The organism is Paenibacillus bouchesdurhonensis, assembly GCF_900155685.1.
Classification (GTDB): Bacteria; Bacillota; Bacilli; order Paenibacillales; family Paenibacillaceae; genus Fontibacillus; species Fontibacillus bouchesdurhonensis.
The window spans coordinates 3,637,700-3,695,370 of the sequence record NZ_LT732548.1; the positions used below are offsets into that span (position 1 = coordinate 3,637,700).

At 48.3% G+C, this 57,671-nt stretch carries 51 protein-coding genes, 1 tRNA gene and 1 other annotated feature (2 of these 53 running past the window's edge); of the genes, 8 read left to right on the forward strand and 44 right to left on the reverse strand.

Features of this window, described 5'->3' with window-relative positions; translation table 11 throughout:
- The 15 genes from CZ379_RS20435 to CZ379_RS20515 all read right to left on the reverse strand — a co-directional run.
- Window positions 1–1,295, reverse strand: partial view of a polysaccharide lyase family 8 super-sandwich domain-containing protein gene (locus CZ379_RS20435; protein ID WP_110933308.1) — the start only. 3,568 nt of this gene lie to the left of the window's left edge; only the first 1,295 of its 4,863 coding nucleotides appear in the window; it begins with the start codon at window positions 1,293–1,295; its stop codon lies off the left edge, out of view.
- Window positions 1,296–1,415: 120 nt separating this feature from the next.
- Entirely contained in the window at window positions 1,416–5,612 is a 4,197-nt protein-coding gene (locus CZ379_RS20440) for a polysaccharide lyase family 8 super-sandwich domain-containing protein (RefSeq protein ID WP_110933309.1), read from the reverse strand.
- A 349-nt stretch (window positions 5,613–5,961) separates the two neighbouring features.
- Window positions 5,962–7,035, reverse strand: a complete 1,074-nt coding sequence (locus CZ379_RS20445) for a polysaccharide deacetylase family protein (RefSeq protein WP_110933310.1) — start codon at window positions 7,033–7,035, stop codon at window positions 5,962–5,964.
- Between the two features lie 346 nt (window positions 7,036–7,381).
- Entirely contained in the window at window positions 7,382–7,993 is a 612-nt protein-coding gene (locus CZ379_RS20450) for a class I SAM-dependent methyltransferase (protein ID WP_110933311.1), read from the reverse strand.
- A gap of 85 nt (window positions 7,994–8,078) precedes the next feature.
- A complete protein-coding gene (locus tag CZ379_RS27220; RefSeq protein WP_407668710.1) occupies window positions 8,079–8,255 on the reverse strand; it encodes a GNAT family N-acetyltransferase in 177 nt (58 codons plus the stop codon).
- A 500-nt stretch (window positions 8,256–8,755) separates the two neighbouring features.
- Window positions 8,756–9,154, reverse strand: coding sequence for a hypothetical protein (locus tag CZ379_RS20465; protein WP_110933313.1), 399 nt, complete (start codon window positions 9,152–9,154; stop codon window positions 8,756–8,758).
- Between the two features lie 397 nt (window positions 9,155–9,551).
- On the reverse strand, window positions 9,552–9,773 hold the full coding sequence (locus tag CZ379_RS20475; protein WP_110933314.1) for a helix-turn-helix domain-containing protein: 222 nt from the start codon (window positions 9,771–9,773) through the stop codon (window positions 9,552–9,554).
- Window positions 9,774–9,783: 10 nt separating this feature from the next.
- Window positions 9,784–10,266 carry a DUF2975 domain-containing protein gene (locus CZ379_RS20480; RefSeq protein WP_110933315.1) on the reverse strand — a complete coding sequence of 161 codons (483 nt, stop codon included), beginning with the start codon at window positions 10,264–10,266 and terminating at the stop codon, window positions 9,784–9,786.
- 246 nt (window positions 10,267–10,512) lie between these two features.
- Window positions 10,513–11,994 carry a serine hydrolase domain-containing protein gene (locus CZ379_RS20485; RefSeq protein WP_110933316.1) on the reverse strand — a complete coding sequence of 494 codons (1,482 nt, stop codon included), beginning with the start codon at window positions 11,992–11,994 and terminating at the stop codon, window positions 10,513–10,515.
- Window positions 11,995–12,012: 18 nt separating this feature from the next.
- Window positions 12,013–12,804, reverse strand: coding sequence for a class I SAM-dependent methyltransferase (locus tag CZ379_RS20490; protein ID WP_199925708.1), 792 nt, complete (start codon window positions 12,802–12,804; stop codon window positions 12,013–12,015).
- A 280-nt stretch (window positions 12,805–13,084) separates the two neighbouring features.
- The gene (locus tag CZ379_RS20495; protein ID WP_110933317.1) at window positions 13,085–14,137 is read right to left on the reverse strand and encodes a leucine-rich repeat domain-containing protein; all 1,053 of its coding nucleotides are present in this window, start codon (window positions 14,135–14,137) and stop codon (window positions 13,085–13,087) included.
- A gap of 450 nt (window positions 14,138–14,587) precedes the next feature.
- Complete coding sequence (locus tag CZ379_RS20500; RefSeq protein ID WP_110933318.1) at window positions 14,588–14,905, reverse strand: hypothetical protein; 318 nt, start codon at window positions 14,903–14,905, stop codon at window positions 14,588–14,590.
- A gap of 128 nt (window positions 14,906–15,033) precedes the next feature.
- Complete coding sequence (locus tag CZ379_RS20505; protein ID WP_110933319.1) at window positions 15,034–15,576, reverse strand: hypothetical protein; 543 nt, start codon at window positions 15,574–15,576, stop codon at window positions 15,034–15,036.
- Window positions 15,577–15,734: 158 nt separating this feature from the next.
- Entirely contained in the window at window positions 15,735–16,100 is a 366-nt protein-coding gene (locus CZ379_RS20510) for a DUF4180 domain-containing protein (RefSeq protein ID WP_110933320.1), read from the reverse strand.
- A gap of 53 nt (window positions 16,101–16,153) precedes the next feature.
- Entirely contained in the window at window positions 16,154–16,462 is a 309-nt protein-coding gene (locus CZ379_RS20515; protein WP_110933321.1) for a hypothetical protein, read from the reverse strand.
- 697 nt (window positions 16,463–17,159) lie between these two features.
- Here CZ379_RS20515 and ytxJ point away from each other — a divergent pair.
- The gene (ytxJ, locus tag CZ379_RS20520; protein WP_110933322.1) at window positions 17,160–17,498 is read left to right on the forward strand and encodes a bacillithiol system redox-active protein YtxJ; all 339 of its coding nucleotides are present in this window, start codon (window positions 17,160–17,162) and stop codon (window positions 17,496–17,498) included.
- Between the two features lie 169 nt (window positions 17,499–17,667).
- Here ytxJ and trxA read toward each other — a convergent pair whose 3' ends face one another.
- Window positions 17,668–17,985, reverse strand: coding sequence for a thioredoxin (gene trxA, locus CZ379_RS20525; protein ID WP_110933323.1), 318 nt, complete (start codon window positions 17,983–17,985; stop codon window positions 17,668–17,670).
- Between the two features lie 272 nt (window positions 17,986–18,257).
- The gene (locus CZ379_RS20530; RefSeq protein ID WP_110933324.1) at window positions 18,258–20,978 is read right to left on the reverse strand and encodes an adenosylcobalamin-dependent ribonucleoside-diphosphate reductase; all 2,721 of its coding nucleotides are present in this window, start codon (window positions 20,976–20,978) and stop codon (window positions 18,258–18,260) included.
- 679 nt (window positions 20,979–21,657) lie between these two features.
- On the opposite strand from CZ379_RS20530, the gene CZ379_RS20540 reads away from it, so the two are divergent.
- From CZ379_RS20540 to CZ379_RS20550, 3 genes are all read left to right on the forward strand, one after another.
- On the forward strand, window positions 21,658–23,421 hold the full coding sequence (locus CZ379_RS20540; protein ID WP_110933326.1) for a DEAD/DEAH box helicase: 1,764 nt from the start codon (window positions 21,658–21,660) through the stop codon (window positions 23,419–23,421).
- Between the two features lie 6 nt (window positions 23,422–23,427).
- Complete coding sequence (locus tag CZ379_RS20545; protein ID WP_110933327.1) at window positions 23,428–24,363, forward strand: YqhG family protein; 936 nt, start codon at window positions 23,428–23,430, stop codon at window positions 24,361–24,363.
- Between the two features lie 156 nt (window positions 24,364–24,519).
- A complete protein-coding gene (locus CZ379_RS20550) occupies window positions 24,520–25,533 on the forward strand; it encodes a hypothetical protein (RefSeq protein ID WP_234404964.1) in 1,014 nt (337 codons plus the stop codon).
- 57 nt (window positions 25,534–25,590) lie between these two features.
- On the opposite strand, the gene CZ379_RS20555 is transcribed toward CZ379_RS20550, so the two are convergent.
- Window positions 25,591–25,809 carry a YqzE family protein gene (locus CZ379_RS20555; protein ID WP_110933329.1) on the reverse strand — a complete coding sequence of 73 codons (219 nt, stop codon included), beginning with the start codon at window positions 25,807–25,809 and terminating at the stop codon, window positions 25,591–25,593.
- A 181-nt stretch (window positions 25,810–25,990) separates the two neighbouring features.
- On the opposite strand from CZ379_RS20555, the gene CZ379_RS20560 reads away from it, so the two are divergent.
- Window positions 25,991–26,671, forward strand: coding sequence for an N-acetylmuramoyl-L-alanine amidase family protein (locus tag CZ379_RS20560; protein WP_110933330.1), 681 nt, complete (start codon window positions 25,991–25,993; stop codon window positions 26,669–26,671).
- Window positions 26,672–26,754: 83 nt separating this feature from the next.
- Here CZ379_RS20560 and CZ379_RS20565 read toward each other — a convergent pair whose 3' ends face one another.
- From CZ379_RS20565 to CZ379_RS26350, 15 genes are all read right to left on the reverse strand, one after another.
- A complete protein-coding gene (locus tag CZ379_RS20565) occupies window positions 26,755–27,213 on the reverse strand; it encodes a hypothetical protein (RefSeq protein WP_110934483.1) in 459 nt (152 codons plus the stop codon).
- A gap of 5 nt (window positions 27,214–27,218) precedes the next feature.
- A complete protein-coding gene (locus CZ379_RS20570; RefSeq protein WP_110933331.1) occupies window positions 27,219–29,252 on the reverse strand; it encodes a S9 family peptidase in 2,034 nt (677 codons plus the stop codon).
- A complete protein-coding gene (locus CZ379_RS20575; protein WP_199925711.1) occupies window positions 29,245–30,285 on the reverse strand; it encodes an ABC transporter ATP-binding protein in 1,041 nt (346 codons plus the stop codon). The genes CZ379_RS20570 and CZ379_RS20575 overlap by 8 nt, the downstream gene beginning before the upstream one ends.
- Window positions 30,255–31,229, reverse strand: a complete 975-nt coding sequence (locus tag CZ379_RS20580) for an ABC transporter ATP-binding protein (protein ID WP_110933333.1) — start codon at window positions 31,227–31,229, stop codon at window positions 30,255–30,257. Before CZ379_RS20580 ends, CZ379_RS20575 begins: the two co-directional genes overlap by 31 nt.
- 16 nt (window positions 31,230–31,245) lie before the next feature.
- The gene (locus CZ379_RS20585; protein WP_110933334.1) at window positions 31,246–32,181 is read right to left on the reverse strand and encodes an ABC transporter permease; all 936 of its coding nucleotides are present in this window, start codon (window positions 32,179–32,181) and stop codon (window positions 31,246–31,248) included.
- Window positions 32,182–32,198: 17 nt separating this feature from the next.
- Window positions 32,199–33,116, reverse strand: coding sequence for an ABC transporter permease (locus tag CZ379_RS20590; protein WP_110933335.1), 918 nt, complete (start codon window positions 33,114–33,116; stop codon window positions 32,199–32,201).
- 146 nt (window positions 33,117–33,262) lie between these two features.
- The gene (locus CZ379_RS20595) at window positions 33,263–34,834 is read right to left on the reverse strand and encodes an ABC transporter substrate-binding protein (protein WP_110933336.1); all 1,572 of its coding nucleotides are present in this window, start codon (window positions 34,832–34,834) and stop codon (window positions 33,263–33,265) included.
- A gap of 20 nt (window positions 34,835–34,854) precedes the next feature.
- A complete protein-coding gene (locus CZ379_RS20600) occupies window positions 34,855–36,039 on the reverse strand; it encodes a M20 metallopeptidase family protein (RefSeq protein WP_110933337.1) in 1,185 nt (394 codons plus the stop codon).
- A gap of 20 nt (window positions 36,040–36,059) precedes the next feature.
- Window positions 36,060–36,785: a FadR/GntR family transcriptional regulator gene (locus CZ379_RS20605; RefSeq protein ID WP_110933338.1), complete on the reverse strand. Its 726-nt coding sequence runs from the start codon at window positions 36,783–36,785 to the stop codon at window positions 36,060–36,062.
- Window positions 36,786–36,964: 179 nt separating this feature from the next.
- On the reverse strand, window positions 36,965–38,194 hold the full coding sequence (gene sstT, locus CZ379_RS20610; protein WP_110933339.1) for a serine/threonine transporter SstT: 1,230 nt from the start codon (window positions 38,192–38,194) through the stop codon (window positions 36,965–36,967).
- 152 nt (window positions 38,195–38,346) lie between these two features.
- The gene (locus CZ379_RS20615; RefSeq protein ID WP_110933340.1) at window positions 38,347–39,468 is read right to left on the reverse strand and encodes an NAD(P)/FAD-dependent oxidoreductase; all 1,122 of its coding nucleotides are present in this window, start codon (window positions 39,466–39,468) and stop codon (window positions 38,347–38,349) included.
- A gap of 467 nt (window positions 39,469–39,935) precedes the next feature.
- The gene (asd, locus tag CZ379_RS20620) at window positions 39,936–41,021 is read right to left on the reverse strand and encodes an aspartate-semialdehyde dehydrogenase (RefSeq protein ID WP_110933341.1); all 1,086 of its coding nucleotides are present in this window, start codon (window positions 41,019–41,021) and stop codon (window positions 39,936–39,938) included.
- A 106-nt stretch (window positions 41,022–41,127) separates the two neighbouring features.
- Window positions 41,128–41,393 (reverse strand) — a binding site (T-box leader).
- Between the two features lie 133 nt (window positions 41,394–41,526).
- A complete protein-coding gene (locus CZ379_RS20625; protein ID WP_110933342.1) occupies window positions 41,527–42,183 on the reverse strand; it encodes a GAP family protein in 657 nt (218 codons plus the stop codon).
- Window positions 42,180–42,965, reverse strand: coding sequence for a MerR family transcriptional regulator (locus CZ379_RS20630; protein ID WP_110933343.1), 786 nt, complete (start codon window positions 42,963–42,965; stop codon window positions 42,180–42,182). The genes CZ379_RS20625 and CZ379_RS20630 overlap by 4 nt, the downstream gene beginning before the upstream one ends.
- 25 nt (window positions 42,966–42,990) lie before the next feature.
- Window positions 42,991–43,140: a hypothetical protein gene (locus CZ379_RS26350; RefSeq protein WP_234404965.1), complete on the reverse strand. Its 150-nt coding sequence runs from the start codon at window positions 43,138–43,140 to the stop codon at window positions 42,991–42,993.
- A 210-nt stretch (window positions 43,141–43,350) separates the two neighbouring features.
- On the opposite strand from CZ379_RS26350, the gene CZ379_RS20635 reads away from it, so the two are divergent.
- Complete coding sequence (locus CZ379_RS20635; RefSeq protein WP_110933344.1) at window positions 43,351–43,599, forward strand: hypothetical protein; 249 nt, start codon at window positions 43,351–43,353, stop codon at window positions 43,597–43,599.
- Window positions 43,600–43,874: 275 nt separating this feature from the next.
- On the opposite strand, the gene CZ379_RS20640 is transcribed toward CZ379_RS20635, so the two are convergent.
- The 5 genes from CZ379_RS20640 to CZ379_RS20665 form a co-directional block, all read right to left on the reverse strand.
- Window positions 43,875–43,958: transfer RNA gene (locus tag CZ379_RS20640), tRNA-Leu, on the reverse strand.
- 660 nt (window positions 43,959–44,618) lie between these two features.
- On the reverse strand, window positions 44,619–44,966 hold the full coding sequence (locus CZ379_RS20650; protein ID WP_110933345.1) for a carboxymuconolactone decarboxylase family protein: 348 nt from the start codon (window positions 44,964–44,966) through the stop codon (window positions 44,619–44,621).
- Window positions 44,967–45,066: 100 nt separating this feature from the next.
- Window positions 45,067–45,282, reverse strand: a complete 216-nt coding sequence (locus tag CZ379_RS20655) for a hypothetical protein (RefSeq protein WP_110933346.1) — start codon at window positions 45,280–45,282, stop codon at window positions 45,067–45,069.
- A 183-nt stretch (window positions 45,283–45,465) separates the two neighbouring features.
- The gene (locus tag CZ379_RS20660; RefSeq protein WP_019636340.1) at window positions 45,466–45,804 is read right to left on the reverse strand and encodes a hypothetical protein; all 339 of its coding nucleotides are present in this window, start codon (window positions 45,802–45,804) and stop codon (window positions 45,466–45,468) included.
- Between the two features lie 86 nt (window positions 45,805–45,890).
- Entirely contained in the window at window positions 45,891–46,463 is a 573-nt protein-coding gene (locus tag CZ379_RS20665; RefSeq protein ID WP_110933347.1) for a xanthine phosphoribosyltransferase, read from the reverse strand.
- Between the two features lie 160 nt (window positions 46,464–46,623).
- On the opposite strand from CZ379_RS20665, the gene CZ379_RS20670 reads away from it, so the two are divergent.
- On the forward strand, window positions 46,624–47,661 hold the full coding sequence (locus tag CZ379_RS20670) for a YkvI family membrane protein (protein ID WP_110933348.1): 1,038 nt from the start codon (window positions 46,624–46,626) through the stop codon (window positions 47,659–47,661).
- On the opposite strand, the gene CZ379_RS20675 is transcribed toward CZ379_RS20670, so the two are convergent.
- Genes CZ379_RS20675 through CZ379_RS20685 form a run of 3 tightly spaced genes read right to left on the reverse strand, consistent with a single transcriptional unit; the run spans window position 47,658 to window position 53,470 of the window.
- A complete protein-coding gene (locus tag CZ379_RS20675) occupies window positions 47,658–51,011 on the reverse strand; it encodes an AAA family ATPase (protein ID WP_110933349.1) in 3,354 nt (1,117 codons plus the stop codon). The genes CZ379_RS20670 and CZ379_RS20675 overlap by 4 nt on opposite strands.
- Window positions 51,008–52,330 carry a metallophosphoesterase family protein gene (locus CZ379_RS20680; RefSeq protein ID WP_110933350.1) on the reverse strand — a complete coding sequence of 441 codons (1,323 nt, stop codon included), beginning with the start codon at window positions 52,328–52,330 and terminating at the stop codon, window positions 51,008–51,010. Before CZ379_RS20680 ends, CZ379_RS20675 begins: the two co-directional genes overlap by 4 nt.
- A gap of 15 nt (window positions 52,331–52,345) precedes the next feature.
- Entirely contained in the window at window positions 52,346–53,470 is a 1,125-nt protein-coding gene (locus CZ379_RS20685) for a glycosyltransferase family 4 protein (protein WP_110933351.1), read from the reverse strand.
- Window positions 53,471–53,645: 175 nt separating this feature from the next.
- Between CZ379_RS20685 and CZ379_RS20690 the strand changes: the two genes are divergently transcribed.
- The gene (locus tag CZ379_RS20690; RefSeq protein ID WP_110934484.1) at window positions 53,646–55,064 is read left to right on the forward strand and encodes an RsmB/NOP family class I SAM-dependent RNA methyltransferase; all 1,419 of its coding nucleotides are present in this window, start codon (window positions 53,646–53,648) and stop codon (window positions 55,062–55,064) included.
- Between the two features lie 89 nt (window positions 55,065–55,153).
- Here the strand turns inward: CZ379_RS20690 and CZ379_RS20695 are convergent, their stop codons facing one another.
- The 3 genes from CZ379_RS20695 to CZ379_RS20705 form a co-directional block, all read right to left on the reverse strand.
- On the reverse strand, window positions 55,154–55,969 hold the full coding sequence (locus CZ379_RS20695; RefSeq protein WP_110933352.1) for a Cof-type HAD-IIB family hydrolase: 816 nt from the start codon (window positions 55,967–55,969) through the stop codon (window positions 55,154–55,156).
- A 64-nt stretch (window positions 55,970–56,033) separates the two neighbouring features.
- A complete protein-coding gene (locus tag CZ379_RS20700; RefSeq protein ID WP_110933353.1) occupies window positions 56,034–56,786 on the reverse strand; it encodes a pseudouridine synthase in 753 nt (250 codons plus the stop codon).
- A gap of 5 nt (window positions 56,787–56,791) precedes the next feature.
- On the reverse strand, window positions 56,792–57,671 hold the 3' portion of the coding sequence (locus CZ379_RS20705) for an RsmB/NOP family class I SAM-dependent RNA methyltransferase (protein WP_110933354.1). The gene runs 776 nt beyond the window's last position; 880 of the gene's 1,656 nt are visible here — the last part of the coding sequence; its start codon lies beyond the right edge, outside the window; its stop codon occupies window positions 56,792–56,794.

The window sequence follows — 57,671 nt, forward strand, 5'->3', positions numbered from 1 at the left end:
CGAGAGGAGGACATGCTGATGCCGAGGGTGTAGCCCGGCCGCGAATGAACGATCCGATCCATCGCTGAAAATTGGTGATGCGCAATTAAGTCTCCGCGTGGCTTGATCGAAGTGTCGCTCATCAGCTTTTTAAATAAAACGATATCTCGAATTTGCATGCCTTCGTACATATTCAGCATGGTTTTATCAGAAGCGACCCAATCCTTGACCATGCTCTTATAATAGGCGGCTTGTTCCGGGGGAGCATATTGCGCCAAGCGCAGGATCGTCCATACCGCCCCTCGCGTGTTGTTATTGTAACGGGAGACTGCTCTGCCGCTGACCATCTCCATAATGTGACCGTTATAAATGACCGGTTCGAATGAATTGGTAACCCAGTCCCACACATGATCGAAATTCGGATCTTCGATCGGCCACGGAGAGCCGCTCAAGACGGTCAGCAATTTCGAAATATCCCCAAGCAGAACGCTGCCGTAGCTGCCGGTATAAGCAATATTATTATGCTGAATGAACGAACCATCCTCATAAAAGCCGTCGCCGCTGGTCACATACGGGAAGACGGAACCGATCGCATTTCGCGCTTGCACGATTTTTGCCTCGTCCTGACCGAGAACGCCCCGCAGCAGAACAGCCAGCGATTTATCCAGCAGATTGGCGCCCGTCTCTTTCAGGCCTGGAGCGCCGATCAATCTTTTGGTCGGATCGGGTATAAATCGATCGATCGTACGGGCATACCCCGCAATCTGTTCCGGACTTAAATGATCGTACATCAGTGTAACGATATCGGCTAACGAGAGCGGCGAGCCGATCTCCCACTCCCACCAGTTGCCATAATTGCTTCTTGTTTCATTAAAACGATTTTCGTACATCCAATCCAGGCCTGCGATAATATCGTTCTTCAACGCCTCATTCTGATACAACGACGTGCCAGGAGTCGCGAAGGCAATCGCCATATCCTTCAAGCGGTTGTACGATAATGTGATATGGTTCGGAGCAGTCGTACTGTTATAATCCGCCCATAGATAGGTACGGTCTGCCGCTGTATTGAGCGTGTCCCATACTCCAGTTCTGTTCTCGTTCGTTACCTTTTGGGCATTCGCTTCAACCGCATTGCGGATGTCCGCATCATGGAGGTCGATTTGTGCGCCGCCCGTTAAATAATTGAACCATCTCATACGCAGCGCATCGAAATCATTCGCCTGCGCCGCTGCTGCCGGGGCAGCCGGAAATGACGCAATAATAAGCGAAAAGATCAGCAAAGAAAGGACGCAAAACTTGACGCTGTACTTTTTCACGATGAAATAACACCCCTTCCAACAATTTGCGAGAGGGACCGAAAGTCAGTCCCCTTCGCTAATACAAACAGTCACTAAAAAATCGATCAGATTTATTTCGTTGATAAAAACACCATTTTCTTACTCAGCCATCATGAATTCGGCAAACCATTTCAAATCGTCCGCATCGATGATGCCGTTGCGATTGATGTCGGCAGCCATGACCGCATCCCAATCAGGGCTTTCGGCCGTCTTGCCGAAATGAGCCGCGGCAATGGCCAAATCGCCAACCCCAACCTTGCCGTCCCCGTTCAAATCGCCGACGGTATTTGTAAGCGTAATGTTAATGACACAGGTTGCGGCAAATGCGCCGTCCTCAGTCGTTACGGTCACTTGAACGCGGCCCGGTTTCAAAGCGGTTACCATCGCTTGGAGCCCGTCCGCCTTCACCTCTGCGATATCGCTGCGATCGATGGTCCACACTACATTGGCGTTCGTCGCATTCTCAGGAACGATGATCGCCTCAAGATTTACGCTATCGCCAACGATGAGAGCCGCTTGCTCTTTGTTTAATTGGATGCCCGTAACCGATACGGCTGGCTTCAACGTTATTTCCAAATACGATTTGTAAATCCCGCCTTCGTTTTCCTTACTTCTTACTTCCACCGTCAAATCGGTTTCGCCCTGGAGTGCGATGCTCACTTGCTTATCTTCGGCCATTCGCGCTTTGGCATAGGCGGTAATGTCAAATTGGCGCCATTGATTCTCGCTGTCAAACGATACTTTATCGATCAATTTTCCAACTTGAGGCATGTTATTCCAGGTGATTGTGTTCTCTTTCCAAAGATTGCTCTCTACCTCATAGGCCCCTGTCGTCTCAGTCACTCCGCGACTATCGTTCTTTCTACCAAAAACAATCAGCTTCACCGACTCAATTTCTCCGGAAAGCTCACTCAGGTCGTATTTCAAGAACGTTTTGCGCAAGTAGTCGTTCACGCCGTTTTTCACATTGAGATAGCCGACGCCACCGAAGTTTTGTCCCGCTTTACTTCCGGCATTCACATAAGCGTCTTCGGAAACATATACGACGACTTTCTCATCTTGGCCCGGTTCCGTAGCAGGATCGTCCAATTCCGGCGTTTGGCTTGGGTCGTATTGGAATTGAATCGTATGGCTTCTGCCTATCGCGCCCTTCGTGTCAATTTCCAATTTGAGATAAGGTGATGTTTGAACCACGGTAACGGAAGGATCCTTCGTGATTTCCTTCAATACGACTTTGCCGAGCTCTACCGTAACTTTATCTTGCTTCTGCGTCGGGTCGGAAACGGCGATGGTTAATTGATCGCCCTGTTCCTTGACCATAATCGAAGAAGGTTGATACGCTCGTACAAATTCCGAACGATCTGCTTCCCAGAAGTTGAATGCCGTAATGCCAAGCTTCTTTTCTTGGACGGCATGAACTTTGTTCGTCTGGCTCAATATTTGAATATCGGGTTGCTGGCTGTATTGCTCAGTCGCTGCCGTATCCTTGTTCGGCAATAGGACGTAAGCGTAGGAGCCATTCTGCGGTGCCGTACCATGATCGAACGCTAAGCTTAGGTAGTTTCTCGTCATCGGATCGGACGAGCCGCCGTTATTGATCTCTCTCCAAGAGCCCGTTCTCGCTTCGCGTTTCCCCGTGATATCGGCTTTGTCCGGGAAATAATACCCGATGTCGGAACCGGCAACATTGCCCTCCAAGTGGGCCCAACCGATCCCTTTCATCGGCTCCTCCCATCCGAGTGCGTCGGATTTCACCTGACCGTCCACCGTAAGCTCATTCCTGCCGCTGTCTGTCAATTGACGGTTTTCCACGATCGTTTCTACTTTACGGTTGTCCGTACTTGCAATGTTCGAGCCTAACGCCACAATCTCATCGTCGAACATAAACCACGATTTTTTACCCTGCAGTTTGCTGCCCGTGCTTTTTTCAAGCGAAAAATTCATCCCTGTCGCGCCATACTGTTCGTCGAGCGCCGAACCGCCGACCCAGGTTTTCGAATTGTAATAAGCAGCCCAATCTTTCGGAGCCGGTGCATAGCCGTCCGTTGTCGTTCCCGGCAAGCGGTACATATCCACCGTCGGCCAATATTGATTGCTGTATTGAGACAAGTCGTTATTATATAAGGCAGTCATACCGATTCCGGTGTACCAGCCTTTTTTGTTCTCGTTATTGCCGAATTCAAAAGCCGAGATCCGGTCGGAGAACATGCTGAGCCCGAAGCCAAAGCCTGGACGCAAATGAACGACCCGATCCATTGCGGCGAAATTCTGATGCTTCACCAGTTCTCCGCGTGGCTGCACCGCAGCATCGCCTACGATCGCCTTGATCAAATTCATTTCATAAATCGGCATATTTTCGTAATAGTTCGGGAATGTCGTATCGGTTAAAACCCATTCCTTAATCATGCTCTTGATCCTAGAGGATTCTACCGCAGGCGCTCCTTCGGCCAAGCGCGCTAACGTTCGAATGATCGCGCGGCCCGTCAGATGATCGGAGTCTGTCTCGCGGGAAATGCTGCGGCCTTTCACCATATCCATCATTGCGCCTCTATAGATCAAGGCCTCGAATGAATCGTCCACCCATCGGTACACATTTTTCGCATTCGGATCGTCCAGCTCCCACGGCGACGAATTGAACAAATACATTAAATCGGCCATACGTCCGACCAATACGCCGCCATATGCCCCGGTATAAGCAATATTGGAATGCTGGATTAGAGAGCCGTCTTCATAAATTCCGTCGCCGCTCTTCGCGTATTGGAATTCCCCGGACATCACATTCCGGCCTTGTTCGATCTTGGCACCGTGTTTGCCGACGGCACCGCGCAGCACAACAACTAGCGCTTTATCAAGCAGGTTTGCACCGGATTCTATGACGCCCGCGTTCTGCACCCTTTTCGTCGGATCAGGAACGAATCGGTCAATGACGCTTAAGTATTGATCCCTTTGTTCTGCCGGCATATCTTCGTACATCAATACGAGAATATCCATGAACGCTTGCGGCGTTCCAATCTCCCAATCCCACCAGTTCGGGACGCTATTCTTGCTGTGGTTGTATTGGTAGGTATGCATCCATTCCAAAGCCCTTAGGATATCATCCCGTAATTCCTCATTTTGGAACACAGCAGTACCTGCGGTCGAATAGGAAAGCGCCATATCCTTGATCATGCCGTAAGCTTTCGTGATTCGAGCCGAATCGGTGTTATTCTTGTCGATCACATCATCCCATAGCGCATTCGCATCCGGCGTTTTGTTCATCCGGTTCCAAATTCCTGTACCTTCGGCATTGGACACTTTATCTGTTAACAACTGAATATAAGCGGCAACATCCGGATCGGACGCATCCATGGAAGATCCGCCGATGAGTTTGTCATACCATCTCAGTCTTAGCTCGTCATAGCCGCTCAACGTTGCGGCGGACTCCACCGTCACATAAGATTGGGCGCTAACGAGACCGTCCGGTGTCGACACGGTTATGGCAACGCTTCCATAATTGAGAGCCGTCACCGTCCCGTCTTCTACCGATGCAATCGTTGAATCGGAAGAACTCCACCGGACGGGTTGATCCGACGCGTCTTCTGGCGTGAATATTGGCGTTAGTACCGCACTTTGGCCTTTTTCCAAGGAAATCATTTTCGGCTCCAGTGACAGACCGGTTACGCCTTTGCGCGGTTTCAGCGTCACATCGTCAAACCAAGCAGTTCCCGCCCCCGTTTCGAAAAACGGTTCGATTCGGACATATTTCGCTTCGGCCGGAGCTGACAGCACCGCTTCTTTCAGCGTCCAATCGTTGGTTCCGTCCAACTTAGCGGTCGAAGGGCCGTCCCCGACTTTTTCGTTTTTCGTGCTGCCGTCCAGACCTGCAATGCTTTTATAAAAATTCGTTCTCACAAATACACCGCCGCTCGATACGACATCAGCCGTTTTGATCCGGGCGCTGAATTCATATGTAATTCCGCCGGCAATCGGCACATCCAGGCTAAGACCTGTCCGGTCATCAGCGCTCAGATGCTCGATCTGTACCGAGTAAGCTCCAGAATAATATACGGCATCGGTAACAGACACCCTTCCATGCCCCTTGGCCAGCCACGCGCCCCACCCTTGCGGTTGAATTCCGTCTGCCCAGGATGCGTTCCCCGTAAAGACGACATTTTCAAATCCCCCGTTAGGAACAAGATTGTCTCCCGTATCGCTCGCTTTCGCCGTATTCGTCGACCAAGTCGGAAACATCGGCAGCAAATTCAACGTCATACAAAAAACCAAAACCACTGATATTCTTTTGTACAGCGCTTTCAAAAAAGTTCCTCCTCCCAGCTGTTGAAATTGTTTTCCTGATTCCGTTCTATGATAAATCAGAGGGAGGAGGTTGGAGCAGGGTCAATTTTTGCCTTCCGGTGAATAATTTTGACTTCTATGAGGAAATGCAAGTAGAGATTTCTGATTATAGAGTTTGTAGCGACTGTTTTATGGACTCATTTCAATAAAAAAGCAACTCCAGCCATTACTGCATAGATTTTCACTTTACCAAACGAATTAATGTTTTGCTGTTGAAGAAAAAAGAGAAATCCTCCAAGCCCAAAAACTCCCGGCGGAGAGAGATTCCACCGGGAGTTTGATGAGAGACTTTATTTACCGCTATCGATATTTAGTTAATTTCCAAATAATCGAGTAAAGCATCCCATGTTCCGTTATCAGCTGTTACCACGAGCTCTACCGCTTGATTTCCGATTCCATGGCTGACATTGTTTAAGGTATAGACCGCAGGACTGCTCCCGCCGAAGTAGAAGGTACCCTTCGTTTGTCCGCCGATCTTCAAATCCACTCTGGCCATATTGGAGTTATTCGAAGCCCCCCGAAGTGAAAAGTTATGGGTGCCTGACGTAAAGTTCTGCGTGAACTTCACGGAATCACCATTCGCGTATAAAGCGACTCCGTTGAACGGCGAGCTAATATTCCCAGTGTAAGTACCGCTTTTGGTCATACTCTCGGCTTCTATTTTCGCACCTGTGCCTCCAGAAGGAGGGGGGGCTCCCTCACTGTCAGGCGCAACTGCCCGGCCGGTGCTCGGTGAGATCATACCGGAACAAAGACCGCGGCTCTTGAGATTCTGGGCGATCTGTGGGATTGCCTGGAGCGTAGTCTGGTATTGGTCATGCATTAGGATCACATCGCCGTTTTGCAGTCTGCCTGCTGCGGCTACGATTTGGGCAGTGCTGGCCCCGTTCCAGTCTTGGGAGTCAACATTCCACAGCACTTCGGTTAGACTGTTCTGGGACAAGACGGACTTCAAGGTGGCGTTGGTCTCGCCGTACGGCGGACGGAACAGCTTCGGTGCAGCTCCGGTAGCCGACTGGATTGCCTGCTGTGTCTGCATGATTTCCGACGACATCTGCGAGCTGCTCAATGCAGTCATATGCGGATGCGTATAGGAGTGGTTGCCTACCCACATGCCCGCGCTCACTTGATCCCGCACCAAAGATGGATAGTTCCGTGCGTTTTGTCCGAGGTTGAACATCGTTGCACGCAAGCCGGCCTGCTTTAGCGCATTCAGCAGATTGGTCGTGTTGCCGGGATTAGGGCCATCATCGAACGTCAGGCCAACGTAGCCGTTTGGACAATTGATATCGGCGGCACTTGCGGTTGGCATCATCGAAATGGAGAACAACGAACCGAAGAGCGTAAGGGCCAATGCCACTTTTACTAGTTTTGCTTTGAACATAAAGTAGTAACCTCCTCGTAATAAAATGCGAGTATAGTTGTTCCCGCCACTCCTGCCGCTCAACTCTCTCTACAAATTTAGGGGTTCGCCTCATCTCCTCCCGGTATTTGAACAACCCAATAAAAAAGCGCCTTCAGGGAAAATGATAGCTTTCGCGATTTTTCCGTAGATAGAAGCCGCTTTCTTCCAGGTGACTTTAGTATAAATGATGGAATTATTAAAATTATCTTATAATTAAACCATTTTACCCCAATTTTCTTAGGAGTTGCATTTCTAAGCTGAATTTACTGTTGATCGCCAGCTTCAACCGCGCCCCGCCCCTTCAGGGCACCTCCTATTCGATTTCTTACAAACCTTTTCGAACCGTTCCTCGAATAAGAAACACGGAATTTATCATCATACGCTCCAAGTGTACGATTTCAATTCCCGCATCATTCACCATCTCTAGAATGTCCCTATTTTGATGGCAGCCGATTAACTTTACAGAAAGTCCGTCCAATCGGTTCTGGAACCATGAATAGGTCGGATTCGTACTGATCCCGTGTTCGAACAACAGGATGTTCCCTCGGTCCTTTACCCAGGCCTTCATTTTGCCTAAAACCACCTCTGGCTTCTGGTACGCGCATAACGACAGAGTAGATACGACGGTATCGAATGAGTTCTCTGGGAATTCCAGGCTCTCCACATCGGAAACCAGCAACTCGCAATCCATGGCGAATTCCGCTGCGGCCTCCTTCGCTTTTTCAATCATCTTAGGGCTGAAATCGACCGCCGTCACATGAACAGCACTAGGGTAGAACGGAAAATTGTTTCCAGCTCCAACCGATACTTCCAATACCTTGCCCGCTGCATGTCTCAATAATCGGCTTCGTTCGCCAGCCATTTGCAGTTTTTTACGTCGCTTTTCATACGTTTTGGCCTGTCGATCGAAAATACGCATCCCATTTTGACTAGTCATTTCTCAATCACCTCGCTCTATTTCTGTTTCACATCTCACACGTCTCCATCCCTAACAGAAAAGGTTCGTTGGTTTACCTAAAAGTTTATTTATGCCAATAAAAAGTATAATGCGAATGCTGATAAAAGCCTATTGACTTATAAAAATGATCATTGGAAATAACATACGCTTTTTTCGCCTCTAAGGAGCCACATCTTTTCAATGCCTCCATAAGAACCGCTCTACCAAGTCCCCTGTTACGATATTGAGGGGTTGTACACACAGGCTCGATATAAGCATAATCAGTATTCAAATTGTACCAGCAACCGCAATAGCTGAAATCCTAATCGTGGATAGTAGCTAGGATGTCCTATTAAAAAAATGAGCCCATATCCAAGTGCTTTGCATCTTCTTACACCTTCCTCGATCAAACTGCTTCCAATACCTTCATTTAAAAGTCTAATTCCATAATGAATGGGTGTGTTTGGAGTCCCTAATGCCTCGTTTATTTCTTGAGGTTTTAGTTGAGGGTGTATTGGTTTCTCATTAATTTGCAGAAGCCTTACAGATGACTCAAAATCAATACCGCTGCCTATCAAATGACCAGAATAACTAATGGCTAATTGTGTCTTTTGGGGAATCGCATTGTTTACTCTAACTTCATATATAAAAATGTAAAAATGTCTTGCTTTCCCTTGTTTAGTACAGATATATCTATTTTCTTCCTGCCATTATTATACTCCAAAAAACCATCAACAACTAATGGATTTTGATCTCCTTGCTTTAAAACGAGCCTCCACTGCTAATCGCCAAATACACGCCTCTGTCTGCATTGTATCCGCCGTTCATCGTAACGATGTTAACCAGCCATGGCTTCTGGCCTTGAATCAATGGCGAAATAAAGAACGAATCCTTGCCATAATCGGGGTCATCGGTATTCGGCATCGGCTTGCCATCGACCTGCTTGGTGCTGAATAACTGAGTCGCCGCATAAGCTGATACAGCAAGTACCAGCAATAATATAGATGCTACTAGTGCTGTAGATAACCTTTTCCTAAACTTATGCTTCATCTGACTACGCTCCTTTAATTCATTTATTATACTCTGATTCAACTTTTCATCGGGCTCTGCTGCGGAATCCAAAGATCGTCTGAGCAATCGCTCCCAATCCGCGTCCTTCATGGGGATTCAACCTCCAATACTTTTCTTATTGTCTTGCAGGACGCGTCCATCTTATGCCGCAGCTCCACGGCCTTAAGAAAAGTTTCCTGATATAAATCGTCAATCGTCCGTATCCACCTTATTCCCCGTTAACCTGTAACAAAAACCATAAATCGACTTGCCATGCAACTTCACGAGCTCGATCAACTATCAATATCCAAGTAACTTCTCCCTCCTGAATGGCCACTCATCTATATATTGTCACGACCGAGGATTTGGTTCATATAAATCTCCTATTCACAAAAGAATAACCCAGCCTTAAATATCTAAGGCCGGGTCGTTTGTTGTCTGGGCACTTCTTCCAGGATTATACACCTAAGCACTAACCGATGTTAGCCCGCTGGGAGGTTCCGTGTTATTAAAGATCCGTGTCTTCGTCACTTTGGTATTCTAAAATATCCCCAGGTTGGCATTCTAATGCTTTGCAAATCGCCTCCAAAGTTGAAAGCCGGATTGCTTTTGCCTTGCCATTCTTCAATATAGAAAGGTTAGCCATCGTTATTCCAACCCTCTCCGAAAGCTCAGTTACGCTCATTTTCCTTTTCGCCAGCATCACATCAATATTGATTATAATCGCCATATTATTCACCTCAGACCGTTAAATCATTTTCTGATTTTATATGAATAGCTTCTTGCAAAAGTCTTTGGAGAACAGCAGCAAAAACCGCAATCACCATGGATGCAAAAATCATGACCAATCCGATGAGTATGATCCCTGGAGCGTCGTCGATCTCCGCCATAATATAAAAGAGCGGCATGCCTACCACAAACAAACTACTAATTGTGATAGCACAGTATTTAATATTCTTTAATGCCTTTACGGATAATTCCGAAAATGCTTTATTTTTGTCAATATAGCTTAATAGTTTAAACGCTTGATACAATGCAAAGTAAAAAGGTATTGCCGTTGCATAGAAATCTAAGATAACAAGATGTTTCATATATGAAAAATCCGGGTACAATTCTGCTGCAAAACTCGCTATCTCAGGCACCAGAAAGAAGTACAAAGCAAGAACTGGGATTCCAATTAGAATAACAGCTATTTTTAAAAAGAGTGTTGATCCTCGTTTCATAAAAAGCACCTCTCATACTTATTGTTAAATTGAATTTAGCACAACATTTATCGTTTTACAATAAATTTTTATTATTAATAGTGATATTTTTATTGTTTTATACATGACCATATAAAAAAGGCACTCCTCATTACAAAGGAATGCTCATAATAAACCTAATACTTTATTTTTATTATAATTATATCTCTAAGCCCATCTCAATGATCTGTTGATACATAAGCCGCACCGAAGCTCTAAAATATGTAGTTAATTTGAACTTTTAATCATTCCTATAAATTTTATATTAATCACAATTGATAAAATGCAATTAATTACAGTAAGACCCATCCATATTAAAACTGAATATGACATCCATACTTTTATCATATAATAATCATTATTTAATAGATAAGGCCAAATCATTGCCAATACCAAAAGCACAAAGCTTAAGATAATTCTACTTCTAATCATAATTATTTTCTTGACTCTTGTCTTGTCATCAGTAATATTTACTTTTACTCCAATAACTAGTTTATTTATCTTAAGGCATAGGTTAATCACTGTCATTATGACTAAGAACGAAAAAATAAAATCGATTAATACATAAACATCATCATATTTAAATTTTTTCATATGATTACCATTTATATGGTCATATACATTATTTGCAATTAGCGAAGGAGCACTAGAGTTCGAATTAGCCAGGACAAAGATGGCTTGCTGCTTATCCAAATTAATAATAACCTGAGAAGAATAATTCGGATTACTACCGGGATGGCTTATAACTCTATTTTTCGTATCAATACTCCATCCGAATGAATAATACTGATTATTACCTTCGTATCCAGCTGTGTTTATATCGACGCTATGAGATTGTTGAATCGCGTTCTTTAAATAATTCGGTAAATCGCCTATCCCGATCTGGGCATTAATCCAGTGCTCTAAATCCTTTAAATTAGTTACCAAATATCCTGCTGCAATATTACCATTGTATCTAGGAGCATCATATTCTATGTTCTTACCAAAGAACAAACGATATCCTTTTGTAAGTTTATCTGATTCCTTTTCCTTGCTTGTTGAAAAATAACTTTCCGTCATTCCTAATGGAACTAGTATCTTTTCAGTTACGTAGTCCTGATAACTCTGACCTGTCACTTTTTCAATAATCATCGCTAAAACATCATAATTAACGGTTGCATAGCTATAGCCTGCTCCAGGATATCTATCTAACGCAATGTCTGAAATGTTATTTATGGTTTTTTCAAGCATATCCGTGGTAGTACCTTCTGGAATTAACCTAATACTCCATGATGGTATTCCACTTGTATGAACTAACAACTGATTAATAGTAATGTTAACATTCTCACCTTTAAAGGTGGGTTTAAACCAAGGCACATAATCAGAAATAAAATCTGAGTAACTAAGGTATCCTTCATTTTCCAACAAAATTATGGCCAAAGCCGTAAACGCCTTAGTAGTCGACCCCAGTTCAAATAACGATTCTTCATTAACTATCTGCTTATTCTTTACATCTGAATATCCATAAAACTTAAACTCTGTCGTGTCCTTTTCTATTAAAAGCATAGCTACTCCTGGAGTTGCTGATTTGGCCATTATGGTTTTTACCATATCATCCGGATTATCATAATTTCCTGTCATAAAAAAACTTCCTATTTCATCCCAGAAAACAATAGTGGAAAATACTAAGATAAGCAGGATGAGGTATGTTTTTCCAAGTAATTTCTTCAATGTAATTACTTCCCCCTGCTACCTAATACTTTTTTTGAACCGAAAAATAGCTGCCGCTGGTATCTCATACCAGTCAAACTTTCCATCATCTTTCCCTTGATCAAAACTTGGTTCTATAAAACCATCTAGAACAAAACCAATTCTGAAAAATACATCAAAATAATAAGCTAGAGATCTATGGAACATATAATGAGGAACAGGCTGCCCTCGGATCCCAATGGCTTGGTAAGATTCCATGGTTAAATAATCGAAGGTCTGTATACTGTTTTTTGTTATTATTTCACCGTTTACGTCCTCAGTTTCTTGAATTTTTCTCATTTTAGGAGTTTGGAAGCACGGGTGAGGTATCGAAAAAACAACGGTGCCATCTTGAGTAAGAAGCTCAAATAGAGCATTTACTAATGGTATCACATCAACAATATCCATCAATGCCATATTAGCCACTGCTCTATCAAATTTCCCTTTTCCTAAACTCAATAATGATTCGGAGTCTGTCGCATCTATTACTTTGTAGGTAATATTTTCTGAATTTTTAGTTCTTGATTTAGCTCTTTCTATCATTCCCGAGCTATAATCAAAGGCAATGACGTTTGCCCCCAGTTCAGCCAGTCTTCTTGAGAAATTTCCATTCCCGCAGGCAATATCTAAAACTAAAAGTCCTTGTTTCATTTGGAGTAATTCTTCAGTATGAGGTCTTATTAATTCCCGATGAAACCTATTGCTTTCCTCTCCCATGTAATCATCCCAGAATCCAGCGTTACGATCCCACCTAGCTTTTGATTCATCGTTTAGTTCCATCCATTGAGACAAAAAATCACTCCTCATATTATATCGTTGTCGAATTTACGAATCGACCCAGCCATTAGATAGCTCTTTTCTTAGGCTGGGTCGTTTGTTGTCTGATCAACTTCCACGATTATACATCAGGCAGGCAAATGTAGGAGCTCTGATGCATGATACTGTGTTATTAGGATGTCAGTGACTACTCTCAAATACTTAGCTAATGGGCATTATACTTGAGGGTCATTCTTTTTACTAATAGAAGGATGAGCGACAATAATAAGAACAAATGCGTTGTCAGATATTTAAGCTATTGCTCTGTTTCAACTGTTTCCCATAACGAATCCCGTGACATATTAATGTGCTTCAATTGCTTCATACCATAGAGGAAATCAGGCTTCCGATTGACCATACACATTCCTAAGTCCAGAACCCGCAAGCGCTTCAGCTTCTCTAGCTCGAGCGGTAGTTCATGGATCGAGGTGTATTGAATCGTAAGCTGCTCAAGTTGTTCTAGCTCTCCGATCTCAGGAGGGATGCAATTTAGGCTGATCTCTTCCTTTGGCTTAACCCGATACCCGGGAGTCGGCCGATCCGAGCTCCCACATTGAATGCAAAGCTCTCTCAGATTCTTTAGTCTGGATATAGATGCGGGAATGCTCTCCAAATCAGCCGTCAAGATTTTCAATCGTTCAAGCTTACTTAACTCGAACAGTTCTTCGGGGAGACGATAAAGATCCTGTTCAAAAATTTCTAAATTACGCAGCTCCGTAAGGTACCGGATTTTCTCAGGCAGCTCTGTCAGCGCATGTCCACTTATATACAACCAATCTGTTTTATGCTTAATGGCATCATCTAGCAGACGCTCCAAGTCCCGATGAGCCTTTAATTGGAAGAATAGCCCTGAAATTTGATCCATGAGATCAATTGCTTCTTCCTCATCTACATCCATGCCATACATCTGTTCATGCACAATGGAGTAGAGGTAATCTCCCCCACCTTTTTTCAAAAAACATAAGTCTTCCGGCAGGTTCGGATAAATCCAATCTGACAGTCGGTTTGCCATTTGCTTCAGCAGATTCCCGCATTCTTCGCAGCATCTATAAAAATAGTAGGTTCCCGCAGTATAAAAGGCACTGCTGCGATACATATTTCTTATTTGTGCAACCTCATCCATGTTTTCGCCATGAATTACGATTGTTTTCACGAGGTAAGGTTCCAACGCCTCCAAGACACCTGTATATTGGTGACATACCACATCCACCGGAATTTTCTCTCCTAACACAATAAACTCCGAATTCTGTATGGCCAAATCTATTATCTGCTCGTAAGCTTCACCTCTTGGGTCTGTATACAATCTCATCTCGTAAGTCTCCATTCTCATTTGAATACATAATATTTCTATTAGATTGACTTTACGTACTTTTCAATTTGTTTTTTATGGTGCTTATCATGGGAAATAAATCCTCTTAAATATCCACGGATCGAAAACTTCTTAAATACTCAAACGATTTCTTACGAAGTCCTTTTTCCTTTAGTTCATAAAAATCACGAAAGTTTTAATATTGAAATGATGTAGAATCATTCAAGACATTCATTAATGCACTTTTCTTCACTGAATTCTCTTCCCCGAAAGCACTTCTGACATACCAAGGGCAATGGCCCACAAAGTGAATATGATGTTATCCTTAATATAAATAAAGCCCTAACACGTCCACTGTCAGGGTCAGTTGTCATTTATATATGTCTCCTCTTAATTCATCGAAGCATTATACTTCAAAAATCAATCTCTTACGCCATAGCCAATGGATACTTATTCAGATCTTTCTTCCACTTTTATTTTGAGTAATAACACTGTTAAATCCTCGTCAATCATTTGCTTTATTGCATTCATTTCTTGGTAGTCGTAAGTGTTTAAAGAATTCTTACCTACTCGATAGACTGCTAATATTTTAGTTTCTTCCGTTTCTAAACTAATGGGTTCATTTCCAATGGCATAATCCCAGGATCTAATAGCTCCTTCTTTATAAAAAATATTTTCATCTATATTATGAGGGGCTATGCTTCCTGATGGGGAATATAAAAAAAATGATGGGTTATCGCTGTTATGATTAATAATTCCAAACCCCATATGACCTTCTTCAACTTTATTAGGATTTAATCCATAGGACATTTGAGTTAAAAAAATAGGTTCATTACTCCCGTTTTTATACCCCTCAACCCAAACAGTTACCCAACTTCGATTTGCGTGTGGTAACTTTAAATTATAATCAAATAAAATCCCCCCTCGAAATATCCATATTTCGGTTTCCTATTGAGATTTAAACGCTTCTTGTAAAGTTCTTCACCTTCATTATCGACTATTATTATGTCATCTATTTCACTGATTTCTGTATTGGGAATCAAATAACCCTTCATTCCCGTAATCCCTCTTGAATAGGATTTACCATTAGTATAAGTAATTAAGATACGATCAGCACCAGAACTTAACAAGTTATCATTAATTACAACAGCTACAAATGGGTTGCCGTTTCCTACAAACACAGGATCTGAAGAATTAGTTCCCCATGATACTTTTTGATCGTATACCTTTCCGTGTTGATCTGCATAAAGTGTAACTAATGAATTCTCAAGCAAAATGATAGCTGAGTCATTAATCCATATACTATCTTGTAAATCTAATCTATTACTATACACATAATCAACTATTTGATCATTGGTCGGGGCATTATATATTAGTTCAGTCTTGTTACACCCGATTAATAGGGTTACCAATAATAATAACAATATATACTTTTTCATTTTTTCTCCTTATATGTCTATAGGGGATGTCGATTAACGTTTTTGTATTCACGATCCCGAGAACTAAGGGAGCGAAGCGACCAGCACTGAAACGGTTAGGTCGTTTAGCAGTGCCAGCCGATCCACAACGTGAATACGGGGTTATTTTGATTGAAAACTTAAACCTTACTCAGTTTTTCAATGGCCTGATTTTCATCTGATAAGAAAAATAAATCCCTTCCATTATTACTCTCATATATAAAATCCTTTAGACTCTTGCTTTGATAAATAGAGAAATTGCCAACTATAGCAATTTTCGTTTGATAATTGATGAATTTTTGAAGTATTTCTCCCGCTAGACGCGTCCTCAAATCAAAAAATTCTTCACATATTGCTGATTTGTTTAAAATTATCCGATTGCTCCCAGCTTCATAGCTAACCGTCGCTATAAGATCCAGCGCTGACTGGACATCAGTGATTAATACTTCATTGCTAGTAACCAATGCAATCTCTATTCCATCCTTATTAATAATTCTTATATTCATAATCATCCTCCAACACACTATTTATAAACTTATGAAATTTCATCTAGCTTCTATTACTCAAATCCATCTTCGGGTTCACCAATATCAAAACCTAATACTTTTGTTGCTTGCAATTTAAATTTTTCTATCCAAGAATTCCAATCTCTATTAGTCATCTGTGCATAAAATGATAATCCACTTGGCTCAACAGATGCCACAATAAAAACATCATCATTTTCATGCCCAAACCAATATGGGATTCCATTTTTATACCCTACCCAACCTGGCATACTCTCATATACATAAGGAACTTTATCCCATACTTCATCAGGTAGATAATACCATATATTTAAATTGCAATTATGAGAGGTTGTTGTATTCAATGATTGTTCCCCCTTAACCTAAGACTTATAGTTTCCCACCTAATTACTTCCCCTGTTTTCAGTTATTATATAATGCTGGTAAATTCACGAACCTTTACTTTCTTAAGTGGCCAAAGGAAAAGCCTGCGAAACGGCTAAGCAGCGACAGCTTGGATTCGCCTTCAGTAGTGACTCTTGCGACCAAGACGGCTTACTCGCTGATAAGTGAATATCATGTAATGTTCGACGTTTTTCCAATCATTCCTCTCCAATCACTGGTATTTCTCAACTAACCAGTCCAGGACTAATCTATAATCAGCTCTCAAAAGTTTGAATATGGAAGTTCATATGATTGATCCAGTTTTGGAACAAGAGGGAATGAGAGTTTATGAGTATTGGGGCGGAAATTATCGTCCATTAGAGGAACTGTTGAAAGAAAGCTTCAACATGCCTGAGAAGGGGAATAGTACTCATTCTTAAAATCTAAAGTACGACTCCTCTTGAAACTACACCAAAAAGACATGGCCTAGAAGAAGGCCATGTCTTTTTGGTGTGCTACGTTACTGCATGGATAATTCCCCCAACACCGGGCTATTCATATTCCCTACAGATGCACATGCAACGCCCTTCCCGCTCTATCACCAACTTGACTATGAGCAGGAGCATGTTAAAATTCAATCATTCGAATGATTATAATTAGCGAGGAGAGTATGCTTCTATGAACTGGAAAGAAATAACGACACTTGAAGAGTGGAATGAGATTATGGCTAAATCAACAGAACGTGGACAGGTTATTTTAAAACATAGCACGACATGTCCTGTTAGCTCCAACGCGCTTCATGAATATGAACAATATTTGCAGGATACACCTAATCAGGATTTGGATTATACATTAGTGAAAGTCATTGAATCCCGTCCGGTGTCAAACAAGATCGCAGAGGATTTGAATGTCAAGCACGAGTCGCCGCAAATTATATTTATTAAGGATGAAGCCAAATACTGGACAACCTCACACTGGTCAGTTACGAAGGCGCATATGACCGCCGTATTGGACTAATGGCTAATTGAGGATTGGTCTCCAAATCAACTTGAATCGAAGAGTGTTGAAGTAACCCGCCTTCATGGTAGTAATGGACTACTTCCTAAAAAAACAGCAGCCCGATTGATGCTTCTTATCAATCGGGCTGCTGCTTTATCTCACTTTCGCCTGAATCATTCCTTCGGATTTAAGCCAATAATTGCTCAATTTTTGTTTTCAAATCCTGTTTCGAACGTAACCCGACCAGCTTTTCGACGATGTGGCCATCTTTGAACAAAATAAGCGTAGGAATTCCCGTAATTCCTAGTTGCCCCGCCAATTCGACCTCTTCATCAACATTAACCTTGGCGATAACTGCTCGCCCATTCACTTCATTCGCCAACTCTTCCACGATTGGCAGTTGAACTCTACAAGGCCCGCACCACGGTGCCCAAAAATCAATGAGGGTAACGCCGGATTGAACTTGATTTTGAAACGAATCTTTTGTTAGTGCAATAGCTGACATAGAAGGTTCCTCCATTTTCGTTTATTTATTAGAAATAATCTTTCTCAAATTATACATATACCCCTATATGTATAATAGGCCGATGATTCCTCATTGTCAACCCATTCAGTCCTTCTCTACGGCTCCAATTAATACGTTTTTCATCTCCTTATAAATGAAGGAGATAACCAAAAAGCCCGATCCGGTAAAGGAATCGGGCTTTATACTATTCAGAATGAATCACTAACAGCAATCATAAATCATTACATTCGCTAGCCACACATTAAGTTATCTTACGAACACTTGCTATACCCGCAGTTGGCGCACGTTTTGCAACCTTCCACATTCAGCAGCGAGGCCGAGCCGCAGGATGGGCACAGATCTCGTGAGGTCGTTGGCGCACCTGCCGAATTTACCGTGCCGCTTCCATTCGTGATGGGCGCGAAGACCGACTCGTGAGCCGTCTCCTCATGATGCGCCACAGTCGCAGCTACCGGAGCCGGGTCATGATCATCGTATGGGCCATGCTGCACATGGATTTCCAGTGCTTTGGCAACGGCATCCGCAATCGACTCGACGCGATTCGGGCCGAAGCCGATGGCGCCGGAACCGCCAATGCCTTTCAGATGCTTGATCAGCAGCTCCACCTTCTGTCCATGATCGCCGTAGCGCAGGAACAAGGAACATACGCGGCCCAGAGCTTCCGCCATGGCGAACACGTCTGACCCTGCTTTACCAACGTTCAGAAAAATCTCGCTCGGAATACCGTTCAAATCATTTATCGTAATGTACGCCATACCAAATGGCGTGTTGATTTTATAGGTTGCTCCGTGAAGAACCTGCGGACGCTTCTTGTACTGCTTGTCGAACACCGTTTTCTCGCTTGGATCCACTCCGGCAGAGAGCGATTGATCCAGACCGCTTAACGCAGACTGCTCCGCACTCGTTACCGAGCCATCTGCACTCGCCGCAGCCCCAGCTCCTTCACCAGCGGATACGCCCGCCTCAGCACCGCCAGCCGAAGCTCCGTTTGCTGAATCGCCCTCAGAGGCTCCAAGTCCTGCCGCCTCAACCTTGTCTTCCTTCTTCTCCGTTTGCAGAACTTGGATATCGCGGCTGCCATCACGGTAAATCGTTACGCCTTTACAGCCCAGATCGAACGCCAGTTCATACAGGCGCTTCGTCTCTTCCACCGTGAAGTCGGCAGGACAGTTCGCCGTCTTGGAAATCGAGCTGTCTACCCAGCGCTGAATCGCTGCTTGCGCCCGGATATGATCCTCTGCGGACAGATCCATGGCCGTTACGAAATAATCCGGCAGCTTCTCGCCAGGATGCGCATCCATCCACTCCTGAGCGATCGGTACAAATTGCTCATCGAAGCCAAGCCGGCTCTGACGGTAATATTTGAACGCGAAGTAAGGCTCGATGCCAGTAGAGGTGCCGACCATTGTTCCAGTGCTTCCCGTCGGGGCCTGAGTAATGATCGTTACGTTACGTATTCCCTTTTCGCGAACCGCCTCTCCAACTTCTGGATAGACTTCAGTCATGACCTTCATAAATCCGCTTTGCAAATACTTGTCCGCTTCAAATGCCGGGAACGAGCCCTTTTCTGCTGCGATATCCGCCGAAGCGAGATAAGCTTCCTTCGCAATAAAGCCATATAATTTATCGAGGAATTCCAGCGATTCCGGACTGCCATAACGGATGTTCAGCTTGATCATCAGTTCGGCCAGCCCCATCGTACCGAGGCCTACGCGGCGCTCGTTCTTCTGGTTCTTCTCGTTTTCCTCAAAATGATACGGCGTCGTGTTAATGACATTATCCAAGAAGCGTACAGAATAGCGCGTAGTCAGCGCCAGATCATCCCATGCAACATCATGTTTATCCTCATCATAGAACTTCGACAGGTTCATCGCCGACAGGTTACAAACTCCCCAGCCTGGCAGACCCTGCTCACCGCAAGGATTCGTACAAATAATCGGATTGAAATACCAGCTGTTCGACATCTGGTTGTAGTATTCCATAAATACGACGCCCGGTTCGGCTGATTTCCATGCCGATTCAATGATCGTATGCCAAATTTCCCGTGCCTTCACCGTACGGAAGTGGTTAACTCTACGGCCGGCTGCCTTCCATTTCTCTAGGTCGCCGTCCCACACTTCATTATAGTCCTCATAGGTTGTATCTGGGAAAACAAGTTCCCAATCCAAATCTTCCTTCACGGCCTTCATGAAGCCGTTGCTGACGCAAACCGATAAATTCGCGTTGGTCACTTGCCCCATCGTTTGCTTAACCGTAATGAAATCAAGCAAATCCGGATGCCAGTCGTTAATCATAAGCATGAGCGCACCGCGCCGGCTGCCTCCTTGCTCGATCAAACCAGTCGTATAGCTGAACAGCCCGCCCCAGGATACGGCACCGCTTGACGAGCCGTTAACACCCTTGACGACTGCACGACGTGGACGCAGGGAGCTCAAATTAATCCCGACTCCGCCCCCGCGAGCCATAATTTCGGTCATTTCGGACAATGTCTCCATAATGCCGCCCCGGCTGTCCTTTGGCGAAGGGATGACGTAGCAGTTAAACAGCGTCAACTCATCGCTGGCTCCGGCACCTGCGGCAATGCGTCCGCCCGGAACGAGCTTCCAATCGTCCAATACGTAACGGAACTTCTCCTCCCACTCCTGCTGCAGCTCTGGGGTAGCTTCCGCAGAAGCCATCGCAGTAGCGAGGCGATCCCACATTTCCTCCGGTGTTTTCTCAATATTCAACGTCAGCTTCTCAACATCCGATTGTACGAGTTCGCCGGTGCGAGTCTTCACCGTAACTATTCGCCCGTCACGCGCTACAACCTCACCTACTTCTTTCGTCGGAAACTTTGGATCATCCTTGGTCAGTACAAGGACAACATCACCAACCTTCGCATCGCTAGGATCAGGATTTTTCCAGGCGTACCGATCCAAAAAGATTTTTTCACTAAGTCCCTCCAGACGTTGCTTCTGCTCTGTTTTCAAAGAAAACACCCTCCTCTAAATAATATTTTGCGCACGCTCAGCTCCATAATCCGCAGTGGGTTGTCAACTTTTGTCGAAACAAAAAGTCATATCCTACCCCAAAGAGGCGCAAAAAAATGTCGGTAGCTGCGCAGATGCCTCACCTGCACAATTACCGCCGATTTCTGTCTGTTCTCTAACCTTTTTCTTATTTAATTTATAACCTTCATTCACATCACATAAACGATCTTTTTATGTATAAATCACAATATGTAGTGTGCGAGTTACATTATACTATACAACATCTCGATATTACAGCTTGGCTTCTCTGAAAATTAAGGCAGAATAATGACCTTTAACCCCTATGATCTCCTGTTTGCTGCGAATCCCTCTATTTTTCATTTCTTCCTTTGAAAAAAAGACTGAAAACTTTCCAATCGCCTCCCTGCTGCCTGGTCTTAAAACACGCGTTTTATAATTCCCTGTTTTGCTGCACATCATGCTCCGCTTGCGCTAATCCGCAACGTCATATCACCCGATTTCGTCCGGTCAACGTTCCAATCCCCCCATGTTATTCTGACATAATAAGACATACTTTGACACAAGAGCTATATCCGGAGCCTAAAAAGTTATGAATTTCTACTTATTCGTCCATACTATACATGATTTTAGAAGATAACAGATAAGGGAGGCTTACATCATGAATCCGAACCTTCCGAATTTCGTCCATCCTCCTACCCAGACCGCGCCACTAATCGAATTTGATCACTCCTGGTTCGAGGATTTAAACAACCGTCTGGACAAAGGCGGGCCTTGGGACGATTGGAAGCTGTTTAACCTCGCCATGGAAGCGGAAGGCGCCTCGCTCGTATCGAGCTTCGAAGAGATATTGTGCCTCTCTCGCTTGAACGGAGTAGAGCCGCTGCCGCATCAGACCGATACCGCCCGCAAAGTGCTGTTCGAAATGCGCGGACGTGCTATCCTCGCGGATGAAGTGGGACTAGGCAAGACCATCGAAGCCGGACTGATTCTCAAAGAATACATGATTCGCGGACTTGTTCGCAAAGCGCTTATTCTCGTCCCAGCCTCCCTCGTCCTCCAATGGGTGCGTGAACTCAACCAGAAGTTCGCGATCCCCGCCGTTGCCCAGAAGAAACAGCATTCCTGGGATAACGATATCGTCGTTGCGTCCATAGATACGGCCAAGCGAGATCCCCACAAGGAAATATTGCTCGGCAATGAATACGACATGGTCATCGTCGATGAAGCGCATAAGCTGAAGAATAAGAAAACGACCAATTACCAATTCATGATCCAACTGCGAAAGAAATACTGTCTGCTGCTCACCGCCACGCCGGTGCAGAATGACTTGAGCGAGCTGTTCAATCTGATTAACCTGCTCAAGCCCGGCCAACTCGGAGGACAAAGCGATTTTGCAGCGAACTTCGTCGTTGACAAGCGCATACCTAAGAATGAAGAGAAACTGAAGGAAGAGCTCTCCAAGGTCATGATCCGCAACCGTCGCAGCGACGGTGAGCTTGAATTCACCAAAAGAATCGTCCGCAACATCCATATCGAGCTGTCGCCCGAAGAGAAAAACTTGTACGACGGGGTTACTTCCTTTGTCAAGGATCAATACCAGGCAACTGGCGGCGACTTAAGCAGCATGCTTTCACTAGTTACACTGCAAAGAGAAGTTTGCAGCAGCCGGGACGCTGTATTCGTTACGCTTGTCAATTTGTCGAAGAAGCTGGCCCCCGATTCTCCGCTTCGGGATCGCATTTGGGATTTGGTCGGCATCATCAAGACGATTCAGGCCAACAGCAAAGCCGAGAAGGCAATGGAGCTCATTCGGAAAATGGATGACAAAGTGATTGTCTTCACCGAATACCGGGCAACCCAGGAATATTTGCTGAAATATCTTCGCGACCGCAACATGACAGCCGTACCTTATCGGGGAGGCATGAACCGGGGGAAGAAGGATTGGATGATGGATTTATTCCGCGGCCGCGCTCAAGTCATGATCGCAACCGAAGCGGGCGGCGAGGGGATCAATTTGCAATTCTGCCACCAAATGATCAACTTTGACTTGCCTTGGAATCCGATGAGGGTGGAGCAGCGTATAGGCAGAGTGCACCGCCTTGGCCAGCAGAACGATGTAAAAATATACAATCTCTCGACAAAGGGCACGATTGAGGAACATATATTGAATTTACTGCACGAGAAAATCAATATGTTCGAAATGGTCATCGGCGGTCTTGACGTTATTTTGGAGCGTTTTGAAAAGGAGAGCTCCCTAGAGAAAAGCATCTATAAAATACTGCTGGAATCCCAGAACGACGATGAGATCGCCAGCAGAGTAGATTCGCTTGGCCGCTCCTTGCACAAAATCAAGGACGAGCTCGGCAAAGGAACCCCAAAAGAAGCGTCCGGCAACAATCTTACCGAATTAATGGGAGGCTGATGAGTAATGACTATGACGATGGAGCAAATTCAGCAATATGTAATGACCTACCTCAACATCACCGAATGTCAAATCATCGAGAAATCGCCTCATCACGTTACAGTTAAACTGTCTCCCCATGCGGACAAGGATTTAACGAATCGTCCTTATTACTGGGGCTTTATCGAACGCACCGGAGCCCAGCCGGAAACGATGTCATTCAAGTTCGTCTTTGATACTAAGCGCCATGATGCAGAGCTTGCTGCTGCGGAGCAGCAGGCACCGACGCCGCAGGAGGATGAAATCCTCGGGAGGCATTATGGAGCCATCCGTCCGCTGCCGATACTAGGCCCAGGACGGATTCAACGGGAGGATCTCTCCTTTGGCAGCCCGCGTCTCAAGCAAATTTTTAATGCCGCGCTTCGAGCCGGCCGATGTGTATATCTGTTTGAGGAGGCTGCGCAAAGACAGCGAATGACCCTATTGCCCGCAGCGTATGAGCCTTGGCTCGGCGTCAATTTCAAAATCGAGTTTTGCTGTGATATGAAAAGAGAAGAACTGCGTTCCCTTGGCATTTCCCTGCTGACGGGGCAGATCGACACCGCCTTTACTTCGAGACTGCGGCCTTTATCGTTGGTTCCCCGCCTGCCGGAGAATGTGCATATTGAGCCTACCAGATTAACCTTGGCGGAAGGTCGGGACGCATTGGAGAAGATCATCCGCGAAGATGTCGAAGCTTATGACCACACCTGGGCCGAGGAGGCCAATGAACGGCTCAAAGATGAGCTGCTGCTAATCGACGCCTACTATACCGACCTGCTGCGCGATCCCGACGAGGAAAGAAAAAAAATCGTGCAAGAACAGTACGAATCCCGCCGTGGGGAAATTCGCTGGCAGTACGAGCCGAGGATTGTCGTATCCGCAATAAACTGCGGCATCTTTCATTTGCGCTCGCGAAGATGACGAATAATTGACCCTTCTCGCTAAAAGAAGGCAAAAATAGAATCGATGACGGACAAGCTGACGCGACAGGTTGAGACAGCCTTCTCAGCGCTCGTCTTTTAAGATAGAAACAAGTTTAAGCCCAAATTTTTTCGAAAGCTGGTGACCGATCTGCGTATGCTTCTCTTTCCTAGTAAAATAAACCTTGCCCTGATGCTAAGTCTGGTTCTCTTACTCGCTTCCCTGCTGCGCCCAGCAATGGGACTAGCCCATCCCCAGACTGGACTGGAGGCATCTTTCGCATTGCTGGCAACGACAACTGATGCGGCAGCTGCTCCGCAAGACGCGATTCAATTTGCCAATAAGCTGATCTACAAGCTGGCCGAAGACAAGCCATTTACGAATTGGAAAGGGGCAAGCCCGGAATTTCAGCCGCTTGGGCCTGGAATGCACGCCTGGCTCGTTACTTTATATCAAAAGAAGACCCCCGTTGGATATCTCATTATCGGCGCTCATCCTTCAGGAGGTTACGCCTTAATAGAATATGGCGCCGGCTCGGAGCCGTTGTTCGATACGGCCGCGCTTAAGCGGGCGCTCGCCGCTGAGCATAGCTCATCCGACCGTAGTTCACTTCAATCGCTGCGGATCGAACAGCTCTACGCCGGACCGCTTCTTGCCGAGTGGCGAATCATTGCCTCTGTGAACAGAGCAACAGGCGCACAAGCCGCTGGCGACGCCTTGCACATGCAATACCGTGATGCGCGCAATGCAGATCCTCTGCCGGATAATGAGTCCATTTGGCAGAAACTTCTTTCCGTTCCGACCCAGCTCTCAGCCGCCATCGTTGCAAGTGGGCAATCCCTGACTGCTCCTGCCCCGCCTACAATGACATCGGACAGCTTTGATCCAAGCGATAATCTCCTATGGCTAACAAGCGAGAAGCTTAAGCTCACAGCCTCCTCATTTACCAAGGAGCTCCATCAGCATAAATCTCTAATCTTCGCGGCGCGAGGCGAGGATCGCAATTATACCCTACCGTTACCCGTCTATGGTTACCAATCCTGGGAGCAAGCGGGCGATACCAACGCAGAATGCCTTTACATTATGACCGGCTCCGCAAATTCCCCCCGGTTCATCGCCTTTGACGAGCTTGCGAAGGCCGGACAATTTTACACAAGCACAACCCCGTAAAGCAAAAAAGAGCCTAGAGCTTAGCGTGCTAGCTAATCTACCGGGCTCTTTTCATGTTCATTTGCGACCTTCCGTTCCCTTCTCTTTTCCGTTAAGCGCTGGTTTGTTCGCCACCTGCCCCAACAACATTCCGAGGCTAAATGGGATCATGCCAAACCACCTGCGGCTCCAGGGCTCCTTTTCCTTGACCCGAATGCGGCGTACATCCTTCGGTGTCTCCATATAATCGACGACTCGTTCAGTAATATACTTTACCAACTCGTCTCCCTTGGCCATATCATATCCCCCTTTTACAGTCCTGCATCATCACTTTAAGTCTTGCTTATTCACCGTATAACATTATTTTGCACCGATTCCTTTTCCTCTAAACGGCTAAGTCGCCGTATTTAAAACCGATGCATGATTTTTCAAATTCTGACTCATTCTATAGTAGACATCTATTCATGGAGGTGAATTCATGAAACGTAAATGTATTTCTTTGCTTATGCTAATATTCGCCTACAGTATCAGCGAGTCTCACGCTTATGCCGATGACAGCTCCTTTAGGCACGCCTTTCCCCAGCCCATCATTCTCATCGATGCTGGTCATGGCGGTATCGATGGCGGAACTTCTTATGATGACATACTAGAAAAAGATATCAATTTGGAAATCGGGCGTCGTCTTTACATAATTCTTCGCAGTCATGGATACGAGACGATCTTGAACAGAACCGGTGACTACGCGCTAAGCGATGATAACCGGTGGCTGCGGAATCGATCCAGGCATATAAGAGACTTGGCTCAGCGCAAACAACTCAGCGAAGAGCTTCCTTCGGAAATCGTCGTCAGCCTGCATGTAAACTGGGGCAAGAACAAATCCAAACGCGGCCCGATTCTCCTTCACCAAACCGAAGGTCGCAGCGCTTTCCTCGCTGCTTCGATTCAGAACTCCCTGAACAACCTATATGGCACTTCATCTTTACCACAAATCGGAAAACCATTTTATTTGCTAAATCATGTGGATTGTCCAGCTGTCATCGTAGAGACAGGGTTCCTCAGTAACACGGAAGACCGCGATCTGCTCAAGAGCAAACGCGGTCAACAGAAAATTGCCGAAGCCATATACGGAGGAATCGTCCAATATTTTACGGCGATATAAATTCCGCTCCCGGCCAATGACCGGGGGCTATTGATTTGCAACCTTACATTGCTCCCATATAGTTCAAAGCAGGATACTAACCCTTATTGATACTTTAACTCTAGCCGGACAGAAGGGTACTGCCCGATTCCCTCCCCTGCAGTTTCGTCCTCTTCGATGACGTTCCATTGTCTGCCTACGAGCAGACGCAGCGTTTTGATCTCATGCGGGTCTAAACGTAACTGGCGTAGGGTGAGATTCTCCTGGACATAATCCCGATCCGCTTCCTTTCCGAACCGAAAGCCAAGCAGTCTTTTTACCCCATTAATATGCAGGAACTTAAAAACATAATCGTTGCGTATAGCTTCCTCCCAATCATCGCCCATTTCTTCCGCTGTTTTTAAACGGTCGGCAAAGTCCATATCCGGATCCTTCGCCTTCACCAGCAACGGAGTGTAATTTCCAGCGCGCAGGGTATCAATGATGAATTCTTTGGATTCCCCGCTCGACAAGGCATTCTCTACGAGAAAAGCTACAGGTATGGATAATAATACGTGACTCAATCCAATCATTCCTTTTCATGCAAATATTGATTAAACCACCGGTTTACTTGGTTAAAGCTGTCAACGCGCAGCGAAGGCTTGCCGCTTTTCAGCAAAGAGTGGTTGGAGCCGGGGAAGCGAATAAGCCGAGTCTTCTTCCCATGCCGTTTTAATGTTGTATACAGCTCCTCTGCTTGGGATACAGGGGTACGGTAATCATTTTCACCGTGCAAAATCAGCAGCGGCGTCTCGATTCGGTGAGCATGGGCTAGCGGCGATCTCGACCATAGCAGCTCGGCATGCTCTGCTGGATTGCCGCCGACTACGCCTTCGACGTAAGATATTCCAATATCGCTCGTCCCATATAGAGACAACCAGTTCGAAATGCTCCGCTGGGCAACAGCAGCCCGAAAACGATCGGTATGAGCTACGATCCAGTTCGTCATAGCACCACCGTAGCTTCCTCCAGTAACTCCAAGCCTAGACTCGTCCAAAAATTCATATCGTGCCAGCACCTCGTCCACCGCTGCCATCAGATCGTGATAATCTCCTCCCGCGAAATCTCCCCGACATGCCTTGGCAAATTGCTGCCCATACCCCATACTTCCGCGCGGGTTAATCCACATTACCGCATAGCCCTGTGAGGCAAGGGTCTGCATTTCATGGCTGAACGTCCCGGTATACATCGCATGAGGCCCTCCGTGAATCTGCAGTATGAGCGGTATCCTCTCTTTAGATACATGCCCTGGAGGCAGCAGCAGCCAGCCATGAATCTCCAATCCGTCCGTCGATTCGAAGTGAAACCGCTCCGGCAGGCGAAACTGAAGAGAATTCATATATTCCTCATTGCGCCGAGTCAATTGCTGCTCCTCCCCGGTCTCGACATCCACCCGATACAGCTCGCCTGGCCGCTCACTCGTTAAAGCGGCGACGATGAGGTAGCGTCCATCTGGGGTTAATGTATACTGATAGACATCCTTCTCCTGCCCATGCGTCACCGCCCGGTATCTTCCGTCGGCATGGAAGCCATAGACGTGAACGCAGCCTGCTTGCGTACCGAGCACGAACAGGCCAAACGGCGAATACTCCCAGTTAAACGATGGAATCACCGAGGGGGCAGCCGCCTTCATGTCGCTGAGTGCGGCGTTGCCAAGCTGCATATCCAATTCCGCAGCTAATCGTACCGGCTTGCCGCCTTCAGAGGATACGACATACAGGCGTTGGTGGCTGCCGCTTCCGTAGACGCGGTCGCTTGCCAGCAGCGCTAACTGCCCACCGTTTGCCGAATAAGCCAGTTGGCTGATCAGCAAGGTGGAATCGGTAATTTTAACTGGGGTTCCTCCGCTGCGGCGAACGGTATAAACATCCGAATAATGTAGTAAATCCAAGTCTTCCTCACTGTCGTCACTGGGCGCCTGTTTGGAAACAAAGGATAAAGCATTACTGTCCGGCGACCAGACAGGCGAGGAAATCTCCCATAAGCCTGATACGAGCGGCGCAATATTGCCGCTGGCCAGCTCCAGCATAAACAAATGCGTATATAACCCATCCCACCAGCCGCGACCTTCGGCCTTGGGCGTAGTCCGATCAAAGGCATGACTCTGACGATCCGCCTGTTCCTTTGCTTTCTCCGCGCCAGCCCCTTCCCTCTCTGCATCCAGACTTACTCGGCTCGTAAAAGCAATATAACGACCGTCGGGCGACCAGACAAAGGCGTCCACGCCCCGCTTCACTTCCGTATGCTGTACCGCCGGATGCAGACTTGCCGCTTCTGCATCCCATATTGCGATGTGCAGTTGTTTGCTTCCCCTGGATACGCGCAAAAAGGCAAGCCGTGAACCATCCGGAGACCACTTCGGGGCGGAATCCTGCTCCCCGTCCGTCAATCGCTGATCTCCGCTCCCGTCCAGCCCAACTGCTCGAATATGTGTGATGTACTTATTATTGGCTTGATCCACCGATTGATTGACATAAGCAATCGTTCCCAACGGGCTGATGGACGGTTGGCTGACCCATTGATAACCGTATAAATCCTCCGGCTGAATTGGACGTTTATTCATCTTGTTCCCTTCCTTTCCCTGACTGAATCGTCGGGTAATGACAGGCCGCAAAATGGCCCTCATTGTACTCCTGCAGCAATGGCGCTTCTATCCTGCAGCGCTCTTGCGCATAAGGGCAGCGCGGATGAAACGCACAGCCCTTCGGCGGATTCGCCGGGCTCGGCATTTCCCCCGAGAGTAGAATCCGCTCTTTGCGAAGCCTCGGATCAGGCACTGGCACCGCCGCCAGAAGCGCCTCTGTATACGGGTGCAGAGAGCGGTCGAATAATCCCTCTCGCGGGGCGATCTCTACGATTTTACCCAAATACATCACCGCAATCCGATCACTGATATGCTTGACCGAAGGCAGACCATGCGCGATAAAAATATAGGTAAGCTCGAATTGCTCCTGTAAATCCTTCAACAAATTAAGAATTTGCGCCTGAATGGACACATCTAAAGCCGATACCGGCTCGTCGCAAACAACGAGCTTAGGCTTCATCGCCAAGGCGCGGGCTATGCCGATCCGCTGCCGCTGCCCGCCGCTGAACTCATGCGGATGCCGATCCGCCAGATGCGGGCCGAGCCCGACAGTCTGCAGCAAACGATAAACCTCATCTCGCAAAGCTTGCCCCATGGCTAGTCCATGCACCCGAAGCGGCTCCGCAATAATATCGAATACCTTCATCCGCGGGTTCAACGACGAATAAGGATCTTGAAACACGAATTGCAAATCCCGCCTGACTTTGCGGAGCTCCAGATCGGACAGCTCAGCTAAATTCCGTCCTTTAAAAAAAATTTCGCCTTCCGTAGGCTCCAGCAGCTTCGTGATCATTTGTCCAGTCGTTGATTTACCGCAGCCGGACTCCCCGACAATCCCAAGCGTTTCCCCCGGCATCACCTGGAAACTCACTCCGTCGACGGCCTTCACTACCCCGCCTTTACCCGGCAGCCAGCCTTTCCTTAACGGGTAATGCTTCTTTAATCCCTTCACCTCAAGCAGCGGATTCGTACTTGTCTTATTCAATGTGGAATCTCCTCCATCCGCAGACATCTCACCCTATGGTCAGATTCTTTCAAGCGCAGTTCCGGACGTTCCCTCTTGCAGCGCTCCTCCGCATAAGGACAGCGGGGATGAAACGGGCAGCCTTCCGGCATGTTCAGCATGTTCGGCACCGTCCCCGGGATCGAGTCCAGCCTGTCGCGCTGCTCGGTCAATCTCGGCAGTGAGCCAAGCAAGCCAAGCGTATATGGATGACCTGGCTTTTCAAACAAGTCAAACACACTGGCCTCCTCCACCACTTCGCCCGCATACATCACGGCTACCCGATCGGCCATTTCCGCCACGACGCCCAAATCATGCGTAATTAGGATAATGCCCGTATTTTCCTGCTCGCTCAGTTCGGCGATCAGCTTCAATATTTGCGCCTGGATCGTTACATCCAACGCCGTCGTCGGCTCATCGGCAATAAGCAGCTTAGGCCGGCAGGCCAGCGCCATTGCAATCATGACCCGCTGGCGCATTCCTCCCGAGAGCTGGTGAGGGTAGTTGCCCGCCAACTTGGCTGCATCAGGGATCCCTACCCGCTCCAGCATTTCAATGGCTAGCTTGTGAGCCTCCGCTTTGCTTACCTTCCGGTGCTGCACAATGACTTCACGTATTTGATTGCCGATCTTGAACACGGGATTAAGCGAGCTCATCGGCTCTTGAAATATCATCGAAATTTCATTGCCGCGAAGCTTGCGCATTGCTTTCTTGGACAGCTCCAGCAAATTTTGCCCTTCAAATTGGATTTCGCCCTCTACTTTGCCAGGCTCGCGAACCAGCCCCATGATCGAAAGCGATGTAACGCTCTTGCCCGATCCGGACTCTCCTACAATCGCAAAGGTTTCGCCCCGGTTTACCGTGAAGCTGACCCCGCGTACAGAGGGAATGATCCCCTCTTCTGTTTTAAAGGAGGTTTTCAGTTGATGAACCTCGAGCAGTTTCGCTGTCATGGATGATCCCCTCCTTTTAGCCCTTCATTTTCATGTGCGGATCAAGTACATCGCGAAGCCAGTCGCCAAGGAAAATAACGCCCAGCACCGTCACCGTAATGGCCAATCCCGGAAACGTAGCTACCCACCAGCTTGTTGCAACATATTGCCTTCCGTCGCTCAGCATCCCGCCCCAGGATATATCCGGGGGCTTAATGCCCAGCCCCAGAAAACTTAGAGAAGCCTCCATAATTATTGTCGTCGCTACATTCATCCCCGAAATGACAATGAACGAGGATAGAATATTCGGCAGAATATGCCTCAAGATAATCCGGCCATGGCTAGCTCCTACCGCGCTGGCCGCCTTCACGAAATCCCGCGCCTTGATGCTCAGCACCTCTCCGCGGACGACCCGGGTATAGGACACCCAATTGGTCACGCCAATGACAAAAATCAGCGTCGTCATCCCGGGGCCCACAACGGCGAGCACAACGAGCATGAATAAAATCGTGGGGATGGCCATAAAAGCATCGGCAATGCGCATAATGACAGCATCCACCCATTTACCGTAATAACCCGAAATAAGGCCAAGAACTGCGCCGATCATCCCCGATACCAACACGGCACCTACCCCGACAAGAAGGGATACTCTCGAACCGTACACGATTCTGCTCCACATGTCCCGGCCCAAATTATCCGTACCTAGCCAATGCTCCGACGTTCCTCCTTCCATCCATACCGGCGGCTTGAGCCGGTTAAGCGGGTTCACCGCATTCGGATCATGCCCAGCGAGAAGAGGAGCCAGCAGCGCCAGCAAGCATACGATGAGCACCAGCACGGCGCCGAGTGTTCCCGTCTTGCTTCTCAGCAGGCTTTTAGCCAGCATGCCCACTCCCGCCGATCTTTGTCTTTGATCCTGCGCCTGATCCTGCGGCGCGGGCGTCAAGGACGGCATGTCATTCATCATGGCCATTTCGCTTCCTCCCTCTCCTAGTCGTATTTAATGCGCGGATCCAGCAGACGGTAGGCCACATCCGTTAAAATATTAGTTATGACTACAATAAAGGCAATGACAAAGACGGCTGCCTGTACAATGGCCATATCATGCGTATTGACCGCAACGACGAGCAGTTGTCCGAGCCCCGGCCAGGCAAATACCGTCTCCGTAATCAACGTTCCCCCGATCAGACTTGTGAATTGCAGGCCCATAATAGTTACGACAGGAATCATCCCATTGCGAAAAGCGTGCTTGCCGATCACCCATATCTCTCGGATTCCTTTACTCCGCGCAGTTCGAATATAATCCTGATTGAGAATATCCAGCATGCTCGAACGGATTAGCCGCGTCATTTGTGCTGCAAGCCCCACCCCCAGTGTAAACGCCGGCAAAATAAGGTGGGACAAACCGCCTCGCCCAGACACAGGCAGGACGCCCCAAATGACCGAGAATAATAAGATCAGCATAATCCCCATCCAGAAGTTTGGCATCGCCTTGCCGATGACCGAGATGCCTGATATAACCAGATCGACAAACGTATTTCGCTTAACCGCAGAGGCTACCCCTAGCGGCACGGCCATCAATACAGCAAACAGCATGGCTGCGACGGCCAGTTCAAAGCTCGCCGGCAGGCGCTCCAGTACTAGCGGCAGCGCAGATTCGCCATAACGGAACGACTTGCCGAAATCCCCCTGCAGCGCACTGCCTAGAAACTTTAAATACTGCACATACAGAGGTTGATCCAGCCCCAACGCCTCGGTAAGCACCGCCCGGTCTTCTGCGGTTGCTGTCTCCGGCAGCATGAGAGCAACCGGATCACCCGTCACTCTGACCAGAATGAAGACGATGATGGAGACAATCAACAGGACAGGAATGACCTGCAGCAGCGATTTGATGATGTATTTTCCCATAGCAGCATTCACCTTTCGTAGCCATTCTCAAGCCTGCCGCCTCAACTTTCAAGCAGTCCAGCCCGATTTAACAAAGCACGGCCGGAACAAGATAATCGTCCCCGCCGTTCTTCGTTATTCATTTAGGTCTTGTTGCAGCAAGCAGTTTACTGCACCGCAGGTGTAATCTCCTCCGCATAGAATAATTCATCGCTGCGCGGCTGGAAGTTCACACGTTGATCTATGCCGAATACCCCTTCCAGTTGGTACAAATACACCGCAGGGCGATCTTCAGCAAAAATTTGCTGAACCTGTTGATACTCAATCTCTCGGGAAGCCGGATCCATATTGACCAAAGCAGACTGCAGCAACTGTTCAACCTCTGGATTGTTGTAATCTGTCTCGTCCTTCGCTTCCTCGAATAAATAGCGGTTATAGTTATTTGATGCGTCGAACAACGAGTTGCCAATGCCAATCATGAAAATCTCTTTAAACGATTTGGAGCTGTATCGCTCACTAAATGCGCTTGGTTCGAGCACGTCCAGATTCACTTTAAACCCAACCTGCTCCAGCATGGCCGCCACGACCTCCGACTGCTCCTTATACTGGGATGACACGGAAATCGTCAATTCCGGGCCCACGTCGGCGTAACCGGCTTCCTTCAGCAATTCCTTAGCTCTCTCTTGATCGTATAGCGATTGCTTATAGAGCGTTGGATCGGCTCCAAAGTTGCCCGGAGTAACTGACGTACGCGTAACAATCCCTGCTCCACCCACAATGCTGTCCACAATGCCTTGCTTGTCAATCGCGAGTTCAATCGCTTCTCTCACCTTAGGGTCGGATGTAACAATACCCTCGGTATGACGCAGGATCAATTGCAGCACCCTTTGGGTCGGGGCTTTCACAATTTGCTTGTTGTCTGCGTTTTGAATGCGATCAATATCCGTGGACGGAATACCGGATGCGACATCAATGCCGCCGGCCAGCAGCTCCGATACGCGGGTCGATGCTTCCGGAATTACCCGGAATACGACCTGATCCCATTTCGGCTGGCCTTCATAATAATTCTCGTTCTTCACCAGTTCTACGCGATCATCCTTGATCCATTTGCTGAATTTATAAGGGCCTGTACCCACCGGATCTTTCAAAAAGGCTTCGATCCCATTGTCTTGAATATATTTGGACGGCAAAATTCCTGCTCCCATTTTAGACAAGCGATTTAACAGCAGCGGATCCGGTTCGCTCGTCACGATATCTACGGTGTGCTCGTCCACAATGTTCACTTCAACGATATTTTTAAAATAAGAGTTCTGCTTCAGCGCTCCATCCTTAGCTACCCGCTCAATCGTAAACTTCACATCTTCCGCAGTAAAAGGGTCGCCGTTATGAAAAGCAACGCCTTCCCGCAGCTTGAATTGCCATGTCGTTTCATTTACCTGCTCCCAGGAAGTCGCCAAGCCAGGAACCTTGTTCTGTTCGCTGTCATTTTTCAACAAATAATCGAACACGTTCACGATAACCGCTTCACTGGCCGTATTGTTATTGTTATGAGGATCAAAACTCTCAATATCCGTTCCCACGCCAAATGTCAGTGTTTGACTCTTCGGCGCTGCCGAATTTGCGTTCTGATCTGCGGATGCATTAGTACCAGCACCGGTATTCCCGCCTCCGCACGCGGTAACTAGAACCACCGCTGCCAGTAATGTCACCAATATACCTATCCATTTCTTTCTTTGCATCTCTTCCACTCCTCTAATGATTAGTTTCTGTTCAAAAATTGAATGGCAGTAGCTGATAGCATGCTTACACCGTAAGGCATCGCTGCTTCATCCAGATCGAACATGGGATGGTGCAGTGGATACTGCGTCCGCTCCTCGCCGCAATCTGAACCAAGCCGGAAAAACACGCCGGGAACGCGTTCGGAATAGAACGCGAAATCCTCTCCTCCCGTGGAGGGCTTCAAATAACGCCATGACTTAGAGCCGTAAACTTGCTCGCTAACCTCTGTCATAAAATCGACCATCGCCGAATCGTTGATAACGAGAGGATACCCTTCCCCATGCTCGATTTCATACCCTGCCCCGAAGGAGCTGCAAATCCCGCTGACCACTCGCTCAATCAGCCCAGGCAGCTGCTTCCTCACCTCTGGAGATAAGGTGCGGACGGTTCCCGTCATCTCTACCTCGGGCGCCAGCGCCGTTCCCATATAACCGCCAGAAATTTTGCCGATCGTAATGACGGCTGGTTCAAGCGGGTCAACCATACGGCTCGTTATATTCTGCAGTGCAGTAATAATTTGTGCGGATACCGCAATGGCGTCGATCCCTTCGTGAGGTCGCGCGGCATGTCCGCCTCTGCCGAGTACCCTGATCTTAAGGGCATCAGCCGAAGCAAAAGCCGCACCCTTGGTTACGCCAAGCTCCCCCGTGTTCAACCCGGGATAAATGTGCAGGCCTGCCATCGCATCGACCGCCGGATTTTCCAGGACACCGTCCTCGATCATCGCCCGCGCGCCTGCCAAGCCTTCTTCCGCCGGCTGAAATATGAATTTGATGTTACCTGCTTTAGGCCGTCCAAGGCTTGTCAGCAATTGAGCTGCCCCCATCAAGATAGCTGTATGGGCATCATGACCGCATAAATGAGCTTTACCTGGAATTTGCGAGCAATAGTCCGATGTCTTCTGATCTTGGATCGGCAGTGCATCCATGTCCGCTCGTAAACCAATCGTTGATCCCGGCATATGGCCTCTAAGCAGCCCTACCACTCCGGTACGTCCAACATTCCTTGTCACTTCCAACCCCAGACTCTCTAAATGCTTGGCTACGATTTCTGACGTGCGGAATTCTTCATACCCCGTTTCAGGGTGACGGTGAAAGTCTCTACGCCATTCGGTGAGCTGTTGCTGAAGCGGCTTAGCCAAATCTAAAATCTCTTTGATATCCATGAATCCTCACATTCTCCTTCCTAATCCGCCGCAACCACTCTTTCATAAATAGCCTCTGCGGAGAACCCGGTATGACGTCTCATCACTTCACGCGACCTGATGCTGTCATGGGCCTTCAGCGCCGTCAGAATTTCTGTATGTACTTCGTAGTTCACCCTCCGAACCTCTTCGTTATAAGGCATCAAATCGAGAGCCGGGTTAATCTTCGTCCGAATATGCCGCACAGCGGATTCCAAGTAGGGATTTCCCGAAGCCTTGGCAATCGCAAGATGGAATTTGACATCCAGCGCCCGGAACCATTCGCGCGTACATTCCGGTTCCAGACTCTGATCCAGATAGCTTTGGAGCAGCTCAAGCTCGCCTGCGGTGATCCGCTCAGCGGCTAGAAAAGCCCCCTCCGGTTCAATAATCTTCCGGTATTCAAACACCTGCAGCATCTGTTCCCAATCCCGTTTGATCTCCTCCGCCGTCCGCTTATGGGAATTAGCCGTCACCGGTTGAATGAATGTTCCTCCCTTTGCTCCAACCCGCTTCTGAATCAGCCCCTTACTCTCTAACCCCGCAAGCGCCTCGCGCACCGTAATTCGACTGGCATTGAAAATTTCCGCCAGTTCTCGCTCAGATGGGAGCTGTTCCCCGCTCATGAGCTCCTTGAGAATAATCGCTTCCTCCAACTGTTCTCTAATAAATTCACTGACCTTTTTGGTTGATACCTTTTCAAAATGGAGAGGAAATTGAGTAGACATGACAATTCATCACTCCGAATATTTATGGTCTAGACCTTATACCATTACTATAATACCAAGTAAACTTATATGCAATATAAATATTAAAAAATTATTGCTGGAATACCGTAAGTATTCTTAAATTTGCAGGCCTGGAATGCAAAAAAAAGCAGGAGCTCTAAGGCCGCCTGCTTCCGAATTTAAGCATTCACGATCGTTTTCTTGTCTTGTTTGCGTTTTTTAGCGTATTCGGCCGTTGCCGTAAATAATACGTCGGAGGATGAATTCAGCGCCGTCTCAAAGGAGTCCTGCAGGACGCCGATGATGAAGCCCACACCAACGACCTGCATGGCGATATCATTCGATATGCCGAACAAGCTGCACGCCAGTGGAATAAGCAGCAGCGAGCCGCCGGCAACACCCGAAGCGCCCGCAGCGGATATGGCGGACAGGACGCTTAGAATCAACGCTGTGCCAAAGTCCACTTGAATGCCGAGCGTATGAACCGCCGCAAGTGTTAAGACAGAAATGGTTACCGCTGCACCTGCCATATTGATCGTAGCACCTAATGGTATGGACACCGAATAGGTGTCTGGATTCAGCTTTAATTTTTCGCATAATCTCATATTTATCGGAATGTTGGCTGCTGAACTCCGGGTGAAAAATGCGGTAATCCCGCTTTCCTTCAAGCAACTGAATACAAGGGGGTAAGGATTCTCCCGAGTGTTCAGATACACGATCAATGGATTAACAACAAGCGCTATAAATAGCATACATCCGACAAGAACGAGAAGTAATTTCCCGTAGTCGAGCAAGGATGCAAGCCCGTTGGTTGTAATCGATTCAAACACGAGCCCCATAATCCCGAACGGTGCAAATTGAATGACCCAAGTGACGATTTTGGATACGGCATCTGAGAAATTGGTAAGCAAATTTTTCGTCGTATCATTGGCTCCTTTTAAAGCGACCCCAAGCAGGAGCGCCCAGGCCAGGATTCCGATATAATTAGCGCTTAACAAGGCGTTGACCGGGTTGTCAACAACCTTAAACAACAAGTTCTTCAACACTTCAATAATGCCTCCGGGTGGAGTCAATTCTGCGGTATCCGTCACTAGTGATAGCTTGACCGGGAAAATAAAGCTTGCCCCAACAGCTACAAGCCCGGCCAAAAACGTGCTTACACCATAAAGAGCGATAATTTTTTTCATATTCGTCTGGCGCCCTTTTTTATGATTGGATATGGCGGACATGACGAGGAGCAAAACTAATATAGGGGCAACCGCCTTTAGCGCGGATACAAACAATGATCCGAAAATAGCGATTCCTGACGCCTTAGGGATGGATAAGGCTAAAATAACCCCAAGGATAATTCCCGCAAAAATTCGTTTTACGAGACTTATCTTATTCCACCTGAGTATGATTGTTTTCATGGTTATTCCTCCGGATACGCATGATGAGAATCGATTATAATTATGCAACGCCATGACGCTTTAACGAGGCATAGCGCTAGTTTATCATGCATGTGGTCATTTGTGTACCTATGGAAATATCTGTGCGGTAATCTTCACAACTCCCCTACAGATTATTGCTCAATTGCTCCCTCCACCTTGTAGTCTTCCAAGGCAATATCAATTTCCAGCCCAAGAGCCAGCTTCGCCAGTTGGCATCCAATATAAGGCCCCATCGTCAGTCCCGATGCTCCTAAACCATTGCCAACGAAGATTCCTTTCCAGCCTGGCAAAGCGCCGATCACCGGAAGGAATTCCGGAGTAAACGGGCGGAAACCGACTCTTGCCTCCAAAAAGCTGCTTTCGGCTAGCTCCGGGGCATACATCAACGCCTTATTGAAAACCTCATGCAAGCCGCCCGCCGTTACTCGGGTATCGTAGCCTTGCGGATCGTTTTCATGGGTTGCGCCGATTACAATCCGGTTATCATCAAATGCCAGAATATACTGATCCCCCGGCGGCATAATGACGGGCCAACTGCCCGTATCCATACCCGGCAAGGCCAAGTGAACGATCTGCGCTTTTTGGAACGTTGCTTTGAAATCGACGCCTAACGGCGCAAGCAGCGGATTGACCCACGCGCCGGCGCAAACGATGACGGCATCGGCAACGATCTTCTCATCCCGCACTCTTGCCCCTGTAATCTTATTGCCGTCAAGGCAGAGCTCTGCTTCCCCATCCAGAACTACTGCGCCTTTTCGGATCGCTGCACGGAGCAGCGCCTCCCGAAGCGCTCGTCCATCGACGCGGGCTGCCCCGGTAATATGCAGCGCGGCGTAGTCGTCGGCGAGCGGAGGAAATAAACGCTTCACCTCGCTTGGAGTGAGCAGCGTAATCTCCCCCATCTCCGGGGCATCCTGCTTGCGCTGCTTGGCACGCTTTTCCAGCTCAATGAGCTTGTCCTTCTCCCTGTGGATACGAAGTGCGCCAACTCGCGCATATCCGGTTTCGGTCTCTCCTTCTCTTTCCAGTTCCTCGATCAATGCGGGATAATAGCGCGCCCCTTCCCTAGCCAGCCTATACCAGGCTTGATTGCGTCTCTGTGAAAGCCAAGGACAAATGATCCCGGCAGCGGCGTCCGTTGCTTGTCCTTTGTGCTTCCCGTCGATAATAACCACATCTGCCCCGCTTCTGGCCAATTGATATGCCGTAGAAGCGCCCAAGATCCCCCCGCCGATTACGATAAATTTCTGCATGCCACAACTTCCTTTTGTTTTATGTCAATGTGTAATTTAAATGTATTTCCGGTACCTATACTAGCTCAAAGATAATAATCACGAAAAAAGCTGGATTTCATGTATCTAAAACTTGGTTTTCAGCTTTGTAAGCCTAGAAGCCTCAGTTTAATGACACGAAATCCAGCTATTTGTACATTCAGCAGTCGAACATGGATATTAATTACAACCAATCCATTTATCAGGTAACCCAAATGCTCCGTTTGGGCCTTATACGCTTTCGCGCATCCTTTAAGCTATCTAGCAACCCCTAGCTTTCCGGCAACCAGACGCTTCCCGGCAACCCGCAGCTTTCAGGCAACCTGCACGCTTTCCGGCATTCATACGCTTCGCGGTAATCCGGACGCTTCGTGGTATCTATACGCCTCGTGGTAACCCATACACTTCATCGATGCTTAATTGCCCACGCCTTCCGGAGGACAGCGCAATTATTTCGGTTGAATATAACCTTCCGCTTTGAGCAGCTCGGCGATCAGTACGGCGCCCCCGGCCGCTCCGCGCAAAGTATTGTGCGAAAGACCCACAAATTTATAATCGTAGAGCGAATCTTCGCGCAATCTGCCGACAGAAACGCCCATGCCCCGCTCGATATCGCGGTCAAGTTTAGTCTGCGGTCTGTTTTCTTCTTCGAAATAGGTGATGAACTGCTTCGGTGCGCTTGGCAGATCCAGCTCCTGCGCTCTTCCTTCGAATTGCTGCCAGCGTGCAATGATTTCCTCTTTGGAAGGCTTCTTCTTGAAGGATACGAATACAGTAGCCAAATGTCCGTCCGTTACAGGTACGCGGATACATTGCGTCGTAATCAGAGGCGCGCTTGCTTTAATAACCTGGCCATCCTCAACCCGGCCCCAGATGCGCAGCGGCTCCTGCTCGCTCTTCTCCTCTTCCCCGCCGATATAAGGAATGACGTTGTCCAGCATTTCAGGCCAATCGCTGAAGTTTTTACCAGCTCCGGAAATCGCCTGATATGTCGATGCGACCACCGTTGTCGGTTCAAAATCCAGCAGGGCATGCAGAGCAGGGACATAGCTCTGGATGGAGCAATTGGGTTTAACGGCAATAAACCCAGTCTCCGTTCCAAGCCGTTTGCGCTGCGCGGCAATGACTTCGAGATGCTGCGGGTTTACTTCAGGAATCACCATCGGTACATCCGGCGTCCAGCGATGAGCCGAATTGTTGGAAATGACCGGGGTTCCCGTTTTTGCATAAGCCTCTTCTAGAGCTTGAATTTCAGCCTTCTTCATATCTACCGCGCAAAAAACAAAATCAACCCCAGAAGTAACCTCTTCTACTTTCGCAGCATCCTGAACGACAATATTTTTCACACCTTCAGGTATTGGCGTAGACAATTTCCATCTGCCTTGCACAGACTCTTCATAGGTTTTGCCTGCGGAATTTGCGCTTGCTGCAATAGCCGTCACCGTAAACCAAGGATGCCCATCCAGCAATTGAACAAATCGCTGACCGACCATTCCCGTACCGCCAACAATGCCTACTTTTAATTTTTCTCCCATGTGATATCCTTTCCTTTCCATGTTTGTTTTATCTGTACCTCGAACGACCCTAGCCTATTTCTCCCATGAATTAAAAAAATCCCACCCCCAAGACTTTTCGATCCGTCTTGGGGGCGAGATTTGTATGCCCGCGGTACCACCCCAACTTCGTTAATATGTCGCCATATTAACCTCTTCAAGTACAGCATACCATTTTGTACGCTTATACTCTAGCTCTGTAACAGGAGCTCCTGGCACACCATCCCTATCAATCATCGTTCCGATGTGCTGCTCAGAGGCTTTTTTCAATAAAGAAATGCTTTGCTCCTTTTCAGCAAACGGAGCTCTCTGTAAAAGATTTCATTTATCTACTCATCTCGTCGTCGCATTTGAATATTGCGATTATATTACCAAATAACTGCGCAAACGTAAACCCATTTGTGTAATTTTGGGCTGTTGGGTGCCAAAAACAAAGGTAAATTGGCCTCATAATTCCCGTTCGCCTTTATCAAAGTCCAAAAATCCGCTATAAATAATCCAAGCTATTAAAAATAAGAATAAGCCCCACGATACACAGCACCCAGGAGAGGACTGAGCCGGATTGCTTGGCGATTTTCACCTGAAGCCGTTCCAGCGGCCTTTGCATCATTCGCCCAAATAACGTATACAGCATGAATAGAATCAACGAAGGCAAAATCATGATTAAATTATATCCGGCCATTACCGGCAGCCACTGATAGGGAGCCAAGTCGGAGGTCGTCATCAAGCCAATTGCGGCAAAATAAGGAAACGCCGTTCCCACCTCAATCAATGCTGTAGTAAATCCCAGCGCCACCATCGAAAATTGGCTTTTGGACTTCGGACGGGGCAATTCCGTTTTACTTTTCTGCGGACTATAAAAACTGGCAATAAACAGGCCAGCCCCAATGATGAAGATCACCCAGCTTACCGCCCTGCTCTGGAAAAGAGAAGCCAGCGATTCCAGCAGCACCCCCATGCCCAGCATCAGCATAACTCCTACCGAAAAATAAAAGCCGGCGACCGTCAGCAAATAAATCAGCAGCCTCGAAGCAAGGCGCTTGGTTTCCGTTAACAGCAAGTATACCGTAACTCCTATAGTGGCTGGGCTCAATGTATCCAGCAAGGCCAGTCCGCCTATCGAAAGCAGCAGCTCTATACTCACACTTCTTCCTCTCCCTGATCATGTTGAGGAGCTAGCCTTTCTTTCAGCAATGACATATGGGTTTCATAGGCTTGCTCCATAAATTGGAGTACATCCCGGTCGATCGGATAAAGTCCAAGCTCTGCCGATTGAGCGGGTGACATCCTTGCGTCCCATAATTTTTGAATAAACTCATCCTCGCCCGAGAAATTCTCCTCCTGTTTTTCAAGCATGCGTCGGATGATCCGCTGTACTTTGGGTGACGATATGCCCTTCTTCATATGCTGCTTAATTTGACCTAACAGTGCTATCCATTCCAAAGAATCGGGATCATCTCCGCCCATACTCGGAACCTTCTGTAAGAGCTCCAATTCTTTATCGTTAAACAGGCTTTCTTTAAAAATATGTCGCCTTCTCTTATCCTGGCTCGATAATTGAATGAACTTCTGGATCGCAAGCGCATCCTCTCCTCCCTCCACAACAAGCCCGCTAATTAGTTCACGCAGCCCCTGCTCTATTACTCTAAGTCTTGTCTGCTCTTCCATGATATAAGCCAGTTGGGCCTTCAAACTAGTCGACCAATTCCATTTGGGGTCGGCAAGCATTTCTTTTATATCCTTGAGACTGTACCCGACCCCTTTAAAAAACTGGATCTGTTGCAGCTTACGCAAATCATCGTCTGTATAAAGCCGATGTCCTCCTTCCGTTTTGGACGAAGCTGCCAACAATCTGATCTGGTCATAGTAACGCAGCGTCCTTACCGTAACTCCGGTCTGTTTTGCCACCTTTTGAATCGGAATCAATCTCAGACACCTCCCCATCATCCGTTTATTCTTCTTTATCCTTATACAAAGCCTGCTTGATCAGATAGCCTACGCCTAAACCAACCAAGGCGCCAGGAAACGCTTGATCAAGAATCAGTCCGATTCCTGCACCTATAATGACGCACGCATAAATCGTAATATCCCCTTTGTTCACATCACTCTCTCCTTCGCCCCAGCGGTTTACCATCTGCCATGACATGATCATTGGAATAAGTATTTACGATCAAACTACATGACGGTTAGAGCCATTATATAAAATGACGTAACGTCAGTTTCAAGTCCTTTTCAAAAACCGCTTGAAACTGACGTTACGTAACCTTATATAATCACCCTCATAGCAAGAAGCAAAATGAGGAGTGAGAAGATGAGGATATTCAATATTGGCTTGCTAATTTTGTGCATGTCTTTTCTTATGGCCTGCAGCAACCAAGGAGTCATGAATCTGCAGAGCAAGAAACTAGAAGGAATAGATCGCCTGCACATTGATCATGGCAGCACCCCTGTTCATATTGAATCAGCGGAGGTGGATGCTCTGGAGGCATTTATATCGATGGACAGCGACAATTCCGATATAGTAATGGCACAAAAGAACAAAGAGCTGAAAATTCAATAAAAAAACGATATCAGACGGATCATAAATATTGGGAGAAAGCCGCAGCTAACGCTCCGTGTTCCCATTCACTATGAAGGGGAGGTATTGCTGAGCGGTAATTCTGTTTCCGTCCTAATGATCCATTTTTTTCCTCCTCTGAATTATATATATATCAAAAAAACACCTCTTATCATGTTTAATTGAATCTTAATAAAGATAGCATTGTCTTGTATAACAAAAAAAGGTTCCCAATCTGCTCAGATAAGCAAATCAGAAACCTTCTCTGTATAATTTGATGCGGTCGAGAGGACTCGAACCTCCACGGGGGTAAGCCCACACGGACCTGAACCGTGCGCGTCTGCCAATTCCGCCACGACCGCATATTGTCTTGTCTTGCAGAGTGTTTTCCGCAGCGACAAGATATATAATATCACGCTGAACCAAGAGAGTCAACAGCCTTTTAATATTTTTTGACCGGGTTATAAGGTTCAGATCTGCCGCAATCTCCAGACTCCTACAACTTGTCCCTCCTCCCCCAGACCAACCGGCAAATAATACCTCAGACCGATACAGCCTGATCTTGTCTTCCTTTACAGTGAGAATTAACTATAGTCTGGAGGTTGAATGATGAATCAAAAATTAACCGGCGAGCAAAAGTACTACCATAAAATTATTTGAAGGAGAACGGGTACTTATCTGCATCGGCCTACTGGGATTTGTGCTGGCAGCAGCTTGCGCTATTTGGGTGTTGGTGTACGGAGGCGTAACGTCGCCAAACGGCGATGTCTCCAGAGCCTTTTCCTTTGATGCCGCATTGGGTATTTTTCTGCTTTCTACCGCGGCGATTAGCCCTCTTTCCGGAATGAGCTTACATATTATCCCCGCATATTGGCAGAAGGCCGGAAATAGGGATCTCGCCACTTGATCGAAGCTGACCTCCACTATGCTTTATCCCGCAAAAAAAGCTGTCCTCGGGGCCATCAAAGCCCCGAGGACAGCTAATTGAGTTACAATGCGCGCTACACACGCTAGCGCTAACGCTACTGCAGCGCCGGACTCGCAGACAAAGCCTGCTGCACACGGGTTACTCCCTGCGATAAAGCATTGCCTGCAAGCGCAGCAGAGGCTACGGCGACCGTCTCCAGTATTTCTGCGTCTGACGCGCCTTTCGCCCGCGCCTCGTTCACGTGGTAGAACGTGCAGACCTCCTGGTTCGTTGATAATGCAATTCCAATCGCAATAAGCTGCTTTGTCTTGGCATCCAGCGCTCCATCAGTGAAGCTCTCGCCCGTAAAAGCATGGTATGCCTCCGTCACGCCCGGCATGGTCTCGCCGAAATGATGTATCTCCTGTTTGTATGCAGCTATTTTATCGCCCACAAGCGACATAGACAGACACCCTTTCCAATAGTAAAGTGTAGTTGCCGTTGACAGCTTCAAAGAGCAGAACTTACACTTACTACGTTAACCCCGTCCGCCAAAAAATATGCTATTCCTCCGGTGAAATTCGCGGTTCACGTGAAGGTTGAATGATGTAATTTCGATCCAGCTTAACAACATTGCGATTCGGTCTACGGATTAATACATGCGTATCATCCCAAGCTACGACGATGCCCCGAATGTCATTCTCAGGCATGGCATCCCGCACGACCCGCACTTTTTCGCCGGATAGTCGATATTTGTTCAATTGGTCATCCGAAATCACAGGGACAATCACCTCCTTGCTCATATCTTAACATATCATCCATCGGCATGTTTATGCTTCAAATATCGAGCCTGTTAACCTTATCAAACGCACAGAAAAAGACCCCGCATTATTATCGCGGAGTCTTGCTATATCGCGCACACCTAATGACCAAACTGCATGAACTCATCACTTATCCCTGATTTAACGTTGTGCATGCTCCCGGCTGTCGTTCTTCTCAAACCAGAAATCAAGCACTTTGGCCGACATCACCCGCTGCTCCAGATAAGCTACCTGCTGAGGGCTGAACTCATCCTTCCAAGGTATAGACAGTTCCTCGCACAGGCCTGCAATCGTCAGAAGCTGAGACCAGGCTACATAGCGTTTGTACCAAAAGAACTGGGGATGCTCAAGCATATAGGGATAAAGGTCGTCAAATTCCGTATGTTTGCAATCCAGGGCACGCTCAAATATAACCTTTGCATCGGACAGTTTAGAAATAAAGAAATTCACGTCAACAACAGATTGATTTTGATCCCCCATTGATTTGCCTCCTCTCCCTAGTGCTCCCATTATATCGAAAAAAAGCAGACCTGCAAAGGATTGTTGCAAAATTGGTACTAATTATTTTATTCGGCAAAAGTTACTTTCCCATCGGAAAGCGAAGCGATCTGCACCAGCGACTCTAGACGGATTCCCTGCTCACGGATAGCCCGGCCTCCGGCTTGAAACGTTTTCTCCACGACGATTCCCGCTCCAACTAACTCAGCTCCCGCGCGCTGAACAATTTTGATTAGCCCGCGCGCGGCATCGCCATTTGCAATAATATCATCAATGAACAGGATACGATCATGCTCCGAAATGAAATTGCGCGAGATCAAAATGTCCGTTACGATCCCTTTCGTAAATGATGGCACTCGCTCACACAGCATATCCTCCTCTGCTAGCAGTGTCTTCTTCCGCCGTGCAAACACGAGGGGTACTCCAAGCTCATAAGCAGTTGCAAACGCGACTGCGATCCCGGACGATTCCACCGTCAACACGCGCGTAATATTATCCTCCTTGAAGCGCTTGGCAAATTCTTTGCCCATCTCCATCGTCAACTGAGGATCGACTTGATGATTCAGCAGAGCGTCAAGCTTAAGGACTTGCTCCGAGACGATCACGCCTTCTTCTGCAATCCGTTGTTTTAATTTCTCCATACCTTTTCCTCCCGGGTCATCTCGTTTGTAACAAATTAACACATTCATTTCTTCGCTTCAATAGGGAATTACTCGAGACAGCAGGACAAGATTAAGTCATGTCCCATTCCCCGGCAACATACCTTGTACTATATATAGCACATCGGCCAGGGGGAAAACTATGAAAAATGCCTTTAATGTACTTAAAATTGCTTTCACTTATATCGGTACCGTAGTTGGCGCTGGTTTTGCCACCGGCCGCGAAATATTGCAGTTCTTCACCCAATACGGCAAATGGGGCGTGCTTACAATCCTGCTGACAACCCTGCTGTTTATGTGGCTCGGTACCAAAATGATGCTGCTGGCCCATCATATTAAAGCAGCTTCCTATGAAGATTTAAACCGGCATTTGTTCGGGGATCGTTTCGGCAGATGGTTAAGCATGTTTACCTTAATTGTTCTGATCGGAGTCAATAGCGTCATGCTTGCCGGGGCAGGCTCCGTGTTCGTGGAGCATCTCGGCATGAATTACCAAATCGGGCTTTGGTTTACCTTGATCGGAACCTTTGTGCTGCTCCGAAAAGGGATCGAGGGAGTGATGCAGCTGAACACAGTCGTCGTACCGATGATGCTGCTCCTCTCCATCGCGATCATAACATCGACGGCAAGCTCTCCGACCGCTATGCGCTTCGTCACCTTAGGCACCGATAAAGGGATGTTTACGACGTGGGCTTCCCCTCTCCTATATACCGCCTTCAATCTATCCATGGCTCAAGCCGTGCTCGTTCCCATTGGAGGCCATACAAAGAACCGGCGAACGATCGTTTTTGGGGGGATCATAGGCGGTATCGGAATCGGCTTCATGCTCATGGCCGCCCACTTTGCTTTGTCCGCCTTCATGCCGGGGGTAAGCCAGTATGAAATTCCGATGGGCAGCATCGCTGCCCAATTGGGGACGATAATACAGTTCATCTACATTATTTTAATATTCATGGAAATATTCAGCACCTTCGTCGCCGACGTTTACGGCGTTACCCTGCAGCTCAAACAGCGGTTCAATTTTCGGCCCTTTATTCTTTCTATAACCGTTCTCCTGATTTGTTATGTAACCAGCCAATTCGGGTTCAGCTCACTTCTATCCGTTCTGTATCCTGCCTTTGGCGTTTTCTCTATGCTCTGGGCCTTCGTCCTCGCCTCATACAAGCGAAAGCGGATTTAAGCTAAATTCACGATTTGCGCTTCTGGAATTTGTGCTTGTATCCCTTCCACGACATGGGGATGACAGGTCATCATAACAATCTGGCGTTGAACAGCGACCTGCTTCAGTACTGAAATAACGCCCTGCAAACGGGCCGCATCAAAATTAACGAACAAATCATCTAATAAAATAGGAATGCTGCGGTGATGCGATACTGCATCAGCAAGCGCCAACCGCATGGATAAATAAAGCTGCTCTGCCGTACCGCGGCTTAGAGCCGAGCTTCCGATCGCCCCATAGTCACAGTGCTCTGCCTGCAGCTCCTGGCTGCCCATCTTTAGAACAATGCGCTTATACCGCCCGTTTGTCATCTGTTGCAAATACGCGGATGCAAGCCTCAACACCTCCGGCTGACGCTCTTCCTCATACACCCTTCGGACTCTGGCAATCAACTCCTGACATACCGCCATTACCGCATATTTCTCCAGAGTGTCCTGAAGCGCAGCCTTTTGCTCAGCGAGCTGTTGGTGAACCTCCTCTTGCCTGCCCCGCTGCTCAAGACTTTCTTGCTCTTGCAGCAGCCTTCCCTTGCGTTCCTGAAGCTCCCTCCAAGCGCTCTCCTTGGCTTCCAGTACCTTCTCAACCGCCAGCAGCCGTTGCTGAAGCTCCTCTTCTGAACTGCCGCTCAGCAGCTCTTCAAGCTGGCTTTGCTCCGCGATCTCAAGGCCGGAGAATATGACCGTTTCCAGCTGACGCAGTTCTCTCTCCAACTCGGCACGGCGACTGACCGCTGCGCTCCGGCGGAGAAACTCCTCTCCATTCGCCGCCTTTCCTTCTGCCAGCAGCACCTGTTCTAATTCTTCCAATCTGCTCAATCGATCATGAAGCCGCTCCAGCTCTTCTTTAAGCGTGTCCCGCTTGGAAGAAAGCAGCTCGCGCTGCGCATATATTTTTTCCGCAGCCGAGAGCTGCGATACCGCCTCCAGCACCAGCCTCCCGTGCGCAGCCTTCTGCCGGATCACCAATGCCGATGCCGATGCCGATGCATGCCCCGGAAATGATGTATCAGCTTCATACTCTATAGAAGGTGGCGAAGCTTCATTCAAAGGTGCAGATGCATGCGATGGCGCAGTCTCAGCGGCAAGCTCAGAAGCCAATAACAAGCCTTGTTCTGCCGCTCCATTGCTCAGATCGTTTGATATTTCCAAAGCCTCATTTTCAAAAGCCGCATTCTCCGCGCCTAACATCGACAGCCTTGCAGACATTTGCTCTAAACGGCTCTGCCATTCCCGGCCTTGTTCAACTAGCCGGAACACGTCAAGCGCTGCTTCGGGCGACAGATCAGCCGGGAGCCTGCGCTCCTTCAGCCATTGCTCCCATTCCTGGACAAGCTCTCTAAAGTGAGTCTCGCGCCTCGCCATTTCCCGCTCCGAATGCTCACAGCGACTCACCGCGGCTGCTGTACGCTGACGAAGCAGATCCGTGTCTTCCGCGAGCGCAGCATGCCGCTGTTCCCACAGCTGCCATTGCTCCATGAGCCGGCGAAGCTCCCGCTCCTTGCGCTCCCATTCCTCCACATGCTCCGGCGACGGTACTCCAGCCTCGCGCCCTGCCGCCGTCAATGTATCGGAGACAAGCTCGGCAAACAGCTCGCGCAGCTTTGTTTCTCTTCGGGAAATGTCGCCCTCGCCTGGATAGCGCCGGGTTCCGCCCTTTCGCTTCGGTTCCTCCGCTTGGCGCATGCCAAACCATAAGTACACATCTATTCCGGCGAGAACGGCAAAGGCCGCCAGCGTGCCCCAGACAGAGTCCAGGCCTATCCAGATCGTACCGGGCAAAACAACCGTCAGAACAGTACAGCCCGCCAGCAGCTTGCGATATATTCCCTGAATTTGTCGCTTCGCTAGAACTTCCGCTTCCCTGTCCCGAGCCTCCTTCAATCGGGACGAGGAGACTTCATGCCAGCGCTCCAACTCTATTCTTAACTCGTTCCACGTCCGGCGGATTTCATCCGGCTGCTTGGGGACAAGCATCGCAAACTCACGTCGGCCAGCTTCTGCGCTCTGTTCCAAACGCAACACCGCCGCCGAATAAGCCTCCCTCGCGGCAGCCGCTTCCTGCTCCAGCTTATATCGCTCGTTTTGCAGCAGCTCCATTTCTTTATCATAGGCAGAAAATCGCATGCCAAATTGCCGGACGGCTTCCCGCTCGCCTACCGTCCCTCCAAAGGCAGCAAACTCCTGCTCCGTCCAATGCACATCAATGCTTCGGATACATTGGGCTAGGCGCTGGCAGAGCGTCCGCTGCTCCACTTCCAGCGCTGTTATTTCTTCAATACGCGCCTCATAGCCCGTTAATTGCCCATGAAGAGTTCTTACAGCCTCCGCCCTTGCCAATAACCGGTAATTCGGGGTGAGCCTGTTTATTTCCACTGCAATGAAGTCGGTTTTACGCGTTAAATCACTCTGATCGAGCAGCAGCCGCTCCTTCTCCTCCTGCAGGGCAGTCCAACGTGCGGAGCCTTGCTCGGGAAAAGCCTCGTAATCAGGCAGCGACTGAAGCTCCACCCGTGCTTTCTCGCGTGCCAACCAATCCGAACGAATCAGCAAGGCCTTCTTCAGCTTCGCCATCTCCCTGCCGCACTCCTCACGCTCTGCTTCGCATCTGCCTAGCTCCGTCATGGTCTGCTCCAACTCCTCGAGCACCTCATTATAGCGGGGCAGCAGCATTCGTGAAGCTTCGGCTTCCTGGTTAAGCCGTTCATAGCTTTGCAATAGCTGCGCCATTTCTTGCGTGCGGCCGCGAGGACGATAAAGCTTGTCCATCTCTTGAACAATTTTCTTCTCCCCGCGCAGGACAGCAGTGCCCCCGCCGATACCCGCGTGAAATAAAAACCGGCTCAGTTCGTCTGATTGCAGCGCCGCTACTTCCTGCAGCTCGGTCAATGAAATGGCGAACAATTGCTTGAACATGTCGCTCGACATGCCTCCCAATAGTTCACGCTGCATCTCTTCCGGCGTTACTTCGAACAGTCTGCCCTCGCGATCGGTTCTTGTAATCCGCAGCCGTTCACCTCGCGCTCCCGTCGTCCTTCCTTCCGGCGGCTGCGCATAGCGCTCGATAACCCAGCGCTCGCCTTCCTCGTCATACATGCTCAGTTGCCCGCCATGCGCTCCGCCTCGGGTCGGCTCATACCGCAAAGAGCCATACGTCCGCGCAGGAATACCGAACAGCATGGCCCGCACAAAACCTAGCAAGGTACTCTTGCCCGCCTCATTCGGCCCATATAAGACAGTGACAGGCCCCTGCATTTGCAGCTCCAAACCGCTCAAATGACCGAAGCCGCTGATTTGCAGCTTGTCCAGCCTCATCGCCGGGCACCCCCCTTTGTCTCTTGTTCGGTTAACAGGCTCATTGCCATTTCCGCCGCCTGACGAACGAGGGCAGCCTTATCTTCGGCCTCCATCTCTCGTACAAGCTGTCGAAGTCTACGGTGATCACTCACGGAAGACAGGGCTGAACCCACGATCTCTTCCAGCAGCGCTTCCTCACGCTCCGCTGAATCTGCCAATCGCAACAGTTCGCCGAGAAAGCTATCCTCCCGAAGCAGTGCCTCCCGATCCAGCTCGAACCCCGTCCTTACTTTCAAACCAGCAGGCCACACCATCCTAGCTACCTTATCCATACCGAGCTCCTCAATCTCTAACAGCCGGCTTTCCCTGCGTCGTAATTCCTGGATAAGCTCCTCTCCCTCACTGCCCGTTTGCAGCATCGCGTGAAGAGGCCCTCTGCCGGTCAAGACAAAGCGGACGATCTGCAGCCTCCCCTCTGACTGCTCCCTCAGTTCATCAAGCTTCTCTTCAGCCTGATCCCGCAATTGCTCTTCGCTGCTTAGACCGGTAATCGACAGCTCGGCTTCCAGCCATCGAACATGATCCAACGCCCGAAATGACAGCTCAGCGCGACCATACTGATCGACGTCGACAACATAGCAGCCTTTAGCGCCGGTCTCCTTCATGCTGCGTCCCTGCAGATTTCCGGGATAGACAATCCAGGGAGCTTCATGCAAAATTTGACGCTTGTGAATATGGCCCAATGCCCAGTAATCATATCCGCTTTGCTGCAAGTCCCTGAGCGAACAAGGAGAATAAGCATCATGCCCCTCTTGTCCATCCACATTGGCATGAAGCAAGCCAATATGATACAGCTCGGACGAAGGATCCCTGCGAAATTGCAATGAAGTATTCTCCCTAACCGCTGAGGTCGGATACGATATGCCGCTGATTACCGCCACAGGCTGACCGTCGCTTCGCCGCTGCGCTACAACGCTCTCCACCGCGGAACCGAACACCATAACATGCTCGGGGTGGGCAAGACGCAGTCTGCCCGCATTCAGCGGGTCGTGATTGCCGTGAATGACATAGACCGGAATACCATGGGCTCCAAGGAGATCCCACGCTTCCCGCAGCCTTAGCTGAGCGCGCAGCGAAGAATCGGAGGCGTCGTACACGTCCCCGCTCACCACGATAAAGTCCGCCTGCTCGGCAATTGCCAGCTCAACCAGATGTTTTAATGCGGCGAACGTGGACTGCTGCAAATGCTGACGCAGCTTGTCCGGCACTCCGGACATGCCGGCGAAAGGACTATCCAGATGCAAATCTGCCGCATGAATGAATCGAAATGGAATCATACTTCCTCACTCGCTTTATCGCTTATAGTGCAAATATATATTTTTCAGCTCATGAACGACTCTGTCTAACGAATAACAGCTCTTCGCCTTGTCTAGCCCCGCTTCAGCGAGCTGGCAACGAAGATCCGTATCTGTAATGACCTTCTCCAAAGCCCCGGCCAGAGCCAAGTGATTCTCCGGTTGAACGAGCAGACCATTCACTCCATCTTCAATCTGCTCGGCAATGCCGCCAATATTCGTGCCGACCAGTGCCAAATTGCACAATGCAGCCTCTGCAAACACCGAGCCGAACGCCTCAGCCCGAGAGGGCAGCACAAAAATATCAAAGAACGGCATGAATTCCTCCGGGTGGAGCGTATAACCATAGAAGATCGTCTCATCATATATACCGAGCTCCTCAGCGAGCTGCTCCAGTTCTTGCCGGATAGGCCCATCGCCGATAATATGCAGCACATAGCTGAGGCCTCGCTTCTTGAGCTCCGCGCATGCGCGAAGCAGCACATCCAGCCCCTTGGCAGGCACAAGCCGACACACGGCCACAAGCTGGACGACTTCATTATGATGCGGAATGGGCTTGAACCTTGTATCGTCAAAGCCGTTTCGGATGACGCCGATCCGCTCGGGATGATCCACATGCGGAGATAAATATTCGCGAAATGATTGGGACACCGTTAACATGCGGTCAGATCGATATTCTAATTCCTTATAGAGCGAACATAGGAAGCGGTGTTCTAGTCCGCCTTCCTTGATCCTTCCGTTCAGGATAAGCTCCCGCTCGTAGCTGGAATGGATGCTTTGCACAACCGGCGTATCAGAATAAAGCTCTTTCATGACAAGACCGGCGATCGGATGATGCGCATGAATCAAATCGTAGGGTTGCTGCAGCCGCAGCTTGGTCCACCACAAATAATCGCGGTAGGTTTGTATATACTTTCGCACAATTGAACTTTTCTCGTACTGATGCCAGTCAAATGTATGGAACTTAATCTGATCCGTTCCTTTGCCCCGGATTCGTTTCGGCAGGGAGAACAATTCCATCTCCCATTCAGGAGGATTGAACTTATCTTGCAGGTAGGGAATCATCGAAGATACGCCCCCAGGCTGCTCTGGAGGGAAGAATAAGGCCTGCAGCAGTTTCATTACTCGTTCTCCTTTGCATACTTATTTTCTCTCTAACATTTGTTAAAAAATTAAACCGCTTTATCAATTATGACATATTAAAGAAGGAACATCCATTCCCCTTTTGAGATCAAATCGCATTATGGTAAAATTTCCGAAGTACATTTTTTATTGTAAAAAGGAGTTCAAGAAGCTTATGTCTAAGACAGTATTGCCGACTTTCTTCCACGACATCATGACTTCCATGCTCGGTAAAGCGGAAGGACAAGCATTCCTTGACAGCTACGATAAGCCGCGAACGTACGGACTGCGAATCAATATGCTTAAAATACACCCTGACTCGGCAGAAGAACACGATATCAAGCAGCGCTTTGGTCTGGAGGAAATTCCCTGGTGCGAGGATGGCTATTATTATGATGTGGAAACCCGCCCAGGTAAGCATCCTTACCATGCTGCGGGATTATATTATATTCAAGAACCTTCAGCGATGTCTGCCGTAGAGTTGTTAGCTCCCCAGCCTGGAGAGACCGTGCTGGATCTCGCAGCCGCTCCGGGAGGGAAAACGACGCAAATCGCCGCGAAAATGGCAGGAAAAGGACTGCTGGTCAGCAACGAAATCCATCCCCAGCGTGCCAGAATATTAGCTGAAAACGTCGAACGCTTCGGCGCACGCAACGTTGTTGTAACGCAGGCAGCCCCTGATGAACTGTCCGCACGCTTCCCGCTCGCCTTTGACCGGATTATGCTGGATGCCCCCTGCTCGGGCGAAGGGATGTTCCGCAAGGATCCTGACGCCATAGCAGAATGGTCGCCACAAGCGGTTGAGCTGTGCGCAGCAAGACAATGGGACATTCTCAAAGAGGCCGTGGCCATGCTGAAGCCTGGAGGCTGGCTCGCTTACTCTACTTGCACCTTCAACCGTCAGGAGAACGAGGAGACTATCGCACGGCTGCTCGAGCATTACCCCGACCTAAAACTGCTGACGGAGAAACGAATTTGGCCTCACCTGCATCAAGGAGAGGGCCACTATGTCGCCTTGATGCAGCGGGATCAAGATCAAGCTAACGATATTGTAGCTGACCAAACACATTTAAAAGGCAAGCGTGGAAAAAAACGCAATAGAGAGGATCATCCCCATAAAATGGCCTCTGCCGCCTACGAGGCATGCCTCGACTGGGCAAGAAGCGATCTTCCAGGGCTTGGCAATCTCCTTGGCGGAGGCATGCCTATTTTATTCGGAGAGTCCCTATACTGGCTGCCGTCCAGCGCTGGAATGCAGCTAACACCTCAAAGTTTTGAGGGTCTGCGGATTCCCCGCGCAGGTCTGCACCTGGGGGAATATAAAAAAGGACGCTTCCAGCCTGCCCACGCACTGGCTATGGCCATTTCCTCCTACGATGCCGCTCTGGTCTATACTTTGAAGGCAGGCTCTTCCGAACTCGCTGCCTATTTTCATGGAGATACCCTGACGGTTCCGGAACACTATCGCGGCTGGTGCCTCGTCACGTTGGAGTGTGAGGGAGCCAGTTTCCCGATCGGCTGGGGCAAGGCCAGCCGCGGCCAGCTTAAGAACCATTTGCCTAAAGGGCTCCGCCAGCAGAGCCCTACCCATTAAAAGAGGAGAAGGAACCCCGATGGTTCCTTCTCCTCTTTGATAGTCTGCCTTCGGCATGAGGTCTTTCCAGCAGCCCTGTCAATTTAGTTTTAACGTAAAGACTGCTCAAAGCAGTGCTTCTCCAAGGCCAGCCTTACGCCCTCTTCATTGTTCGAGGCTGTCACCTCTTTGGCGGCGGCTTTAACCTCAATCGGAGAGTTATCCATTGCAATGCTGAGCCCAGCATAGGTAAGCATCGAAATATCGTTATAGTAATTTCCGATGGCCATGACGTTTTCCGCGGTGATCCCTCGTTTGTCTGCTAATTTCTGCAGTGCGGCGCCCTTGGAAGAGTCTTTGTGGGTAATATCTATAAAGAAGTCTCCGCTGCGCAAAATGGTAAACTCTGAATTATCCCACTTGCTCAATTCGGCATGCACGTGATCCATTTCCGCCTTCTCACCGGAAAGCGTCACTTTTACGATCGGCTCGCTCAGGTCGGCCCATAGGGGAAGTTCCTTCGGCACCACCATAAATTGCTTATAGAGGTCAAGAGCCTCCCGGCTAAGACCGGCTGCTCCCTGAACATATAGAGCAAAGGTCGTATTTACGTCGAAATGAACGCCATTGTCACGGCAATAATCCAAATAAGGGGTCAATGCCAACGGATTTATTTCGAATTCATGGACAACTTCCAAGGTTTGAATATTGACCGTCGCCGCTCCATTATGCGTAATTACGTACCCGTCCAATCCGATTTGCTTCATAAACGGTATAGAGTTTCCCGGAGCACGGCCGGTGCAGAGGACGAATTCCGTGCCCTGCTCCGCAATTTTCTTGATCGTCTCCACCGTTGCTGGCGTTAACTCGTGATCATCGTTCAACAAAGTACCGTCTACGTCCAAAGCGATCAGTTTGTATTTCATCTCCATGTCTCCTTTATTTATCTATAGCGATTTATTTGTATCTCACATCGTAATATTAAAATAATTATTTCCTGTACGTCTTCAACAGTTCCACTTCTGCGTCCGTCAGTTCGCGGAACGAGCCAAGTGCCAGTGAATCATCAAGGATTAGCGGCCCCATGCTGATGCGCTTCAAATATACGACCTTAGAGCCTACAGCCATGAACATGCGTTTCACCTGATGGAACTTGCCCTCAGAAATCGTCAAGCGAATGCGGGACAGGGCGCCGTCCTCCCCATGAACAGGCTCCAGCACTTCCAGCTCTGCCGGAAGGGTGACGTAGCCGTCATCCAATGCAACTCCTTCGCGGAACATAGCTATTTCCCGTGCTCCTACCTCGCCCAGCACATGGGCTTCATAGGTCTTCGGCACATGCTTTCGCGGTGATAGCAGGTCATGCGCCAGTTGTCCGTCATTGGTAAGCAGTAGAAAACCTTCCGTGTCCTTATCCAAGCGACCGACCGGAAAAGGAGAGAACACGCGAAGCTCCACCGGAATCAAATCCAGCACCGTCCGCTCTCTATGATCCTCTGTCGCGGAAATGACGCCTTGAGGCTTATTCAGCATCATATATACGAACTCACGATATTCGATTCTTTCGCCGTTTACCGCAATGTCGTCCTCGTATGGATTACACTGCATGCCGCTATCTTTCAGAACGAGCCCGTTCAAGGAAACTTGGCCCTGCTTCACCATCTTTTTAATATCCGATCTGGAGCCGTAGCCGAGATGGCCCAGAATTTTATCGAGCCTTTGTGTCTTCTTGCCCTTACTCACGTTATCTAAGTCCACCTCCACCCTGCTGGATATTCGTTCTTGAGCATACCGTCAAGCCATTTCCCCCATCCCAGCGAAATCCCGTCTACACAGACAAGCACATATCCTCTGGGGAAACCCTGGATACCTCGGCATTCGATTCTGGATGCCGGGACATTCAGGGTTTCCCCTTTAAGATATCTGACAGCTTCGCCTTGCTCCTTATCTAAATTCAATACTCTACTGGCTTCCCCCGCAGCTAAAGCCGTTGCTAGCGGATGCCCCGGGGCAAAGCGGCCATTCTTCGCCGTGCTGACATACCATCCGGGCCTTACGGTTTTTAGACCGTCAAGCTGCTCTTTTGGGAGCAGTGACAGATACACATGGCCGCCGAACAAGAGCGGCCGTCCGGGGAGCTCCGCAGTCACATGCTGGCTAGCGAATTGCTGCCAGCAGTCCAGAAGCTCCCGTTCGGCGGGCACCTTTCCGACACTCTCCCGCGCTTTAGATGCATGAGCCTGCGGATGGCCCTTATGCTTCTTGCTAATTTTGCTTGGCTTACTGCTGGTAGCCAGATATGCCTCTGCACCTGACTTGACTCCTTCACTTCTCCCAGCTCGTCCTGCTTGTTCTGGTTGCTCTTCTTGTCCAATCCGTTTTGCTTGCTCAATTCGTTCAGCTTGCCCGACTCGTTCTAATTGTTCAACCTGTACGGCTGACAATGCACTGCTCTTCTGCTGAAGCACCGCCAGGAAATGCCCCTCGCCTTCAATCAAGTGCGGCCATAGCCTGCCGCATTGCACGGTCATCCTTGCAGCCTGCGAGGAGAAGGCGGCATCACTGCCTTCGGCATTCAACCGGTACAGCCACTCCGGACGACCTGGGGCGAAGCCGAGTTCCTTCGGC

Excerpts from the sequence above, each read along its gene's own strand:
- CZ379_RS20665 (WP_110933347.1), bottom strand. The coding sequence starts at position 46,463 with ATGGAGAAATTAAAACAACGGATTGCAGAAGAAGGCGTGATCGTCTCG.
- CZ379_RS20555 (WP_110933329.1), bottom strand. The coding sequence starts at position 25,809 with ATGGCCAAGGGAGACGAGTTGGTAAAGTATATTACTGAACGAGTCGTC.
- CZ379_RS20500 (WP_110933318.1), bottom strand. The coding sequence starts at position 14,905 with ATGGGGTTTGGAATTATTAATCATAACAGCGATAACCCATCATTTTTT.
- CZ379_RS20545 (WP_110933327.1), top strand. The coding sequence starts at position 23,428 with ATGACTATGACGATGGAGCAAATTCAGCAATATGTAATGACCTACCTC.
- CZ379_RS20600 (WP_110933337.1), bottom strand. The coding sequence starts at position 36,039 with ATGGATATCAAAGAGATTTTAGATTTGGCTAAGCCGCTTCAGCAACAG.
- CZ379_RS20540 (WP_110933326.1), top strand. The coding sequence starts at position 21,658 with ATGAATCCGAACCTTCCGAATTTCGTCCATCCTCCTACCCAGACCGCG.
- CZ379_RS20605 (WP_110933338.1), bottom strand. The coding sequence starts at position 36,785 with ATGTCTACTCAATTTCCTCTCCATTTTGAAAAGGTATCAACCAAAAAG.
- CZ379_RS20575 (WP_199925711.1), bottom strand. The coding sequence starts at position 30,285 with ATGTCTGCGGATGGAGGAGATTCCACATTGAATAAGACAAGTACGAAT.
- CZ379_RS20675 (WP_110933349.1), bottom strand. The coding sequence starts at position 51,011 with ATGAGGCTGGACAAGCTGCAAATCAGCGGCTTCGGTCATTTGAGCGGT.
- CZ379_RS20650 (WP_110933345.1), bottom strand. The coding sequence starts at position 44,966 with ATGTCGCTTGTGGGCGATAAAATAGCTGCATACAAACAGGAGATACAT.
- asd (WP_110933341.1), bottom strand. The coding sequence starts at position 41,021 with ATGGGAGAAAAATTAAAAGTAGGCATTGTTGGCGGTACGGGAATGGTC.
- CZ379_RS20670 (WP_110933348.1), top strand. The coding sequence starts at position 46,624 with ATGAAAAATGCCTTTAATGTACTTAAAATTGCTTTCACTTATATCGGT.
- sstT (WP_110933339.1), bottom strand. The coding sequence starts at position 38,194 with ATGAAAACAATCATACTCAGGTGGAATAAGATAAGTCTCGTAAAACGA.
- CZ379_RS20590 (WP_110933335.1), bottom strand. The coding sequence starts at position 33,116 with ATGGGAAAATACATCATCAAATCGCTGCTGCAGGTCATTCCTGTCCTG.
- CZ379_RS20680 (WP_110933350.1), bottom strand. The coding sequence starts at position 52,330 with ATGATTCCATTTCGATTCATTCATGCGGCAGATTTGCATCTGGATAGT.
- CZ379_RS20560 (WP_110933330.1), top strand. The coding sequence starts at position 25,991 with ATGAAACGTAAATGTATTTCTTTGCTTATGCTAATATTCGCCTACAGT.
- CZ379_RS20550 (WP_234404964.1), top strand. The coding sequence starts at position 24,520 with ATGCTTCTCTTTCCTAGTAAAATAAACCTTGCCCTGATGCTAAGTCTG.
- CZ379_RS20505 (WP_110933319.1), bottom strand. The coding sequence starts at position 15,576 with ATGAAAAAGTATATATTGTTATTATTATTGGTAACCCTATTAATCGGG.
- CZ379_RS20450 (WP_110933311.1), bottom strand. The coding sequence starts at position 7,993 with ATGACTAGTCAAAATGGGATGCGTATTTTCGATCGACAGGCCAAAACG.
- CZ379_RS20615 (WP_110933340.1), bottom strand. The coding sequence starts at position 39,468 with ATGCAGAAATTTATCGTAATCGGCGGGGGGATCTTGGGCGCTTCTACG.
- CZ379_RS20580 (WP_110933333.1), bottom strand. The coding sequence starts at position 31,229 with ATGACAGCGAAACTGCTCGAGGTTCATCAACTGAAAACCTCCTTTAAA.
- CZ379_RS20480 (WP_110933315.1), bottom strand. The coding sequence starts at position 10,266 with ATGAAACGAGGATCAACACTCTTTTTAAAAATAGCTGTTATTCTAATT.
- CZ379_RS20465 (WP_110933313.1), bottom strand. The coding sequence starts at position 9,154 with ATGAAGGACGCGGATTGGGAGCGATTGCTCAGACGATCTTTGGATTCC.
- CZ379_RS20495 (WP_110933317.1), bottom strand. The coding sequence starts at position 14,137 with ATGAGATTGTATACAGACCCAAGAGGTGAAGCTTACGAGCAGATAATA.
- CZ379_RS20660 (WP_019636340.1), bottom strand. The coding sequence starts at position 45,804 with ATGGGGGATCAAAATCAATCTGTTGTTGACGTGAATTTCTTTATTTCT.
- ytxJ (WP_110933322.1), top strand. The coding sequence starts at position 17,160 with ATGAACTGGAAAGAAATAACGACACTTGAAGAGTGGAATGAGATTATG.
- CZ379_RS20685 (WP_110933351.1), bottom strand. The coding sequence starts at position 53,470 with ATGAAACTGCTGCAGGCCTTATTCTTCCCTCCAGAGCAGCCTGGGGGC.
- CZ379_RS20570 (WP_110933331.1), bottom strand. The coding sequence starts at position 29,252 with ATGAATAAACGTCCAATTCAGCCGGAGGATTTATACGGTTATCAATGG.
- trxA (WP_110933323.1), bottom strand. The coding sequence starts at position 17,985 with ATGTCAGCTATTGCACTAACAAAAGATTCGTTTCAAAATCAAGTTCAA.
- CZ379_RS20445 (WP_110933310.1), bottom strand. The coding sequence starts at position 7,035 with ATGTTCAAAGCAAAACTAGTAAAAGTGGCATTGGCCCTTACGCTCTTC.
- CZ379_RS20695 (WP_110933352.1), bottom strand. The coding sequence starts at position 55,969 with ATGAAATACAAACTGATCGCTTTGGACGTAGACGGTACTTTGTTGAAC.
- CZ379_RS20635 (WP_110933344.1), top strand. The coding sequence starts at position 43,351 with ATGAGGATATTCAATATTGGCTTGCTAATTTTGTGCATGTCTTTTCTT.
- CZ379_RS20510 (WP_110933320.1), bottom strand. The coding sequence starts at position 16,100 with ATGAATATAAGAATTATTAATAAGGATGGAATAGAGATTGCATTGGTT.
- CZ379_RS20475 (WP_110933314.1), bottom strand. The coding sequence starts at position 9,773 with ATGGCGATTATAATCAATATTGATGTGATGCTGGCGAAAAGGAAAATG.
- CZ379_RS20585 (WP_110933334.1), bottom strand. The coding sequence starts at position 32,181 with ATGGCCATGATGAATGACATGCCGTCCTTGACGCCCGCGCCGCAGGAT.
- CZ379_RS20690 (WP_110934484.1), top strand. The coding sequence starts at position 53,646 with ATGTCTAAGACAGTATTGCCGACTTTCTTCCACGACATCATGACTTCC.
- CZ379_RS20595 (WP_110933336.1), bottom strand. The coding sequence starts at position 34,834 with ATGCAAAGAAAGAAATGGATAGGTATATTGGTGACATTACTGGCAGCG.